General features: G+C 62.3%; 47 protein-coding genes and 4 pseudogenes (1 of these 51 running past the window's edge). 25 read left to right on the forward strand and 26 right to left on the reverse strand.

Annotation, left to right across the window (positions count from 1 at the left end; translation table 11 throughout):
* Positions 1-155, forward strand: a 155-nt coding sequence (locus tag VX037_RS18520; RefSeq protein ID WP_328715449.1) for a transposase, incomplete at its 5' end; no start/stop codon positions are given.
* Positions 156-206: 51 nt separating this feature from the next.
* On the opposite strand, the gene VX037_RS18525 is transcribed toward VX037_RS18520, so the two are convergent.
* Positions 207-1,847, reverse strand: coding sequence for a DUF6777 domain-containing protein (locus tag VX037_RS18525; protein WP_328715270.1), 1,641 nt, complete (start codon positions 1,845-1,847; stop codon positions 207-209).
* Between the two features lie 380 nt (positions 1,848-2,227).
* Between VX037_RS18525 and VX037_RS18530 the strand changes: the two genes are divergently transcribed.
* Together VX037_RS18530 and VX037_RS18535 are read left to right on the forward strand one after the other, a co-directional pair.
* Positions 2,228-3,436: a hypothetical protein gene (locus VX037_RS18530; RefSeq protein ID WP_328715272.1), complete on the forward strand. Its 1,209-nt coding sequence runs from the start codon at positions 2,228-2,230 to the stop codon at positions 3,434-3,436.
* A gap of 43 nt (positions 3,437-3,479) precedes the next feature.
* Positions 3,480-3,980, forward strand: coding sequence for a hypothetical protein (locus tag VX037_RS18535; protein WP_328715274.1), 501 nt, complete (start codon positions 3,480-3,482; stop codon positions 3,978-3,980).
* A 39-nt stretch (positions 3,981-4,019) separates the two neighbouring features.
* Here the strand turns inward: VX037_RS18535 and VX037_RS18540 are convergent, their stop codons facing one another.
* Positions 4,020-5,537, reverse strand: a complete 1,518-nt coding sequence (locus VX037_RS18540) for an FAD-dependent oxidoreductase (RefSeq protein WP_328715276.1) — start codon at positions 5,535-5,537, stop codon at positions 4,020-4,022.
* 81 nt (positions 5,538-5,618) lie between these two features.
* Between VX037_RS18540 and VX037_RS18545 the strand changes: the two genes are divergently transcribed.
* Both VX037_RS18545 and VX037_RS18550 read left to right on the forward strand, forming a co-directional pair.
* Complete coding sequence (locus tag VX037_RS18545) at positions 5,619-6,305, forward strand: hypothetical protein (RefSeq protein WP_328715278.1); 687 nt, start codon at positions 5,619-5,621, stop codon at positions 6,303-6,305.
* Positions 6,306-6,371: 66 nt separating this feature from the next.
* A complete protein-coding gene (locus VX037_RS18550; protein ID WP_328715280.1) occupies positions 6,372-7,439 on the forward strand; it encodes a helix-turn-helix transcriptional regulator in 1,068 nt (355 codons plus the stop codon).
* 7 nt (positions 7,440-7,446) lie between these two features.
* On the opposite strand, the gene VX037_RS18555 is transcribed toward VX037_RS18550, so the two are convergent.
* From VX037_RS18555 to VX037_RS18570, 4 genes are all read right to left on the reverse strand, one after another.
* Positions 7,447-8,586: a flavin-containing monooxygenase gene (locus tag VX037_RS18555; protein WP_266060173.1), complete on the reverse strand. Its 1,140-nt coding sequence runs from the start codon at positions 8,584-8,586 to the stop codon at positions 7,447-7,449.
* 152 nt (positions 8,587-8,738) lie between these two features.
* On the reverse strand, positions 8,739-10,091 hold the full coding sequence (locus VX037_RS18560) for an HNH endonuclease (protein WP_328715282.1): 1,353 nt from the start codon (positions 10,089-10,091) through the stop codon (positions 8,739-8,741).
* Between the two features lie 1,203 nt (positions 10,092-11,294).
* Positions 11,295-11,651 carry a hypothetical protein gene (locus VX037_RS18565; RefSeq protein WP_328715450.1) on the reverse strand — a complete coding sequence of 119 codons (357 nt, stop codon included), beginning with the start codon at positions 11,649-11,651 and terminating at the stop codon, positions 11,295-11,297.
* 8 nt (positions 11,652-11,659) lie between these two features.
* Positions 11,660-12,307, reverse strand: a complete 648-nt coding sequence (locus VX037_RS18570; protein ID WP_328715284.1) for a hypothetical protein — start codon at positions 12,305-12,307, stop codon at positions 11,660-11,662.
* A 20-nt stretch (positions 12,308-12,327) separates the two neighbouring features.
* On the opposite strand from VX037_RS18570, the gene VX037_RS18575 reads away from it, so the two are divergent.
* The 3 genes and pseudogenes from VX037_RS18575 (at position 12,328) to VX037_RS18585 (ending at position 16,551) form a co-directional block, all read left to right on the forward strand.
* Positions 12,328-12,555 (forward strand): hypothetical protein, encoded by a 228-nt coding sequence (locus tag VX037_RS18575; RefSeq protein ID WP_328715286.1) that lies wholly within the window; start codon positions 12,328-12,330, stop codon positions 12,553-12,555.
* 62 nt (positions 12,556-12,617) lie between these two features.
* Entirely contained in the window at positions 12,618-13,991 is a 1,374-nt protein-coding gene (locus VX037_RS18580) for a 3' terminal RNA ribose 2'-O-methyltransferase Hen1 (RefSeq protein ID WP_328715452.1), read from the forward strand.
* Positions 13,988-16,551 (forward strand): annotated as a pseudogene (locus tag VX037_RS18585) (polynucleotide kinase-phosphatase). The gene VX037_RS18580 and the pseudogene VX037_RS18585 overlap by 4 nt, the downstream one beginning before the upstream one ends.
* Positions 16,552-16,554: 3 nt before the next feature.
* Here the strand turns inward: VX037_RS18585 and VX037_RS18590 are convergent.
* The 4 genes from VX037_RS18590 to VX037_RS18605 all read right to left on the reverse strand — a co-directional run bounded on the left by VX037_RS18590 (position 16,555) and on the right by VX037_RS18605 (position 18,905).
* Positions 16,555-17,205 carry a hypothetical protein gene (locus VX037_RS18590; protein WP_328715288.1) on the reverse strand — a complete coding sequence of 217 codons (651 nt, stop codon included), beginning with the start codon at positions 17,203-17,205 and terminating at the stop codon, positions 16,555-16,557.
* 33 nt (positions 17,206-17,238) lie between these two features.
* Positions 17,239-17,670 carry a hypothetical protein gene (locus VX037_RS18595; RefSeq protein WP_328715290.1) on the reverse strand — a complete coding sequence of 144 codons (432 nt, stop codon included), beginning with the start codon at positions 17,668-17,670 and terminating at the stop codon, positions 17,239-17,241.
* Positions 17,671-17,737: 67 nt separating this feature from the next.
* A complete protein-coding gene (locus tag VX037_RS18600; RefSeq protein ID WP_328715292.1) occupies positions 17,738-18,256 on the reverse strand; it encodes a hypothetical protein in 519 nt (172 codons plus the stop codon).
* 25 nt (positions 18,257-18,281) lie between these two features.
* The gene (locus VX037_RS18605; protein ID WP_328715294.1) at positions 18,282-18,905 is read right to left on the reverse strand and encodes a hypothetical protein; all 624 of its coding nucleotides are present in this window, start codon (positions 18,903-18,905) and stop codon (positions 18,282-18,284) included.
* A 252-nt stretch (positions 18,906-19,157) separates the two neighbouring features.
* Between VX037_RS18605 and VX037_RS18610 the strand changes: the two genes are divergently transcribed.
* Complete coding sequence (locus VX037_RS18610) at positions 19,158-19,346, forward strand: hypothetical protein (protein WP_328715296.1); 189 nt, start codon at positions 19,158-19,160, stop codon at positions 19,344-19,346.
* Positions 19,347-19,409: 63 nt separating this feature from the next.
* Here the strand turns inward: VX037_RS18610 and VX037_RS18615 are convergent, their stop codons facing one another.
* The 6 genes from VX037_RS18615 to VX037_RS18640 all read right to left on the reverse strand — a co-directional run bounded on the left by VX037_RS18615 (position 19,410) and on the right by VX037_RS18640 (position 24,479).
* The gene (locus tag VX037_RS18615; protein ID WP_328715298.1) at positions 19,410-20,006 is read right to left on the reverse strand and encodes a hypothetical protein; all 597 of its coding nucleotides are present in this window, start codon (positions 20,004-20,006) and stop codon (positions 19,410-19,412) included.
* Positions 20,007-21,024: 1,018 nt separating this feature from the next.
* On the reverse strand, positions 21,025-21,309 hold the full coding sequence (locus tag VX037_RS18620; protein ID WP_328715300.1) for a hypothetical protein: 285 nt from the start codon (positions 21,307-21,309) through the stop codon (positions 21,025-21,027).
* A 36-nt stretch (positions 21,310-21,345) separates the two neighbouring features.
* Complete coding sequence (locus tag VX037_RS18625) at positions 21,346-21,915, reverse strand: DUF2716 domain-containing protein (RefSeq protein ID WP_328715302.1); 570 nt, start codon at positions 21,913-21,915, stop codon at positions 21,346-21,348.
* Positions 21,916-21,941: 26 nt separating this feature from the next.
* Positions 21,942-23,291, reverse strand: coding sequence for a hypothetical protein (locus VX037_RS18630; protein WP_328715304.1), 1,350 nt, complete (start codon positions 23,289-23,291; stop codon positions 21,942-21,944).
* A 69-nt stretch (positions 23,292-23,360) separates the two neighbouring features.
* On the reverse strand, positions 23,361-23,978 hold the full coding sequence (locus VX037_RS18635; protein ID WP_328715306.1) for a hypothetical protein: 618 nt from the start codon (positions 23,976-23,978) through the stop codon (positions 23,361-23,363).
* A 21-nt stretch (positions 23,979-23,999) separates the two neighbouring features.
* Positions 24,000-24,479 carry a hypothetical protein gene (locus VX037_RS18640; RefSeq protein ID WP_328715307.1) on the reverse strand — a complete coding sequence of 160 codons (480 nt, stop codon included), beginning with the start codon at positions 24,477-24,479 and terminating at the stop codon, positions 24,000-24,002.
* 95 nt (positions 24,480-24,574) lie between these two features.
* Between VX037_RS18640 and VX037_RS18645 the strand changes: the two genes are divergently transcribed.
* The gene (locus VX037_RS18645) at positions 24,575-25,408 is read left to right on the forward strand and encodes a hypothetical protein (RefSeq protein WP_328715309.1); all 834 of its coding nucleotides are present in this window, start codon (positions 24,575-24,577) and stop codon (positions 25,406-25,408) included.
* Between the two features lie 232 nt (positions 25,409-25,640).
* Here VX037_RS18645 and VX037_RS18650 read toward each other — a convergent pair whose 3' ends face one another.
* Positions 25,641-26,081 (reverse strand): sulfite exporter TauE/SafE family protein, encoded by a 441-nt coding sequence (locus VX037_RS18650; protein ID WP_328715312.1) that lies wholly within the window; start codon positions 26,079-26,081, stop codon positions 25,641-25,643.
* A gap of 860 nt (positions 26,082-26,941) precedes the next feature.
* On the opposite strand from VX037_RS18650, the gene VX037_RS18655 reads away from it, so the two are divergent.
* The 7 genes and pseudogenes from VX037_RS18655 to VX037_RS23740 all read left to right on the forward strand — a co-directional run.
* Positions 26,942-29,254, forward strand: coding sequence for an outer membrane protein assembly factor BamB family protein (locus VX037_RS18655; RefSeq protein WP_328715314.1), 2,313 nt, complete (start codon positions 26,942-26,944; stop codon positions 29,252-29,254).
* 222 nt (positions 29,255-29,476) lie between these two features.
* Positions 29,477-29,575 carry a phage upper tail fiber protein gene (locus VX037_RS23735; protein ID WP_442903708.1) on the forward strand — a complete coding sequence of 33 codons (99 nt, stop codon included), beginning with the start codon at positions 29,477-29,479 and terminating at the stop codon, positions 29,573-29,575.
* Positions 29,576-29,960: 385 nt separating this feature from the next.
* The gene (locus VX037_RS18660; RefSeq protein ID WP_328715317.1) at positions 29,961-30,548 is read left to right on the forward strand and encodes a hypothetical protein; all 588 of its coding nucleotides are present in this window, start codon (positions 29,961-29,963) and stop codon (positions 30,546-30,548) included.
* A gap of 65 nt (positions 30,549-30,613) precedes the next feature.
* Complete coding sequence (locus VX037_RS18665) at positions 30,614-31,207, forward strand: hypothetical protein (protein ID WP_328715319.1); 594 nt, start codon at positions 30,614-30,616, stop codon at positions 31,205-31,207.
* A gap of 3 nt (positions 31,208-31,210) precedes the next feature.
* Entirely contained in the window at positions 31,211-32,356 is a 1,146-nt protein-coding gene (locus tag VX037_RS18670; RefSeq protein WP_328715321.1) for a hypothetical protein, read from the forward strand.
* 74 nt (positions 32,357-32,430) lie between these two features.
* On the forward strand, positions 32,431-32,634 hold the full coding sequence (locus VX037_RS18675) for a hypothetical protein (RefSeq protein WP_328715323.1): 204 nt from the start codon (positions 32,431-32,433) through the stop codon (positions 32,632-32,634).
* 171 nt (positions 32,635-32,805) lie between these two features.
* A pseudogene (locus VX037_RS23740) lies at positions 32,806-33,001 on the forward strand (hypothetical protein); the annotation flags it as partial.
* Positions 33,002-34,043: 1,042 nt separating this feature from the next.
* On the opposite strand, the gene VX037_RS18680 reads toward VX037_RS23740, so the two are convergent.
* Positions 34,044-34,619, reverse strand: coding sequence for a hypothetical protein (locus tag VX037_RS18680; RefSeq protein WP_328715325.1), 576 nt, complete (start codon positions 34,617-34,619; stop codon positions 34,044-34,046).
* 433 nt (positions 34,620-35,052) lie between these two features.
* On the opposite strand from VX037_RS18680, the gene VX037_RS18685 reads away from it, so the two are divergent.
* Both VX037_RS18685 and VX037_RS18690 read left to right on the forward strand, forming a co-directional pair.
* Positions 35,053-38,802, forward strand: a complete 3,750-nt coding sequence (locus tag VX037_RS18685) for a CHAT domain-containing protein (protein ID WP_328715327.1) — start codon at positions 35,053-35,055, stop codon at positions 38,800-38,802.
* 151 nt (positions 38,803-38,953) lie between these two features.
* Positions 38,954-39,154: a lantibiotic dehydratase gene (locus tag VX037_RS18690; protein WP_328715329.1), complete on the forward strand. Its 201-nt coding sequence runs from the start codon at positions 38,954-38,956 to the stop codon at positions 39,152-39,154.
* 91 nt (positions 39,155-39,245) lie between these two features.
* Here VX037_RS18690 and VX037_RS18695 read toward each other — a convergent pair whose 3' ends face one another.
* Positions 39,246-39,464, reverse strand: a complete 219-nt coding sequence (locus tag VX037_RS18695) for a hypothetical protein (protein ID WP_328715331.1) — start codon at positions 39,462-39,464, stop codon at positions 39,246-39,248.
* A 29-nt stretch (positions 39,465-39,493) separates the two neighbouring features.
* Between VX037_RS18695 and VX037_RS18700 the strand changes: the two genes are divergently transcribed.
* Entirely contained in the window at positions 39,494-40,243 is a 750-nt protein-coding gene (locus VX037_RS18700; protein WP_328715453.1) for a thiopeptide-type bacteriocin biosynthesis protein, read from the forward strand.
* Positions 40,244-40,330: 87 nt separating this feature from the next.
* Here the strand turns inward: VX037_RS18700 and VX037_RS18705 are convergent, their stop codons facing one another.
* The 3 genes from VX037_RS18705 to VX037_RS18715 form a co-directional block, all read right to left on the reverse strand.
* Positions 40,331-40,999 (reverse strand): hypothetical protein, encoded by a 669-nt coding sequence (locus tag VX037_RS18705; protein ID WP_328715333.1) that lies wholly within the window; start codon positions 40,997-40,999, stop codon positions 40,331-40,333.
* Positions 41,000-41,113: 114 nt separating this feature from the next.
* Positions 41,114-41,473 (reverse strand): hypothetical protein, encoded by a 360-nt coding sequence (locus VX037_RS18710; RefSeq protein ID WP_328715335.1) that lies wholly within the window; start codon positions 41,471-41,473, stop codon positions 41,114-41,116.
* Between the two features lie 43 nt (positions 41,474-41,516).
* On the reverse strand, positions 41,517-42,452 hold the full coding sequence (locus VX037_RS18715; protein WP_328715337.1) for a sulfite exporter TauE/SafE family protein: 936 nt from the start codon (positions 42,450-42,452) through the stop codon (positions 41,517-41,519).
* Positions 42,453-42,719: 267 nt separating this feature from the next.
* Here VX037_RS18715 and VX037_RS18720 point away from each other — a divergent pair, with 267 nt between their 5' ends.
* The 5 genes and pseudogenes from VX037_RS18720 (at position 42,720) to VX037_RS18735 (ending at position 45,564) form a co-directional block, all read left to right on the forward strand.
* Entirely contained in the window at positions 42,720-43,181 is a 462-nt protein-coding gene (locus VX037_RS18720) for a hypothetical protein (RefSeq protein ID WP_328715339.1), read from the forward strand.
* 114 nt (positions 43,182-43,295) lie between these two features.
* Positions 43,296-43,523, forward strand: a pseudogene (locus VX037_RS23745) (ISL3 family transposase); the annotation flags it as partial.
* Positions 43,524-43,640: 117 nt separating this feature from the next.
* Entirely contained in the window at positions 43,641-43,922 is a 282-nt protein-coding gene (locus VX037_RS18725) for a transposase (RefSeq protein ID WP_328715341.1), read from the forward strand.
* A gap of 240 nt (positions 43,923-44,162) precedes the next feature.
* On the forward strand, positions 44,163-44,354 hold the full coding sequence (locus tag VX037_RS18730) for a hypothetical protein (protein WP_328715343.1): 192 nt from the start codon (positions 44,163-44,165) through the stop codon (positions 44,352-44,354).
* Between the two features lie 62 nt (positions 44,355-44,416).
* Positions 44,417-45,564, forward strand: a pseudogene (locus tag VX037_RS18735) (IS3 family transposase).
* On the opposite strand, the gene VX037_RS23750 reads toward VX037_RS18735, so the two are convergent.
* From VX037_RS23750 to VX037_RS18750, 4 genes are all read right to left on the reverse strand, one after another.
* Complete coding sequence (locus tag VX037_RS23750) at positions 45,449-45,889, reverse strand: transposase family protein (protein WP_442903702.1); 441 nt, start codon at positions 45,887-45,889, stop codon at positions 45,449-45,451. The pseudogene VX037_RS18735 and the gene VX037_RS23750 overlap by 116 nt on opposite strands.
* 171 nt (positions 45,890-46,060) lie before the next feature.
* A complete protein-coding gene (locus tag VX037_RS18740; protein ID WP_328715345.1) occupies positions 46,061-55,192 on the reverse strand; it encodes a hypothetical protein in 9,132 nt (3,043 codons plus the stop codon).
* Entirely contained in the window at positions 55,192-57,423 is a 2,232-nt protein-coding gene (locus VX037_RS18745; protein ID WP_328715347.1) for a hypothetical protein, read from the reverse strand. Before VX037_RS18745 ends, VX037_RS18740 begins: the two co-directional genes overlap by 1 nt.
* On the reverse strand, positions 57,420-57,671 hold the final stretch of the coding sequence (locus VX037_RS18750) for a hypothetical protein (RefSeq protein ID WP_328715349.1). The gene runs 918 nt beyond the window's last position; the window shows 252 of its 1,170 coding nt (coding positions 919-1,170); its start codon lies beyond the right edge, outside the window — the gene reads right to left on this strand; it ends in the stop codon at positions 57,420-57,422. The genes VX037_RS18745 and VX037_RS18750 overlap by 4 nt, the downstream gene beginning before the upstream one ends.

Raw genomic sequence — 57,671 nt, forward strand, 5'->3', positions numbered from 1 at the left:
TCGACACCGGCGCCTCCAATGGACCGGTTGAAGCGATCAACGGCCGACTCGAGCATCTACGCGGCATCGCCCTCGGATTCCGCAACCTCGGCCACTACATCTTGCGGTCCCTGATCCATTCCGGACAGCTCGCCGAACGCCTGGATGCACTCTGAATCAGGAAGAGCCGCCAAAACGACGAAAAGGTGCGTGCAGAAATAGAACCGTCAGGCGACCGGCGTGGTGGTCGTGGTCGTCGTTATCTCGGGTGTGGTCGTTTCCACCGTCGGTTCCTCGGTCGGCGTCACTATCTCCGGTGTCGTGGTCTCCACCGTTGGTTCCTGAGTGATCTCGGGAGCCGGCGCAGGCGCCTGCGTGGTGGGATCGGTGGTCGTCGGCGTGGTGACCTCCGGGAGTGCCCGCCAGACCGCGGTGGCCACGTCGACGTTGACGACCGACGCGTTCGGCGGGGTCAGCGAGACCGACCACACTCCCTCGGCGTCGGTGGCCGAGTCGACCGAGGTACTCAGCAGCGACGACGCGTAGACCTCGCGGGCTACGGAGTCGCTGCAGTCCAACGTGAGTCGGGTGGCGGTGGTCGGTTCGGCCGGCACCGTGCAACTGACCGAGGTGCCATCGTCGTCGAAGGACAACGAGCCGATCTGCTCGCCGGTACCGGTGAACGTGGTGGGGCGCGGACGCTCGGACGAGTCGGCCGACGATGCTGCTGCCGACGCCGACTGAGCTGCGGCAGATTCCCCGCCCGCGGGCGCGGACTCGCCGCCGGCGATGGCCGGTGCGGATTGGCCTGCGCTGACCTCCATCTCGGGGGAGTTGCCGTCTTCGGCGGCACGCTCCACCACGGCCTCCGCGGGCTGCGGGCTGCCGGCTTCGGCCAGACCGTTCTGCTCGGCTTCTTCGTCGCTGGTGGCGGTGAACGGCACGTTAAGGTCGGCGGGCGTGGGCAGCGGACCGGTCTGCGGCGGGACGCCGGTGAGGTTGAGGACGTTGCCGACGGTACGCGTGAACAGTTGCGCGTTGTCGACGTTGATCAGCGATAGCGCGGCGGCCGCCAACGTCGCGGTGGGATCGGCGGCAGGTGCGACGACCGTCGTATTGTTCACGACCGTCACGTTCTCGGTGTGATACGCCACCCGCACCACATTGTGCGTGTGGTAGGTGCGCCATGGGGCGCCGACGACGCGATAGCCGCCGACCGGCGCCGCTGCGGGCGGAGCGAGGGGGTTGCCGCAGGAGCAGATCGCGCGGGGCACACCGGAACCGTCGACGAGCACCGGCGTGCCGGCCTGCAGGACCGACTGGAACGCATAAGCGCTACCGCTGCGGTAGGAGTGGTTGGTGACCCAGGTGTCGGCGGTCAGCACCACCGGCGTCAGGGTGTTGAGGTAGTAGGGGATGTCGCTGGGGTTGATGCCGAAGACACTCGCCCACGCACGTGCCGCCGACGGATCGTTGGCCAACGAATTGCCCAGCGCGGCGACGTCGCAACTGGCGGTGCCACCGGCCCCGTACAACCCCTGTTCGGTGCCGTTGACCACGCGGACGCCGCGGTCCTGCGCACCCCGGGTGGATGCGAGTTGCACGTCGGTGGGCAGCTCCCGGTTGGTGAGTGCGACCGACGGGGTGAACGGATCCGGTTGCGTCTCACCGACGCCGAACAACCGTAGTGCCGGCGTCAACGGATTACCGTCCTCCGACTTCACCGACAGCACGACGATGCTGGTGACGATCAATGCCAGCACGGCGACAATGGACCCCAGAATCAGGGTCTTCTTGCGCTGGTTGTCCGGCGCACCAGATGATGGCGGGAATGTGGGATAGGGGCTCGGGTTGTCGGGGAATGTCATCGCTCGACTTTCTGCAGCGCACAGTGGGACATGACAGAACAGCGGTACAGCGGGATGCCGTGGCGGACAGAGATACCCCCGAGAACCTTCTGATCTCACGCCCATGATTGATTGCCGCGGCGATGTCTGGGCTGATCGAAGCACCGAAAGTGAGGTTGCGCAATACGGCTCAACGGTTGTTGGGTTGATTCAGTCCTTTGGTTGAATGTGCCGTTAATCCGTTTGTGCTAACCGCGGAATTTGGTGGCAGAACGCGTAACGCGGCGATCTACCCCCTCATCTTTGACACAAATGGTCGATAGACCGCGCACTCACGTGCCGCTACCGTCGATTCATGGTGGACGGTCCACGGGTATGCGTCGTGCGCTTGTGGTGCCTGCATGTCTGACGCCGAGGGCACACCGCCGACAAACCAGACTCTGCAACTCGACTGGATGCAGTGGCATCCCGGCGACGCGCACCGCGCCGAGGTCGAACCACCCGTGGAGGTCGATGACCCGCAGGCGGCGACAACCACGTCGTTCGCCCAGCCTCCCGTCTACCGCATCTTCACACCCAAACCCGTGGAGATAGCCGAATCCGACTCGGCCACCGACGTTCTGCGGAACGCTCCCACGGCTACAGGCTGGGCGCCGCCACCGCGACAAGCTCCCGACCGGTTCTCGAGGATCGTCTGGTCGGTTGTCGCCGTCATCGTGCTGGTGCTCGCAGCGGCCACGTGGGCGCTCACCGTCGGGCCGGCAAAAGACTGGTGGGTCGTCGACGAGGCTGCCAGTGGCGGATCGCAGTCGGCAACGGTCACCGCATGCGCGACCCCGCCCACCATGACTCCGCGCAGCGCCTCCCTGACTCCGGATGGCTTGGCCGTCACGGTGACCGCCGCCAGTTCCTGTGCCGACGGTGATGTGCTGTCCAATTCGGCGATGCAGGTGGCAGTGTCGTCGTCGGCGGGTCTGGTGGCGTCGGGATCGTTCGACTTCTCCTCGACTCCGATCGCCCTGCCCGGATCGGAGTCGGCGGGACGCGAAATCACCATGACCTTCCCGACCGGCAGCTATTACGGTCTGCCCGGTTCGGCCACCGCAGGTCTCACGGTCAGTCTGAATCCGGTCGGCTCGACGACCACGCAGCAACTGGCTTCCTCGGCCGTACCGGTGTCGGTGTCACCGGCCCAGACCTACGTCCCGCCCGGGGTTGATACCGAACAGGCCATCGCGCAGGCGTTGAGTGCGCAGGCCGATGCCGACCGCACCGAGATCCTTGCCTCGGGTTCCGACCGGTGGGTCGCTCAGCTCAGTTCCAAACAGCCTGGTCTGGTCGCCGACGGCAAGGTGTGGACCCACCAGGACATCCTCGACGAGTTCGCGTCGTTCTATCAACGCTTCTCCGGAGCGCGTCTGTTGTGGAGTGATGAGTGGCCGGTGTTCACCTCCTCGGGTTGGTGGGTGAGCATCACCGCACAGACCTTCCCGTCCGGGCAGGCGGCTGTGTCGTGGTGTGCGCAGCAGGGTTTCGACCGCGACCACTGCCTGGGCAAGCTCATCTCCACGACGTCCGGCCCGGCAGGTACGACGGTGTATCTGCCTTGACCACTTCAGCCACGCCTCACGAAATCGTCACGAAAGGTGCCCGATGACCATAGCTATGCCGCCCGCGTTGCTCGCCGGTGAAGTGGTCCGATATCACGGACAGTTCACGCCGCGCACGTTCGTGACCCACGCCAAGACGACGGTGACCGTCACCGACCGCCGGGTCATCGTGCATGATCCGCACCTGTTGTTCGGGATCTTCCGCCACGGCTTCATCCAGCACGAGGCGCCGCTGCGTCACGTGAGTCGGCTGTCGTTGGGGACCAAGGCGTCGGGCAGACGAATGTTCTACGGTGCGGTCTCGATCGTGTTGGCTCTCATGTTCTTTGCGATGGCCGCCTCGCTCGGTGTGAGTAGTGGGCTGGGACTTTTGCTCGGCTTGGTGTTCCTGGGCATCGCTGTGTTCATGTTCATCACCGCGAACACCACGGGCATCTTCTTCGACACCACCGGGGGAGGCGTGCTTGTGGCTGCGGGCAACAAGTCCGAGCTTCCGGAGATGCAGCGTGCGGGATTCGAGATCGGGCAGTTGTTGTTCAGTTGACGGACTGTAGGACTGACGGGCTCTGGCTGGTCCGCGACCTCAGTCCGACGCCGCCGGCGACCCCGGCAGCGGCCGCGTCGCCGGTCCCTCCAGCACATTCCCGCGATGATCGAACCGTGAGCCGTGCAGCGGGCAGTCCCAACTGTTTTCGGCATCATTCCACCGCAGCACGCCGTACAGGTGGGTGCACAGGGGCGCCACCGAGGTCGTAGTGCCGTCCACGGTGCAGACGCCGCGGGGAACCACACCGTCGTGTCCCACCTTGCCGGCACCTTCTGCGGGCGCGGGATCGGCCGAGCGGGCGAGCGTGAGGTAGCCGCTCAGCATGTACTTGGCCACCTGCAGGTTCGTCGACACCGCAGTCGGTGCCGACGTCAGTTCCGAAGTGCGCCAGGGCTGCAGGCTCGTCGACCATCCTTGGGTGGAACCGAGGAGCCGCCCGGTGATGGCCAACGCGGCGGCCACACCGTTGGTGAGCCCCCACTTCGCGAAGCCTGTCGCAATCTGGACGCCGTCGATCCCGGGCAAAAGCGCTCCCACGTAGGGCAATTCGTCGATCGAGGTGTAGTCCTGCGCCGACCACCGAGCCACCAGCCGGGCAGTGGGGAAGGTGCGTTCGGCCCAGCGCAGCATGTCGTTGACGTGGGCCTGCTCGGATTCCACCCTGCCGACCTCGTGGCCGAATCCGCCCACCAGCAGCAACTGTTCGCCGTCGTGTCCGGGTCGGGGAGCGGTGCGCAGCGACACCGACGGGTCGTCGGCACCGAGATACATGTCCTGGGGGATGGGCCCGTCCACGGTGAACGCAGCCGCATACGACCGTTGCGCGTGGACGCGGGCGAAGAATCCGCCACGGTCGAGAAACGGGGTTCCGGTGGCGATCACGACGGAGTCCGCGTGCACCTTCCCGGCGTCGGTGTCGACCACTTGTCGTGAGAGACGATGACCCACCCCGCGCACGCGAACACCCTCGTAGATCTGACCACCGTGCTCACGCACGTCGTCGGCCAACGCGCGGGCCACCACCATCGGGTCGATCTGGACTTGTCCGTCGAGCCGGACACCGGCCTGCACCGGGAACGGCAGTTCGGCGCAGTCGGCGGCCTCGACCGGTAGTCCCGCGGCACGGCAGGCCGCGTCCTCCTCGAGGACCTTGGCTGCGCCGGACTCGGTGGTCGCGAACGTCACCGCGGCGCGTTCCTCGAATGCGATTCCGCGCTTGCTGCAGTACTGGGTGAGCCACGCTTGGCCCTCCCGGTTGGCCTCCACGTAGTTGTCGACGGCCGCCTGTCCGTGCTTGCGGGAGATCGACGACAGTCGGGTGCCCTGCAGCAGCGACAGTTTCCCGGTGGTGTTTCCGGTGGCCGCGGCCCCGAGGTGTCGGGCTTCGAGCACCGCGACCTTCCGGCCGGCGCGGGCCAGCAAGAGCGCTGTGGTGAGGCCGGTGATGCCGCCGCCCACAACGACGTGGTCGTAACTGCTGTCGGCGAGGTCGGTCGGTGGGGCAGCGCGATCAGGCGATGCCGCATCGGGGGTCTGGAACCACAGGGAGCTCATGCAGCGAACATTGCCCGACGACCCCGGTGTCAAACCTGGGACTGAGGTTTGGCGAGCAACCCCGATGGTCACCCCGCAGGTGTGATCACCAGCCTCCTGGCCAAGCCGTTCGAGTGGCTGTCGCATGCGCGCTCCGCCCGCGTCTTCCATCCCGACGGTCTCGTCTGCCAAGGTCAGGCTGAGTTGGTCGGCGACACCCCGCTGCCCCTGTGCGCAGGGCCGGTCACCGCGCGGGTGTCGAAGGGGGTCGGCACGCCCGGTGCATTGCCCGACATCGTGGGTATCGCCGTGCGGCTGCCCGTCACCGCCGACGCCGCGGACCGGGACCGCCGTGTATGGGATCTGCTGCTCGCCGGTCCGGCACCGCTCGGTGGCCGTGTCCCGCTGCCGCTGCTCACCACACGGTGGCCGGGTGCGACCGTGTCGAGTCTGACGCCGTTCCGGCACGACGGCGCGTTGTACTGGGTGCGGGCACACATCGTCGAACCCGGCGATCTGTCGGGATTGTCGATCGACGAGCTACGCAAAACGGTGTATGCGGGCCGGCCGATCATCGTCACCGTAGAGGTCGCTCGCGGCGGTGATCGCTTCGTGCCGGTGCTGCGGCTGGATCTCGATCTCCCGGCCGACCCGGCCTTCGATCTCGATCCCGTGGGCAACGTTCCGCGGAACGTCGAACTGGCACCGTCGTGGCTGGCGAGCCTTCGCAAACAGGCATACGCTCGCAGCCGGATCGGGCGTGGGCAGGCATCGCGACTGTCGACGTAGCGGAGGTCATCTGCCGGTAAGGATTCTCGTGCGATAGACGCCGCGGGGGTTCATCATGGATACACCATGGTCAGCCACACCCGAGCAGACGACCGGCTGGTGGAGCAGGTCGCGGGGATTTGTGCGCGCACCGATGAACCGCTCCGACTGCTCGAGCACGTGGCGCGTGCCGTTCGGCGGCACGTCCCGTATGCGGTGGCCGGATGGTTGCTCGTCGACCCGGACACATTGCTCATCACCGGGGTGTACGAACAGGACGTTCTCCGCGAGGCGCATCTGGCGCTGATCGAACTGGAGTTGACTGTCGACGATGTCAACAAGTTCGTCGACCTGGCCCGAGGGTCGCAGTCCGCGTCGTCGCTGAGCGCCGCGACCGACGGCCATCTCGATCGCAGTGCACGGTGGGCTCAGGTCTACCGGCCGAGAGGATACGGCGACGAGTTGCGTGCGGTATTCCGTGCGGGTCAGATCACGTGGGGTCACGTATGTATGACGCGGTTGGCCGACGACCCGTGGTTCACCGGCCGTGAGGTCGACATCGTCGCGCGCCTGTCTCCGCACGTCGCGCACGGTCTCCGGGCCGGGCTCCTGCTGCACCATCTCGAGTTCTCGGCCGATCAGGAGCTCGCGATGGTCGTTCTGGACGACGCGGGACGCGTCATGACCGCGACGGACCGAGCGCAGCGCTGGCTCGGTTCGATCGGCTGCACGCGGTTGGACGCCTCGGTTGTCGTGCACGAGGTCGCGGCCCAGGCCCGGGCGCTGGCCGACGGTGAGCGCGCTGGACCGCCGGCATTCGCTCGAACGCAGGGAGCGTCCGGCGAGTGGCTGCTGGTCCGCGGGATGCGGCTGGACGCTACGAGTACGGCCGTCGTGCTCGAACCGGCCCGCAGGGCCGACATCGCTCCCTTGCTGCTCCACCTGCACGAGTTGACGGCGCGGGAGCAGGAGGTCACGCAATTGCTACTCACGGGCATGGACACCGCCGACGTCGCACAGGAACTCTGGATTACACCAGAAACATTGCGTGGTCACATCAAATCGATCTTCACCAAGCTCGGAGTGAGGAGTCGTCCCGAGCTCCTGGCTCGGCTGCAGCATCAGCCGCGGGTGCATGTCGCCCCGTCGGGCTGACGCTGCCTCAGCTCGCCACCGCAGCCGTGTCATCGCGGGAGGCGGCGATGCCCCGAGCGGCCACTCGAGCGAGCTTCCCGGTGTAGCCGGTCAGCCCCGGACGCAGAACATAGCCGACGAATCGCAGGCCGGTCATCACCTCACCGCCATCAACAACTCGGGGCAGACCACGTGCGTCGAGAACGTCGAGGTGCCCGGCCATCTCGCGCAGACCGGTGGTGTATCCCGTTGCAGCGATGACGACATCGGCTCCCACATGCGACCCGTCGACCAACTGGGCGCCTTGTTCGTCGAGTCCGTCCACCGCAGCGACGATGCGGATGCCTCCGTCCCGGATGGCGTCAATGACCTCCTTGTCCACGACGGCAGTTCCGGCGCCACGTTCACGCAGCTGCGCGATCACCCCGGCAGGTGGAGAGCTGAGCCCGTACGGCGAGAGATCGCCGATGGTTGCGTGTTGGACTGTGGCCAGGAAGGAGTCGGCCAGATCGGTTGGCAGACGCAGGATCAGCGGTACGGCGAGATCCCCGGGGAGCCCGCCGCTACTGCGCAGCAGGATGTTTGGGGCGGTCCGGACCGACAGCGACACCTGGGCCGCGACGTCAGCGAGTTCGCGCGCGATCTCCATGCCGGTCGAGCCCGCGCCGACCACGAGGACGCGAAGGCCTCGGTACGGCGCCGCATTGTGGTAGTCACTCGCGTGCAGAACTTTCGGTGGTGTGCGATCACCGCGCGCCCAGTCCGGCAGCCAGGGGACATTGAACACGCCGGTGGCCACCACAACGTGGCGTGTGTGGAAGGTCTTGCCAGTGGCGGTGACTTTCCATCCACCTTCGGGCGCGGAATCGATTCGCTCGACCGCGACGCTGTGGCGAACCGGCACGTGTCGTGCGGCGGCGTAGTCGTCGAGATAGCGGACGTACTGGTCGCGGGTAGGAAACCACCCGTATGCGCGCGGAAAGGGTGCGCCGGGCAACGCCGACCACCATCGGCTCGTGTTGAACCGCAATCCGTCGTATCTGCCAGCCCAGGCTGAGGCCGTCCGCTCGCCGCGCTCGAGCACGGTCACGTCGATGCCTCGCTTCACCAACTCGGCACCCGTTGCCAGCCCCGAGGGGCCGCTGCCGATCACCAGTGCGTCAGTCATGGTCGTCACCTCCGCCAGATCCTGCTCTGAACCCGGATTCGTCGTCTGCATCAAGTGCATCGCAGGAACGGGTGCGTGACCATCCCCCAGCTAGGGGGTGTTCGGCGGGCTGCCCAATGTCCGTGACTCGGCCGGGAGCGTTCCGCGGAACGTCATGCGGCCGCGAGATCGGCCACGGCCTGTCGCGCTTTCCATGCCCACGCGGCGTACAGGACTTCGGTCGCGTAACCGGCGTTGAGGTGCCGTCCGGGACTGATCGGTAGCACTGCGTCGTCGTCGATAGCCGTATCCGGTTGCCAACCGTCGGGTTTGTGGACTGCGGGTGCACGCTCGATGGTGGATCCGTCGGGTCTGTGGAAGCTGAACTGTTGTCTGCCGCGAGCTGTGATCGCGAACTCGCCGCGGTGCAGGGCGCGATGATGGGCCGAACACAGCAGGATCAGATTGTCGGGGTTGGTGGGGCCGTCCTGCGACCAGAACTGCACGTGATGCGCGTGCAGGTGGCGAGTGCGGCCGCAGCCGGGATGTTGGCAGCAGCGGTCGCGTTCGAATAGCACGCGCATCACCTTTCGCGTCGGCATGCGACGTTTGCGGCCGTAGTTGAGCACAATTCCGCGTGCGCCTTTGCGTTTCTTGCCGTGCTTGACCTTCCGAACAGCTCCGCCACAGGCGGCTTCGTCGACTTCGGTGTCCTCGAGCGCCGGTCCGTCGTCGAGGTGGGGGTCGGCATCGTCGTGGGTGTGGACCACGAGTTCGGCACCGGGCACGAACTCCGGCACGGAGATCGTGCTCTGCATGGTGTCGCCCATCGCGACGACCGCCGGTGCGATGTCGGAGGGCACGTTGCGCCACAGGTCTGCCGATCCCGGATGGCCAGGCGACTTCTTGGTGACGTCGGGAGCGTCCTCGTCGGGGGCGGGCTCGGTGGGTAGGTCGGGGTCGCCGGCGGTGCGGGTGCGTTCATACTCGGCGCGCACGACGCCGGCCAGGAATCGGGCGCCGTCGAGCGGTGAGAGTCGTAGCTTCACCGACAACGACCCGTCGAAGTTCCAGCTCCACGAGCTGCTGGAATCGATGGTGCCGCGCTCGGATTCGTCTTTGTGGCGATCGACGTTGCGGATGGACTGGACAAGTCGCTCGACCTGCGAGGCAGTGGCCGACAATGCAACGTTCAGGAGCTCTTCTTCCCGTTCCGGTGTCGCAACGCGTGTCAGAGCCCGCACCTTCGAGTACGAGAGTCGTCCTTCGGTGAAGGCCTGGCGCAGGAGCGGAAGTTCCGGCAGCGCATGGGCGATGCGCAGATGTTCCTGCGCGGTACGGATGGACAGGCCGGTGCGCCAGGTCAGCCAGTGTGCGCACGACATGATGCCCTCACCGCTCCAGCCGCCGCGGCGGTCGAACTCCGCGAGTAACTCGAGGAACCGCGCCGTCAGCGCCGCCATCTGGCTGGCGTATCCGACAAGCCGAGTCCCGATCTCCTCGGTGGTCAGGTCGTCGGTGGCCACGTGGTCGAAGATGCTGGGCGGCTTACTCGTTGGCGACGGCTCGTTCGTGGACGACGGCACTGCGGTAACCGACATCATGACCCCCTGACAGACGTGAACCGGTTACCGCTCAATGTATCGACGGACTCTGACAAGTTGAGCGTTCCGCGGAACGTTGGCGGAGTGGTTGTGGAGGCTTGGCGGAGGTGGCTGTCAGGGAAAGAGGTTTCCGCTTCCCATTCCGTACTCGTCACCAGGTACGTCTTCACGCCGAAGATGGTCTTCGAGGTCGCGCGGAAGTTCGCTGCGACGTGTCACCAGGGCCAGCCGTGCCGCGCAACGTCGTAGAGCAGCCTGAGCGCTTGGAGCACGGTCGGGGCCCAACGCCAAGCATTTGGTCGTTTGTCGTGTATCGGAATCATGTGGCTCCGCCCTCTCTGTGTGGTCGAGTTATGCGGGCTCTACCTTAAACAGATTTGGGCACAGTGACTTTCGTCTTCGTAGGGCGCAATGCGGTCGTTGACGCGGCTTATGGGCGGTTTTCGGCGACCCGCCTGGTGCCGGTGTTGGAAACCGCCGCCCATAAGAACGGTTATGGGCGGCACGTGTCGTGAATATGGTGTAAATCACAGCTCATCCGCGCCTGAGGTTAGAAATCTCATGGGCTGTCCACTACCGCCTCGCGATTCGCGCAGTGTCTACAAGTGAGAAACTGCGGCACAATGGCCGCATGCCTACAGATTGGATTGACGACGACTCGTTGAGCAAGGACGAGACACTAGCTCGCTTCCAAGCACTCAATCCACAGCCAGCCGGGGCGCCCCCTGATCAGAACACGCGCCAGACCGGCATTTGCTTATCGCAGGACAGCACTGGGGCAGTCAACGGCAGTGGAAATCGGGCGGTTCCTCCGAGCGACGCCCCTTAGCTGGAGAAAATCGGGAGCCACGCCGCACCTCGGATAGCCATCTGCTCCGACCGCATCAGCCCGTCTACGCGCTTCCGCCCCCGCCACCGCTGGAGTTGAACGGAAAGATCGGGCCGCGAGTGCCGTCGGGTTTGCGCGGGGAGATCGACGAATATCCGCTCGGCTCCGAGCCGAACATTCGGTGTCGCCAGTCCCGCAGACGTTGCCGCCAACCACGTGGGGGCGGCACCGGTTCTGGTTCAGGAATCGGTTCCTGGCGGACATAGTGATCCATGCGAAAACCGTAGCCGCTTTCCCTATTGACCATATGTGTATCGCAGGTTGGCGTTGATCAAGGTGCCGATGCGTTGGCACAGATGGCGGAACTGGCGGTCATCGGGGTCGGGCGGCTCGACGAGTAGCGTCCACCGCAGATCGGTACCCCCGCGGCCAGGGCTCAGGTCGAACATGATCTGGGCGTCCGGCCGCTTGATCCACAGCGATGACCAGACCACCCGCGCGGGACGGGCGGATTCGACAACGACTGGTGCGATTTCATCGTCGAGCAGATGAAGCCACGGTCGGCCCGGTTGCCGATTCGGCGTCACGAGATCCTCGAAGACGACAGCCGGCGGCGCCGGCTGGTTGCGCTGGCGGGTGGCGATGGCGTCCATAGACGTACTCACCAACCCGTCGTGCAGTCAGTGCACAGTGCACCCACGCGTGCGATCGGTGTGGCATCACGCGTTCGACACCACATCGCGGTCCCATCGACGACCCTTGGGTCGAGAACGTCCCACCCGGCCGACGGCCAGTCGATCCTGCGGTGGCCCGTCAGATTGCCTTGTACTTCGTCGGCGAGGAATACGATGCAGCTTGCGGCCGGTCGGTCTGTCTCCAGCGGGTTCTCCGTCATCAGGTATCCGCCCCAGCCGGTCGAATCGCGTTGCCGTAGCTGAAACAACACGTTGTCGGAGTCGATGACCAAGACGTCCCACTCATGGTCGGTGAAGTCCGGCAATGGCTTCTTACGGGTCCAACAGCTCAAATCATTCTCGACGGCAGCAACCGCGCTCGCCCATCGTGAAGGGATTTCGGTAGCTCCGTCCCAGTGTCGTGTTCGCCAGGTACGGGTCCATCGGTCGGTGACGTCGAACGGATAGTCAGTCATGACAGCCACCGCCGATGGAGGTCTGGACTCGTCATGGATGTAATCGTCCCAGTTGTGGCAGTCTTCGTGCCAGCCCTTTTCGACGCGCCGTCGTGTGGACACGGCTGCGGTCTGCGTGGCCGAGCGCATTTGTTGCCGCGGCCAGTAGCGTTGCGTCATGGCCGACAACGACCAGGCGGATGTCGCGCGCCTCCACCGCTGGTGAGCTGTCCGGCCCGCCCATCATGTACTGGTTGATCTGGGCGCTTCCTCCCACACTGATCTACGGGATCGGCGCCATCATGTTCTGGCGGTGGAAGGCGAGTCGGTGGATCGTGGGGTTCCTATGGGCCGGTTTCACCGTGATTTTCCCGATCATCGCGCTGCTGTGGATCGGGATGGATGTCGGTGGCTTCTCGCCCAGCTGAGCGATGTATCTCATTGCCGCCGACAATCCAGTTGCGCTGTGCCATACCGTGAAGTGGTGTTGATGTCCATCGAGGTTGCCGGAACTGTGCAACTCCCGGCAACCGATCTCGGGTTCCTGCTGTACAAACACCCCGATCGCGTGCAGCGGTTCGCGACGTCGCAAGGCGGCGCAACCGTGTTCTTTCCGGTCGCGTCACCCGAGTTGTGCAGCGTGGTGCTGCACGTCGATGGAGCTGGCGCCAAGGTAGATCGGGCCGAGGGGATGGGGCGGTACGTGAATGTGGTGCCATTCGCTGCGTCGTCGCGTCTGGTGGTGGTGCTGGGCAAGGTGTTCGGTGACGCGCTCGCGGGTCGCTGCGCCACCCGGCCCGAACTGGTGGATAATCGCTGGCCGATGACGCTGACCGTGCCGTCGGTCCCCACCGGCGGCCGGTGTAGCCCAGCGGAACTGTTCGAGCCACTTGGTTGGACTGTGCAAACCTCGGCCCAACCCTTGGAGCCGCCGCAGTGGGGTGACTCCGAGTTCGTGACGATCTCGCTCTCTGGTGTGCACACTGTCCGAGATGCGTTGCGGCACCTATCGGTATGCCTGCCGGTTCTGGCGGGAGCCAAGCACTACTTCGTCGATGACGCCGAGGTCGACAAGCTGCAGCGCCTCGGCGATGGCTGGCTGGACACCCACCCACGGCGCGATGACATCGCAGCCGGCTACGTCAAGCATGTCCGTTCGTTGACCGACGAGGCGGTGATGCGTCTGGCCGGGGATGTGACAACGGCGCAGCCCGCCGACGATGCCAACGCGGTGCCCGAGCGCCGGGCGTCACTGGCGAGGCACCGTCGGGAATGGGTGGTCGAGAGCCTCGCACGTGCCGGCGCCAGATCGGTTCTCGACGCCGGTTGCGGGGAAGGCCGACTGCTGGCCGAGCTCGTCACGGCACTGCCCGGTGCGCAGATCGCGGGTGTGGATGTCGCACCGGCCATGGTGGACCGCGCCCGTGAGCGACTCCAGCGATGGCGTGGGACGTCGGTTTGGCAGTCGTCGCTGATGTACACCGACCCGCGCTGCCGCGGATTCGACGCCGTGGTGCTGATGGAAGTGATCGAACACATCGAGTTCGATCGGCTGCCGACCGCGATGTCGTCGGTCTTCGACGAGATGGCCCCCCGAACGGTCGTGATCACCACCCCCAACCACGACCACAACGAAGCGTATGGGTTGGCCGGGCAGTGGCGTCACCCCGACCACCGGTTCGAGTTTACGCGCGCCGACTTCGCGCAGTGGTGCGCTTCGGTGGCCGAGGAGTACCGCTACCGCGTAACGATCGACGGAGTCGGCGAGCCGGTCGAAGGGCTCGGCGCGCCCACCCAGTGTGCGGTGTTCACTCGCGACGACTCCTCGCCTCAACTCAATTCGAGTGAAGGAGGCCGCCGATGACCGCGATCGAGGTCCCGGATCTGTGCCTGGTGGTATTGATCGGCGTATCCGGCTCGGGAAAAACAACATTCGCGCGAACCCATTTCCGCGACACCGAGGTGCTCTCGTCGGACACCTTCCGCGGCATGGTCGCCGACGACCCGGCCGACCAGTCGGCCACCGGGGACGCCTTTGGTGCCCTGTTCGACGTGGCCGGTCGGCGTTTGCGGCGAGGATTGCTGACGGTGGTCGATGCGACATCGGTCCGCGCCGAGGACCGTCGTGCACTCGTCGATCTGGCTAAGGAGCATGACGTATTTGCCGTCGCGATCGTGCTGGATGTGCCGGTCACCGAACTGGTGCGGCGTGTCGCCGGGCGCTCCGACGTCGACGAAGGGGTCGTGCGCCGGCAGCACACACTGCTCAAGCAGGCGCGCAACCTGCGTAAGGAGGGCTTCCGCTTCGTCCATACGCTGACGGGAGTCGACGACATCGGTGCTGCGACGCTTACCCGGACCCGGGTGTTCAACGACCGCACCGACGACCACGGCCCGTTCGACATCATCGGTGACGTCCACGGTTGCTCCGTCGAACTGTGCGATCTGCTCGTCGATCTCGGCTGGTCGCCGCTGCGCGACGAGGACGGCGCCGTCTGCGGCATGAGCGAACACCCCGAGGGTCGGCGGGTGGCGTTTGTCGGTGACCTGGTGGATCGCGGCCCTGACACCGCCGGAGTACTGCGCCTGGTGATGGCGATGGTCGTAGCAGGCCAAGCGATCTGCGTGCGCGGGAATCACGAGGAGAAGCTGCTGCGGGCACTGCGACAGCGTCGCGGATCGGGCCGGTCCCGGGACTCCGCCACCTTGTCCAACGGTCTGGCTGAATCGCTCGAGCAACTGGACCAGCAGCCGGCAGAGTTCATCGACGAGGTGATGGTCTTCCTGGATTCGCTGGTCTCGCACTATGTGTTCGACGACGGGCAACTCGTGGTGGCACATGCCGGGTTGGCCGAGCGCTATCACGGCCGAACATCGGGGCGGGTCCGATCGTTGGCGATGTACGGCGAGACCACCGGGGATACCGACCGCTGGGGCTTCCCGGTACGGGTCGACTGGGCCCGCGACTATCGGGGTCGCGCCCGCGTGGTTTACGGACACACGCCGGTGCCGGCGGCCGGTTGGGTCAACAACACGCTGTGCCTCGATACCGGCTGCGTATTCGGCGGACAGCTCACCGCGCTGCGCTATCCGGAGATGAAGCTGGTCGATGTGGCTGCCCGTCAAACGTATTGGGCTCCCGAGCGGCCGATGGGCTACGGCGATTCCGACGCCGATGCGCGGGTGCGCGCAGCGGTTCGGCTCGACGACGTTACGGGCAAGCGTCGCATCCTCACCCGCTATGGGCCGTCGGTGCTCGTCACCGAGGACCACGCGGCCACGGCGCTGGAAGTGATGTCGCGGTTCGCCATCGACCCGCGCTGGCTGCGGTATCTGCCGCCTACCATGAGCCCGGTGGGCAGCACCGATCCGGCGTTGCTGGAGGACCCGCAGGCTGCGTTCGACTTCTACACCGACCGCGGCGTGACCGAGGTTGTGTGCGAAGAAAAGCACATGGGCTCACGGGCGGTGCTCGTGGTGACGCGCGACGACGACGCGGCGCGACGCGCGTTCGGTGTCATCGGCGGGACCGGTGCGCTGTACACGCGCACCGGCCGATCGTTCTTCGATGCGGCGGTGACGGCCGCCACGCTGAAACGAGCCCGGGCGGCGTCTCGGACGCTGTTCGACGAACTCGACTGTGACTGGCTGATCCTCGATGCCGAGTTGCTGCCATGGAACATCAAGGGTGAGGGCTTGATCCGTGACGAGTTCGCGTCTGTCGCGGCAGCAGCCGTGCCGGAGTTGGCGCGCTGTCGGCGGAGTTGGACCGCGCGGCCGAACGCGACCTGGACGTCGATGCGCTGCGTGCTGGTGCTGCGCAGCAACGCAACGACATCGACGCTTTCACCGACGCCTACCGCCGGCATGTCCAGGTGGGCGCCACGATCGACGATGTGCGGATCGCGCCGTTCGAGATCCTGGCCTGCGGTAACACCGATCAGTCGATGACGCTCGAAACCCGTTCACACCAGTGGCATCTGGAGCAGTTGAATCGGCTCGCCAAGGCTGACGAGTCGTTATTTGTTCCCACCGCGCACCTCGTCGTGAGCACCACCGATGAGGTCTCGCGTTCCGAGGGGGCGGACTGGTGGCGCGACATCGTGGCACGCGGGGGAGAGGGAATGGTGGTGAAGCCGTCCGACAACCTCGTCCGCGACAACAAGGGTCGGATCGTGGCGCCCGGACTCAAGGTGCGCGGACCCGAGTACCTGCGCATCATCTACGGTCCGGGCTACCAGCACGATCTCAGGCGCTTGCGCTCACGCGACCTGACCCACAAACGGTCGCTGGCGCTCCGCGAGTATCAGCTGAGCCGTGAAGCCCTGGCGCGTCACACCGACCGAGACCCGCTGTGGCGCACTCACGAATGTGTGTTCGGTGTGTTGGCGCTGGAATCCGAGCCGACCGACACTCGGCTGTGACGCTCAGCTGGCGTTGGCCCGGCGCAGACCGATCGCGCGGCCTGCCGCGAACGTTGCGGACAGGACGATGAGGACGATGGCGATCACGACGATCCATGTCGAGGTGACCGTCGCAAAGCCCAGCGCCCACGCACCGGCCACGCCGCAGATCGTCGCCAGCAGTGCCCCGACGGGTAGCACCACAGCCACAGCCTGAACAGTCTGGCTCGTCGCGGGATCATCGACGGCCCGCAGGGCCAGGAATACCGCGGCAATCGCGAGCCCATACGCCACAGCGCCACTGATCGCGTACGGCACCAGCGGCGACAGCCAGTCAGACAGGTCGACCATCAACGCGACCGCGAGCAATACGGGTGCTACGCCCACCGCGGACCCGAGCAGGCCGGCCACCACGGTCAGTCCGATCCGCCGCTGCGGTTCCACACGCGCACCGGCCGCATACAGCACTCCAGCGGTCACGACCCCTGCTGCCGCACCGGCTGCGGCGACGGCGAGGTAGCGCATCGGTTCCGACAGGGCGACCCTGCCGCCGCCGAACGACGAAATCGCCATGTACGAACCGTCGCCCGGAGTCATTATTCCCTGAAACAAGGCTGCCGCCAGCAGCGCGATCACACTTCCCGCGAACATCAACGTCACGCAGAGTCGACCCATGGGTGCATACTGCCGCACGTCCGGCCGCGTGAGTCAGCGTGGTGGGCGGGCGTGTTGCGTCGGCGTAGCCACCGCCGTATGGCACATCGCAATGACGAGCGCGACGACGGTCATGGGTACGCAGGCCAGCAGCAGCCCCCAGAAGCCACTCCAGTGGCCGAGGCCGAATCCGGACAGGACCGCCAGTACGGCGACCGCCAACCACGACACGCTGCACCGCATGATCGCAGCTGCCAGCGCTGGTGGGGCTGCCAGTAGCGCGCCCACTTGCACCAAGGGCCAGATTCCCAGCACCGAGTACATGGGGTCATCACAGGTGGCGCCGGTGGGCATGTTCGGCAGGTACAGCTCGCCCGATTTCGAACATGACATCGATATTGATTCGACCGGCCCGAAGGCCGCCCACACTGCGAGGCCGACACCGAGCAGCGCCAAGACGGTCCACGCCGCGCGTATCTTCGCCATGGGCGCACCCTATGCGACCTGCCAACGCATACCGGTCATCGAGTCGCATGCAGCCGCCGCGATGTCGTCACATCTGGTACGCACTGATGTACACCGTGCGTGGCGCATGCTTGGGGTCCCACACCGCAACGAGAAGGTCGGCGCCGGGAACCGTGACTTTGGAGCGGACCAGTGTCGGCGTCCAGACGGGGCCGTGGTCGGCTGGGCTTCGCACCTGATCGGGCGACCGGACCGGCCAAGGCGGCGGAAAGTGTGATGCGCGAAGTATTTCGGTTACCCGATCCGGCGACGACGTAGTGACGACGATGTAGGCGCTCGGATCCATGAACGAGCTCTGCACTTCGCCATAGTCGATGTGGTCCTGGGACGTCAGCTCAACGCCGAAACCTTTGACGAAGTCGCGAGCATCGTCGGCCGACTCGTGCGTGCGGACCTGCGTCATACCGTTGTCGATCCATGCCAACGCCATCTTGCCGAGGACCAAGACACCTGCAACCGCGACCACCACGACCAACACACTCACCGCGACGATCCGCCAGCGATAGGCGTGACTCGCGGAGTCGCGTTCAGGTGGTTGTGGATTCATGTATCGATCTCGAATGTTGCCTGCGCTACCACTGATAGTCGCCGATTACGAAGGACCGGTCCTCACCCTCTACTGACATGTCCATGCCCATCTTTCGCTTCCAGGTGTCCGGAACATGGATGGCTATGATCTCTACCTCTCGTTTCGCTCCGCGCTTGGGTCCGACGACGTTGACCTGGGTCCAGCGAGTGGGCAACGAGAAGTGGGCATCAATGAACAACTCTGCCGTCGCTGAGGATTCGCTGCGATCAAAGTGCACAAGAAGGCCGTACTCGGTGGACTCGGCGCCTGTCATCCGCCAGTCGTCTCCGGGCCGCCCCCAGATCGCGAACCTGGTTGGTCTCATCAGCTTGATGAGGAGCGGCCAGTGGTTAAACCCGGAAGGCGGTTTCGGGGGGATCAATTGCCCGTTGTCGTCGACCAGCTCTTGTCCCGTTTCCCTGGAATAGCGCCTACGGTCGCGAGACTTGACGTCACGCTCCGACCAAGTACCGAGCTCGTGGTCTACGACGAAATCCACAAGATTCGTACGTTTCGGCGGACCCGCGAGGTCCTCCTTCCCCCACGACCTGTACTCGGCGGTTCCGGACACTCGTGAACACGACTCGGCGTTGAGGAGAAGGCTCACGGCCGCCAACGTGTCTTCCACGGTGATAGCGATAGTGCTGGCCCCTCTCACTTCCGCTGGTGACCGAAGCGGTGATGACCTTCGTGCCAGCATCGTTATCAGGAATGTGAAAGTATAACAGGTTCTGGTTTCGCTTCGGTATGTGCAGCAACCGTTTGCGCCGGGATAGGCTTCCGATATGAGTTGCACCAGGACTGACCGAGACCGTGGGTTCGTCGAAGAACTCGAAACCCAGGACCTGTGCTTCCCCGGCCGACTTCCGATGCACCGCGCATGAGCAAATCTGAGCGGCAGGCTTTGTCGGCGTGGTTTGTCCTGACCGCAATCCTGCCGGTCGCAGGCGCCGCCGCAAGCGAGTCTTTCTGGTCGGTGTTCCTCAAATCGTTGGCGGCATGCGTTGTCTGTGGCGCGGCAGCGTTCGCCCTGGTACGTCTGCTGAACCGCGACAGGTACGAGAAGTAGGAGACTGCCTACTTGCGAAGGACCACACGCAATACGGCGATGCGGTGGCGATGCTATGCGCGTCTATGAAAGATCGCCGTCTTGTGCGATTCTCCATCCGCGCCGTAGCTCGTTGTCGAGTCGTTCGCCAGTGTCGTTCTCGATTTGAAACGTCAAGGTGTTGCCCTGCGCATCGTTCCGAGGGACTGGGGCAGTGTGGTCAAAATGATCGGCGAACCAGCCTCCTCTGGGAATTTCGAGGACCGCTCTCTGCCGGTTTGATTCGCGTTCGTCACGGGTTCGCGGAGTGGGTTCCGGAGTGGTCGTGTCCCAGAGTATCTGGACTTCGTCGGCAGCATCAATGATATCGCTTGCGTCGAACTCTACTTGGCGTTCGGCGAGGTCGAAGTACGGCCATGCAGTTACGACGTGAAAGAGGCCAGGCGGCGGTAGATGGTCAAGGAAGAGTGCGAACCGCGCGTGCTGTGGACCACCACCGCCACTGAGATAGTGGAGTCCGCCGGCATTGTCCAGCGGCAAGTTGGAGGAGTAGGCGCCATCTGCCCATTCGAAGCCAATCAGGGGTGGCGCACTCGTAGAGCCGCTGGTCTCGGGGCGTCCAAACCCGTGCGTCGATATTGCGACGTCGCCCTGCCGGCAGAATGCTTCGAGTTCGAACATGACACTCGATGAGTAAGCGCGAGTTGAGCTCAATATCAGCACGAAATCCGAGGACCGATTCAGCAACCCAGTTATCGAGACGTCGGCGGCTATTTCGTTGGCGGGAGGACGGCGCATTGGGCGATTGTCGCACTCGTGCACGTGACCGGGACAGACCTCGCGATCAGACCAGGTCCCTGTACGCTGTGAATGGACGTCGCAGCCATGAACTCATTGTCGTAGTGGGGGTCCACCGCATCCGGTTAGACAAGATGGCCAAAACTCGCCGATTTCGGAACCTGAACGGTTCCGACCGCGAAGCGAGTACGGGGCGAACGGGGTGGCGTAGCCGTCCGCCCGGTTTGGTTGCTGCAATACTCGCGTTGACCGCGTCGCTCGTTCTGCTCTGTGTGCGGTACAACTGGTGGCCCTTCGGCACCAACATGACTAACGAGCACAAGGTTGTACTTCTGTTTGTTTCGGGAATCTTGCTTATTCTTGCCGGGACGATATGGCTAACGCGAACAGCGTTGTGTCTATGGACGACGCGCGCATGGTCATGGTGGATCGCCTTTGCTCCCGTTGTGGTGATCGCTGCTGCGATATTGGCTTTCGTCCCAGGCCCGTCGCGATTCTTCGATAATCGCGCCACTTTTGATCGGCTAGCGCACCAGGTAGAGGACAATCCGGGTTCATCACTTGGCCCGGTTCGGATCGGAAACTTGGATATTCGCTCGGCCCTTCAAAGATCAGATGAAGCCATCTATTTCTATAAAGCCGACTCTACAACCCGTGTGGCTGGTTGGGTCTACTCTCCACAGAACGTGCCAAACTACTACAGTTTCTTCGTACTGTCTGACCTGGGCGGGGGCTGGTACCGATTCGTCGGCGACGCTACTCGTTAGGCGGGGTAGTCGCAGTGCCGAGTATGAGGCTCCGTCCGACCGCGGTTAGGACTCCTCGCAGACGATACCGCCCTTGACTCCGCCCCGACTACCGCGGGCGACAGCGCCGCGCAGTCGAGCCTCGAGAATCTCGCTCAAGTCATTTCGCGATGGTCCTGCAGCGCGGCGCGACGACTTGAATGCCACACGACCACACCCACGATCGGAATGATCCACACGACGCCAAGCCCGATCACGCTGCGTCGAAAGCCGATGTGTCGGCTGATGACGTCGACTGACGCAAACATCGACAGCGTGAACCACACGGGAAGCAGGATGAGCAACGCAATGCCGATGGGGAACGGTCCGCTGAAATCTGCGCTACACGCCGCGTCTCTGGCGCATTCGGATAGTCCAGCTTCGGCGAGTAGCACGTTCATGACTTACCGGCAGTGGATCGCGTGACGACCGGAGCGTCACAGTGCCCCATCATGCGCCTCCTCCGAAACCTCGTTGCCGTTCACGCGCTTCCGCGGCAGCCATGGCGCCAGTGTCCGTCCCAGCGTGTGGACCAACTCGTTGCCGAACACGCACAGCGTCTTCTCCCACGGGTGCCCGAACGTTCCGGTGCTGAAATCCGGACGGGTGAAGATGTAGTAGTCACCGTTGGGGTACACCGTGACTGGCCACTCGGTGTCGAAGGTGTCGGCATGCACCCTGGCATCGAGCCGATACCCACGGTGCTGCCAGTCGAGCACGATCCATTCGGGATCGTCGAACGCGCTCACGAAACAACGCTGCGCTTCGGCGTTGATCGCGTCGAACTGCGCGCTCCACACACCGGGCGAGTTCTCCGGGACAGACAGATCGAAGGTCACCGACGGAGTCGGATCAACCACGGCCGGCCACTCTTTCGGGTCGACACTCGGACGGAATGACGTGAATCGATCGATGAACAACTCCCACGCCCGATCCTCTTCCGTCCGCGGCAGGCAACTCCACCCCGGTGGCAACGGAGTCCCGTGGTCGAGGGTGTAACGCATCATCAGACGATTGTTACAAGGTATGGCATTCATACGTACAACACGCCGTCGACGGCCAGTGACGCGGATGGATAGGCATGGGTGCCTGCCTGTTCGAGTAGCTCGGTGAGCCTCCAGCCGAACGGCTCTTGTCGTTTGCGCCCGAGCGCGTCGTAGATGCCGACCCGGGAGTGGATGAGGAGTCCCGGATAAGCGATGTGCCGGTAGGTGAGTTTGACGACTCCGTCGGGCCAGTCTCCGACCAACTCCGCGCGTACATCAGACACCTGGTCGGCGAACCGTGTTCCGTCGAAGAAGGTCACGCACCACTGCGCATACGAGTCGTGGTCGACGGGCTTCGGTCGGAGCGGCCAACGGTGTGCAGAGACGTCAAGGTTGTCGATCGCTGACATCGTTGAGACCGACTGCGAATCTGCGTCCCACACCTCGAGCCGGGTTCGCCCACCTGAACAAGTGGACCCTTGGGTCAACAACCAAGCGCGGTGGTGCTCTGCGGCACCGCGCATGACCCAGCGATCGTCAATCTCATTCGTCCACAACAGCTCGGGGTCAGTTTCCGTGTCTGCGTATGCGCGCACGATCGTGCGCTCCTTGCCTGGTGTGTGGCGGCCCCAGCGCCACCGCACGCCATGCCCGACTGCGCGTTTGCGGAGGTGCGCCTCGTTGTAGGTCTCGTCGGCATAGTCCTGGGTGTAGCTCGTGTCTTTGGACCAGGTTGTCGCGATGTCATCGGGACGCACAAGGGCTTCGGGGTGTGGCGCGTCCAGCCTCACCGACAACCCCGAATTCGCCCACACCACCCGATAGCGGTCGCCACCGGGGGTCGGTGGTGTATCTCCGTAGTCAACGAGTTCGCGAGTCCATGGCTCATGGTGTACGGACACGAACAACATGCCTTCCTCGGCGTGCGCGTGAAAGACGATGCCGTCGACGGGGATCGTGGACATCGAGCCGCTCCGGTCAACATGCAGCAGTGCCGATTTCGGTTCTCGCCGCGGGGGACGGTCAGGCGTAGGGGAGATGTCGCGCCGTTTGGGTTCTGGGGGTTGCAGCCACGCGCCGTCGATGCCACAGCAGATGAGTTCCGCGCCGCGGGTGTAGGTCGCGAATATCAGCCCGTCTGGACCGATGCGTCCCAATGGTTCGTCGGGTGCGTACTGAATCCAGAATCCCTGGTCGTCTACTTCGATCCGACGACGAGAGTGTGGCCGCAGATCCGACGCCATCTCCGCCCACGACACCAGCCGGACGAACTCTTGGGTAGCGGGATCGAACAGCGCGGCAACCGGATGGGCGGCATCAAGCACCCAGACATAGCCGGCACTGAAGAACACTTCGGAGGGGCGAAACGTCGTCCGCCCAAAACACGCGGCGCTCATGCGCCTTTCGGTCGAGTCACCACATCACGGTAGCAGTGCTGTCAACGCGTGATGCGTGCGCTGCCACGCTCACGCATACCACGGCGGCTCACGGTCATACTCGTCCTCGACCACATCGATGCGCGAATCATCAAGCAGATCAGTGATTCCCGCCGACGATGCCCCGATGCTGGCGAAGTGCGGATCGACGTCGCGGACCATGCACCACGCCCGGTCGGCCGGCCACACGAACGCCGGCACGGGAAGCCGTGATCCGAGTCCTTCGCCGTCGTCGTCGTCCCATCCGATCAGGTCGGTGTCGCCGCGGTACAGGTAGTAGGAACGAATAACAGAGCCGCGGTCGTCCGCGAGGTCGATCGCGGCGGCGCCCAGTCCGGTGCTTAGCGCGGCCACCTCAGGCCAGCCCACCCAGATCAGGTAGAAGCAGTCGTCAGGAGTAGCTGTGTGACGCGCGAGATGCGTTACCGCGACACCCATCTGCCAGATTTCCGACGGATCAGGTCCGCCGCGATCGGGAATGTTGGCGTCACTTTCGCGCTGGCCGAGGAACTCGGGGTCGGGGATGAAGCGCAGACGCGCATACCGCTCGTAGTTGACCGGAGCGAGAACGGCCAGATCGGCCCAGTCCTCATCCTGACCGAACAGCCAGTCGGCTGGGGATCGTTCACGATATGCGTATACGGTCATCGTCGCTCCTTCGCTACTGACTCATCCTCGTTCGGCGCGGTACGTACGTTGATCGCCCGAAAGTGCTATCCGTCCACCCCGCCAGGTGTGCACGGTGCCGGTGGTTGTCGGCAGGGCAGGCGGCTCGGTTCGCGGCACGTCGAAGTCATCGATGACGGACTCCCGCATCGTCGTCAAGCCGTCCGGTCCGGGATCGCCGACGCTGCGCCACAGCCACGTCGTGAACGGCGCCTGCGGCCGCTCTTGCCGAGTCGTCCCGGCCGGCCACACCGCCCCCGCGACATAGTCGCAGCCGTTCTCCGGCGGGGCGACGGCCGACCACTCGAACTCTACGATGGTGCCCGGGCGCAAGCCCATCTCTCCGGGTTCGGTCGGATCGGCGACGGCCCCCACTCTCAACGAGCACGAGGCCGCCGACGTCCCGCCCGACGTATCCGCCGAAACGATGACACCCCAACCCAATTCCTGATGCCAGGTCTCGACGGTTCCTGTTGACGACATCCGTTCACCGTAGGGCTGGAATTGCGATCGGGGAATCGAATATTCATCGAGGCCGGTTCACGTGAGAACTCACACCACCGATCTACCCTGACCCCATGGGGACACCGTCGTGGATCGAGTTGGCCGGCCGCAACGCTGCCGCAGAAGCGATATGCCTCAGCGGAACACTCACCGTCATCGGGAAGAACGAGGTCTCACGTGTCGACTTCCAGCACGCCCCCGGCGGCAAATGGCGCGTGGAACACGAGGGCCAACCCGTGTACATCGCGTCCGGCGCCACTGCGGTGGAGCGGGTCGACGGCCGCATGCGCCGACTCGACGGCGACATCCGCCTGCCGATGCTCGGTGCCCGGTTCAGCCCGCTCGATCTCCTCGGCCGCGAATCGTTGCTCCACAAAATGAGCACGTCGATGGCCGTGGACGGCGATGCCGAACAGCGCACCATCGACGGACGTGCCGCCTGGTCGATCCGGCTGCGGGCCCCGAAGCGCGATCCGATCGAGATGACCTTCGACGACGCCACGGGCGTGCTGATCCGGTTGGCGACACCCGACGGAACAGTGGCCCTCACCGTCGACGGACTGAGCGCGCCCGAGACGCTGGCCGACTCGCTGTTCGGATGGGACGGGCCGGTTCACGATGAGCGTCCGGCCCGAAGGAACCATCGCAGCGACGAAGACGACGAGACCGAGCGCATCGAGGCCCTGCGGGCGCTGGTCGCCGCACAGTCTCAGCCGGACCGGGTCATGGCCGCCATCGCCGGCGCGGACAGCGAACGCGACGCGCGAGCGTCGCTGGCCGAACTCCTCGGGCTGACCGAATCCGGTGCGGACCACATCCTCGCGGCCCCGATCGGCATGTTCCGCGGTGACCACGCCGTCGCCAACCGGCGAACACTCGAAATCATGGAAGACAGACGCCGGCAGTGACGCGGCGGCACCCGATCCGGGCTGAAAAGCGCGGGAAATAAGAGAGCCCCACCGGACCAGTCGGGGGTCGGTCCGGCGGGGCGCCCAGGAGGCTTTCGTCCGGTCCCGATCGGGAGAGAAGGGGCCGGTCGCGAAAGCCTGAACCTCAACGATAGTTGATTTTCGATTCGCCCATACGACAGACGCCGAGACTCGTGACCGACAATGCTGTGACCAGCGAGAAAGCACCAGCTCAGTCAGGCGGACCCTGGCTGCGGACGGTAACCCGCCGATCCTGCCAATTCGTTGCCTTGAGCCCGTAGCGGGTGCGTACCAGCATCCACCCGACGGTCCCACCAACGAGCGCGACCCCCAACCCGACGAGCGTGAACAGGTTGCTGACACCCAGCATCTTCAGTCCCGCGGTCAGCAGCACCAGCGCGAGCGCGCGGCGCACAAGTCCGGCCGATGCCCGTGACGACAGTCGGGCACCGAAATAGGCGCCGGGAATGCTGCCGACCAGCAGCGGTAGCACCACACTCCAGTCGACGTCGCCGAACAGCAGGTGGCCGGCGGCGGCCGCGATGACCAAGGGGACGGCTTGGGCGAGGTCGGTGCCGACCAGTCGGTTAGCCGTGAGCCGACCTTTGCCGGAAAATTCACCTGCATACTCCGGTCGAGGTTGGGGTTGCACGGATCTGCAGCACCGTCGGGTGACCGGCACCCCGACCTCGACCGTGGGGCTGCTGTGGCCCCATCCGACCAAGGCATTCGCCGTCGAGTTCGTCGGCAGGCGAAGTGGCCGGAAAGGTCCCCGGCAAGAGTCGCCGATGAGGACGTCCCAAGCGTTGTTGAGCGCACGACGTTCCGCGGAACGTCATGCCACTGCCAGGTTGGTGTCGGATTGGCGGTCTTTCCATGCCAACGCGCCGCAAGCTGAGATTTGAGGACGTCCGCGATGCGATGCAGCGGACTGACCCGGCCTCAGGTCGTGTCGATCCGTGACCTGGTGAGTCGCTACGAAACTCGCAGTTACCCGGCGTCGGTTCGCGAAAGGCGGTGCGTAGATGGCCAGCGCTTCGACCGAGAAGAACCTACCTGATGCTCGTTTGAGTCCGGCTGGCCGTGGCGGACCCGAGTTTCCGCGACCCTTACTCATACTCCGGTGCCGAAGGGGCGCGAAATCTCGTTGTCCGCTACTTTGTTTGTCTCATCAACTATCACATTGGGCGGCAAGCGAACACGGGTGTTCACAACTCGATCGATCGCAGTGCGAAGAGCAGTCCGAAATATTCGACCAGATGCACGACGCGCGAAGTGACCGCCGAGGTCTTTACTGGAGTAGTGGCGGAGTCGTTTCCTGGGCCTCCGCCGGCATCGGATGGCCCACGCGGGCGCCCGGACGACGAACAGCCGCCCGAGGCGGCCACGAGTGCTTCTCCGACAGCGCCGCAACCCCCGGCGGCGCCCGGCTTCGGCTACCCGCCGCCCCAGCAGATGATGCCGGGATCACACATCCCGACGGGCGGGCTACCACCGCCTGGCCTACCGCCGATGACGTGGTCGCTCGGCCCGCCGCCGCCACCGCCCCGACAACGTTCGTCGCGCCTACCGTGGCTGGTCGGGGGTCTGGTGTTCCTGCTGGTGATCGCCCTTGGCGCGCTCAGCCTGGTGTGGTTCACTCACCGTTCGTCGCCCGCAGACGATTCGTTGCTGGCCGGACAGCTGACCCGTTCGTTCCCGACGGCGCCGAACCCGTCGTGGACGGTCACCGCGGAGCAAGCGGGCGGCGACCAGTTCGTGTCGGGCCTGGCGTCCGAGGGCCAGTACGGTGCCCTCGGAGCGGTCACCGACGGCCAGACGATCGTGACCATTGTGGGCGGTCCCTTCACCACACTCGGCCCCTCGCACCGGGTCGTCGGTGTCGACGCCTCGACCGGCACGACGTGGCGACTCGATCGCACCGTGCGCGGCTGTTCGGACACGATCGTTGATCACAGCATTGCGTGCCGTGGTGATTCGGACGTCTACTTCATCGACACCCGCACGGGAAATCTGACAGCGACTGTCTCGCTGCCGATCTCGCAGTCCTCCCATGACATCGCCTACAACGGTTCGGCGGCCTTCCTGCACTCCTACTCGTCCACAGACCGCACCACCACGTTCTACAAGGTGACTCCCGAGGGATTGGAGTGGCAGCGATCGGTGGTGTTGCCTGAGCGATTTCCGGGCAGCGGCGACGCCTCCACGTTCACCGCGACCGCCGACCTCGTCGCGAGCGCGTCGGTGTACGGAGTCGTCATCTCCGCCGACGACGGGCGAGTACTACTCAACAGGGCGGCGTCCTGGACCATCGCTCGACTGCCCGATGGCGCACTCGGTCTGGTGACCGGTCAGGTGTCGAACGAGGTGGTGACCAACCGCACGGTGACGGTGGTATGCCCGGACGGAACGGTCTATGACACGCCCGGTGGCTCCGTGGTGGTCCCACAGGTGGCCGTGCCCGAGCAGCAGAACCGTGTTCTGGTCGACACAGACTATGTCGATCTGACCGACGGGCGGTCACTGTGGACAACCGACAGTGCCTCCGGCGAGCGGTTCGGCGCGGCGGTGCTCGGCGATAACAGGGAACTGATCGTCGTCGATCTGCAGGCCGGCGACCTCGTCGCCCTGTCTGCCGACACCGGTGCAGAACTCTGGCGATCACCGATTTCGGACAGCTACCGGTCGTCGGGCTTTGCGGTCACCGATGGCGAACGCATCATCGCAACAACACCAGATGGCGGGCTGGCCGCCGTGGACCTGGCCACCGGCGCGCCGGTGTGGGTGCGCTCGCCGGCCGCGATCGGCAACGCATCGAGAGTCGGTGACGGCGAGCATGGGCCGGTGCTCACCTTTGCCGCCGGCGATCACCTGGTGACGGTAACCGCTACCACCATCACCGGATTCGCGGCAACAGGAGGAACGGCGGTCGTGCCGGGCACGCCGCGGTCGGAATCGGCAGGCCCGGGCGGGGCAGTCGGAGGCGATCAGTATGTGACCCCGTGCGGAACACCGCCGATCTTCACGCCACAATCGTTTCGGACCTCGCCGAACGGACTGGACGTCGAGATGACTGTCACCGCGCAATGCTCGGGCGGCGATGTCCTCTACGGGCCGCGCACCCGGATCAGCATCACCGATGGTGGGCACCTCGTTGCCTCCGGAACGTTCGACCTCGCGCCGGTTCCGGTGGTGGTGCCGCCACCCGAGGGCGCCGGGTCGGCGACGACGATTGTGCTGACCTATCCGCCAGGTACGTTCTTTCGCCTCCCGGACACGCTGTCGCCGAACGGTGATGCCAGTACAACTCGCTTCCTCGTCGAATGCGACCCAGGTGTGACATCCGGTGTTGCGCCTCGCTTGTCGGTGCGGGATGTGGGAAGGGACGCGTCACCGGTGGCTGCCACCGGTCCGTTGTTACCGGACGGTGCAGACCCGTCGGCGACGAGTATCGACGCGTTGCGTCTGCAGGCCGATTCCGATCGTGCCTTCATCCTCGCGAATCTGAACAACCGCTGGGTCGCCCAACTCAGCTCCAAGCGACCCGGACTGGTCGCCGACGGACGCACGTGGGACAGTCAGGCCATTCTCGAGGAGTTCCTGGCGCTACGTCTGAGGTTCAAGGATGCGCGGCTTTTGTACAGCGACGAGTGGAATGTGTTCAGCTACCGCGGGTGGTGGGTGACCGTCGCTGCGGTCACCTTCCCGGGCCCGGACGCCGCCAACAATTGGTGCCGAACAGAGGGTTTCGATCCTGATCACTGTTTCGCCAAGCTGGTGAGCACCACTGCTGGCCCCGATGCGTCGACCAAGTATTGGGGGTAGCTATCGACTGACAGCCATGCCGACTGGCCAAGCGGGGGACCACGTCGTGGTGAGCCCGCCCACGGATTGTCATGGCGTAGATAAACCGTGAGGTGCCATCAGTATCCGAATTCCGCGTCTCTGATCCCGACTCAGCAATCGGTGAAAGCGTATGTCGATGCCAACAGGCGGCGCTGGTGTGGGCCGTGTGATTACACCGAATACGACGGCACCCCGGTGAGCATGCAGTGGTACGGGACCCAAGCGCCGTACGACGCCATCGTCACGAAGAACTCGAACACCGAGTCAACATCCATCTGTAAAGGAGCTTTGTGGAGTTGAAGGGGGGATAACCGCATTGCCAAATGATGAAAGGGAAGTGTGGCATGAATAGGAAAGCTACCAAGGGTGTGTTGGTGAGCGGTGTGACGGCTTGCCTTCTGGTGGCAGGTACAGGTGTCGCTGATGCCGCTCAAGGTGGCAGGGATGGCGACCACTTCTGGATGAAGATCAGCAAGACTGAGTTTCGCCAGAACGGTAGCCAGGCTGACAAGCCGTGTGTTCGTGCCCTTCCGGCCACAATGGCTCCTGGTCCATCGCGCGATGCCTGCAGAGCACTAGCCTTCTGGGTGGAGCGAGCAGCCGCATGGAATCCGTGTGCCAATGGCTATTGGTCTGAGTGGTATCCCAAATCTGGGAAGACGCGGGCAGGGGCATGGCGATAGACATGAGTGAAACACCAAACTTCGAGCCGGTCCCGCCGCCACTTCCGCCGCAAAAGCCACCGGCCGATTCCAACAAGATCGTTCTCTGGATCATCGCAGGTGTCGGTACCCTCATCGCCCTAGTCCTGATCATCGGGTTCGTGGTCTGGTTGATCAGTTGGATCGAGGTGAAGAGGCAGACAGACGGCTTGTTCGACAGTCTTGACGACGACTATTCCTACAGCGATAGCGATCGGGCAGCGACGGCAGAAGCGGGCGGCTCTGTATTCAAGTACGTATCAGAGGGGACGTATCGATGGCGAGGTTCGGATAGAAGCGGTAACGAGGTCAAACTAGTCGTAAGAGACAATAGCGTGAGTGACTTTGACGCTACACTCTCGTGGGGGTCGTGTACGGGGGACGTTATTAGCACGCTGCATTCGAAAGCTTCTTCGTATCTCATCTATACAAAGGTAGAGTATGGGAGAAAGTGTGTAGATGCTGGAAATGACACATGGAGTTTGGCGTTCAAAGGGAACCCGACCTTTTCTGTCCATGTGTATAGGACCGAGGGCGAAGGGGCCAACACAAACTTCCTCTACAAGGACTGAATATGACATCGCCCATCGGTAGATCAAGGGGCAGGGGAAGTGGATAGCATGCTGGGAGAAGTGAAATGATCGCCCGCGTGATGATGGTTGTCATCGCGTGCGTGCTGATCAGTGGATGCACATCGTCGCTCTCGTTGTCGTCCCCGTCTTCATCGAAGCCGGACATCCCATACCTCACAGAGGAGATGATCCTTCCGCAGTCGGAGTTCCCGCCGTTGCCCGGCGGAACCTTTCGGATCACCGCACCCCGTGATCTTGCCCCGGAAGACCACGGTTCCGGCAGCAGCGAGGTGCCTGGATGGTGCGACGAGGACGAGAAGGCCTTAGACCAGGAGGCCGGATCACGGCTCTATGGGGACGACCTCAACGGGAACCGCATCATGATGAAGATCGAGATGTTCCATGTCACAAGAAGCATTGATATGCAGCGATTCGTGACCAACTGCTCTGACGGCATTCTTGCTGCCCAGATTTCGGGGTTGCCGTCTGGCGCGTTCGGGTTCACGGATGACCTAACCGTCTCAAGCGCTAGCGCGCCGGACTTTTATGCGACAGGGTATGTCCGAGGGATTCTGTTGGTGATCGGCGCCCCAACGCAGGGAGGCATTGTAGACCTCTACAACAGACAGTCCAATCTCTTAGAATCCTGGGACGGATGAGTCGTGAAGAAAATAGTTGGCATGTTCGCCATCATAGGAATACTGTTGGCGGGTTGTGGAGGCCAGGAGTCGACGCCCAGAGTCGAGAGCGAGGCTGCGTCGACAATGTACACCTTCCATACGCCGTCTACTACGACTACTCCGTCTTCCACTACGTTCAGCGGGCCCATCGTTTGGTACTGCGATAAGACCACCAACACCAACGTAGTTGATACGGGCATCGTAAAATTAAACCCCTCTACGGGGGAAGTCGTCGACATCCAACAATACAGTGAGTCGGAATGTGTCGATCCCTCGCAAGGACTGCGGAGTCAGTTCGACGAACAGTGGAGCAGATTGAAGTTCAACTCCGACTACACGAAGATTTGGGCGCACAGTGAAGCCGTAAGAAGGGAGGGGGGCCGTCTCCCGGTCGATCTTCCTTCGGGTTGCATTGTCGGGTACTACGACTTGAAGTTGGAGAAGTATGTGAACATCACATACTTGCTGACCCCGACAGACATCGGAGAATTTGAGGCAACCCCATGTTACGAGGACTACGGAGATGCACCTTGGACCGAAGACGGCCTGAGGACCTTCGCCGATGTTCGGGCCGGTGAATATGTCTTCTACGACGTGTATACGAACACAGTCGTGAGAAGAAGTGCTGATCCGTACTTTCCGGAGTCTATTGCTCCGATGGTGGATGAGTACACCGGGAACGGGAATCCCAGAACTGGGGCCGGAGCAGGTACCGAGCCGTTGTACAAGGCATGTGGAGGACTGTGGGTTGTCAACGACACAACATATCTGTACCGCGAAGCGAGTCCGTCGCAGGCAGACGCAGTGGCAAGGACACACGTTAGTATCAACTCTCCGGCCAGGTGTTCAGGGAGCACAGGCGGCGAATCTCGCACACTAGCAGAATCGGGATGGAATACCGGAGTGCCCATTTCGCCTTCAAACAGCAGAGATTGGCTTGCCGCTGCCAGTCCTGACGGGGCAACAATCGTCTTGACAACGACAGTTTACGCTCAGAACGAGAACGCCCTTCGCAAGTTTTACCTCGCGAATCGCGAGAAGCCCGACCAACCAATCGAAATAGACGTGCAACGACCGTTCTCGCTCACCGATGTGAAGTTTCTCGACTGGGAGGAAGGAACTTCATAGCTGAGACGGCGACATGGTCATAGGCACACAGCAGGTCGTCAGGGAGTTTTGTGGCACGCAGGAGATCGGCAAGGGTGTACCGGGGCACCAATCTGATCCTGGACAACCCGTGGACCGGCGCGCTGTACACCGATGACTTCAAACGGTCCAACGAGAACCCGATCACCACGCTGTGGACGCCGTATTGCGGTGATACCCGCAAGGCGCAACTGATCTCCAACTGCACACATATGCAGACGTTGCCCCACAACACATCGCGGTCGCGCAGCATCATCTAGCACAGCGGTTGGTTCCTAACCGAGAACCAGCGTCAAGGCACAACTGATCGCGCCGACGACATCACTGGCCGCGAACAACTACACCTACATCTGGCTTGACGGCAACCGGCACCAACTCGTCCGTCCCAACAACGCGATCGCCGACTGTCCGGCAACCCGGACCTCGAAGTCGTGGGGCTTCTGTACAGCGACGAGTGCAACGTGTTCAGCTACCGCGGGTGGTGTGTGACCGTCGCGGTCACCTTCCCGGGACCCGATGCCGCCAACAACTGGTTGCAGAACAGGCGGTTTCGATCATGATCACTGTTTCGCTAAACTGGTGAGCACCCCTGCTGGGCTCGATTCGTCAACCAAGTATTGGGGGTAGCTATCGACTGACAGCCATGCCGTCTGGCCACGCAGGGGGACCCACGTCGTGTGCTCCCCCAAGCGACCACGATGCGGATAAGGCCGTTGGGGTGTGGCCCACTATCGGGGCACGTACGACTCGGAGGCTTTGTAACGGAACGAGACTGAGCACAGTGTATGGCGACAAACAGCCTGGCAAGATATCAGTGGTGTTGCCGCGCAAAGGATTCGTGTGTCTAAAGCCGATGCCGTCGCAGGTTTCACCCGGCGTGACCATGCGGCCCCGCGCGACGCCGTCATCGGTTAGGACGAACTTCAGGCGGAACCATGGATTCGAGATGATGCATTTGAAATACTTTGGGCTGCAACATAAATCGCTCAAGGTGGTATGCAATGCGAACATTGACTCGCTTCGGAATCGGAATGTGCTCAGTTGGCGCGGCTGTGGCTGTGGCGGTATCTCCGGCAGCTGCCGCTCCGTACTCGTCTGGGACCATCAGTTCTCCGACCAACAACACAATCGTCTCTCGCATCACGAATCTGACGGACAGTGTGCGAAGTTGCGAGGCCTTCCTGAGCGGTCGCGTCAAATACACGACGCCTCGCAAGAGGATTCCGCCGAAGACTACCGAGATCTTCACGGTGGCCGGGGTCCCGGCCGGCAACTACTCGACGTGGTGGGCATGTAGCAGTTTCGCCAACGGTAAGCAGGTTGTCACCGTGCTCGGCGCGTCCTCGGGTACACCTCACCTCACCGAGAATGCCCCCGCGGCGGGTACCTTCGGTCTATCCGGTCTCGGATCATTGTTCGGGGGTTTTGGATCGTCGTGAACTGGTGGCTGGACGCACTCGACCATCCGCATCAAGTGCTCGGTCGCAATTTGCGAACTGCGCGCACCAACACGACCGATGGCGGAACGCCCGGTGATCGGGCTCGACCGGCAAGGTCAGAAGCTTATCCCTGTTTGGACTATCAATCGGCATTCAGACGGAACAGGCAAATCACTGCGTCTGCCCGATGCGCCTGTGTCGCAACAGGTGAGGGGCTGTGCAATCACGAATCAATCGCCGGACGTTGGTGGTGCTGGCGTCGTGGTGCTGCTTTCCGTCGGACTCGTCTGCGACGTCGCAGGCACGGAGGCGGGGGTGGTATCACTGGCCTTACCGGGGAGCCACAGCGTGACGATAAGACCGGCGATCCCAAGCAACGCCCCCACGGCTGCAACGAGTTTGGACCAATCGAGACGGGAGTGTGCGGCATCCGCCTGGTCGACCTGGTAGGCCCGTAGCGAGTTGTGGTCACGAACAATCGCGTGAAGGTTCAACGAGGTGGTCCGAAGGCCGCCTTCGATCGTGACCGCCATGGCTAGGGCGGTTCCGATCGCGACGAGCCCTCCGCCGAACAGAACCGACAAAGCAATCCGCCAACCGGTGGGGGTGTCCGCGTGTAGCTGACTGCCGATTAGTCCGAGTAGGGCGCCGAGTCCGCCGGCGAGCATGCCGTAGGCGTTGCGCCACGTCTTCGCATCCGCGACGGCTCGGCTGTGAGCTGTGGCCGCCAACTCTTCGAACGCCTTCTGGTCGGCACGTGTCGGCTTGGGATCCTCGCGGGATGGGTCAGTATCGAAGATCGTCATCTCGTATGGACCTCGATCGTGAAGTTGGCGCCGCACCCATCCTCGCCTGCTGGAGCTCCCGGGTGAGATCTCCCGCATTCACACCGAAAATCGGCTCGAATCGCATCTGTCGTGGCCGACGCTGCGCCGCGGACCGACGATGCGGGTATCTCCAGAATTGAAGTCTGCGACATGCCGCCATGACACCGCGGGCACGGGCCGTCGACGCGAATCGACATCGTGCGTTTACGGGCGACAACACGTGCTCGCATCAGTTTCCGATCGACGAATTCGTTCGCGATCCGATCGAGTTCTTCGGACGCGATGTCGTCGAAGGGACACTCGGTGTGAGTGAGGTCGGGGGATGACACCCCGCGCTCGTCCTGCTCGTCAGACACAATTTCCCCTCGTGTGGATCCGCTCGCGCCGGCGGCACTATTCGTATCATTCTCTTGTGCCCGACACCGGTAGTGACAGCCGCGATTTTGTCAAAGAGGCAGAGGAGTTGCCTCTCGACGCTGTGTGTGACGCGGTCGATCGATTGGACGAGTCCGACGAGGATTGGCCAGAACTGCAATGGCTTGTCGCGTCCCGTATTCACGATCGCTACCAGGAAGACGGTGAGCCCGCAGATCTTGTGGAGGCGCTGCACCGCGGTTTCCGCTCGCTGGAGGTGATGCAGCGCAACGGTGAGCCGCCCGCGTGGGTCGTCGCCGATCTGGCTCTGATCGTGTTCGATCAGTGGCGTTGTTCAAGTGCTGCTGACGACTATGAACAGTATGTGGAGCTTCTGGAATGGGCCATTGAGCTCGACGGTGGTGATCTCGATATCACGTCTGTCGGAGCCATTTGCCGTGCACGGCTGGCACGTGCCCTGATGTCGAGAGACGAAGTGAGCGACGAGGAACGCCTGCGCGCCATCTCCCTGTGGGAATCTGCAGCACGAAATCGCGGTGTGGATGCAGAGGTGCGCGCGGGGGCCCTGACTGACCTCGCTGCCGCTCACACCGGCCAGGGCGCGACTGCTGAGGACTTGCGTCGGGCCGTCGAGCTGGGCCGACAGGCCAGCGCAGAGCAGGTCGACGACGCAGAGGTGGCGGTGGATGCACGCCTCGGCCTTGCGTACGCGCTGGACAAATTGCACGAGAAGGATAGCGAGGACGAACATCTCGCGGAAGCCATCACGGTGATTTATGACGCTTTGGCATTGCTCGGCGCAGGACACGTCGAGTATCCCGGCTACGCAGCAGATCTCGTCGACATGCTGCGTCGCCGGGGCCGCGAGATCTCGAATCCGGAGTTGATGGCCGAGGGGCTCCGTCTCCTCCGGGCGGAAGCACTACCTCGGACCGAGAACGGTCACCACGATCGCCATATCGTCCTGCAGGCATACGCGGCTACCGCCAGCGAGTTGGGTTGGACGCAAGACAACCAAGACCTGGTGCGTGAAGCGATCGATATGCATCGACAAGCAGCGGACCTGCCCGATCTCGAGACCGAGCAGAAGGTTCAAGGCTTGATCAATCTGGCCTCGACCTTGCGTGACGCCGCCGATCACTTCGGCGACAGGAGTCTTCTCGGCGAAGGAGTCCGCGAAGTACAGAGGGCGCTTGAACTCTGCCCGGAGCCCGGCCCGGTTCGGGCGGAGGCCCTCAGGTCCGCCGGCAATCTGTTCCGTGACCTCTTCATGGCGGAGGGAAATCGAACTGACCTGGATCTAGCCATCACCATGGCGAAGGAGTCGCTCGACCTAACTCCAGAGGACAACGCCAATCATGCCGTGCGACAGACCAATCTCGCTGTCGTACTCAGCGACAGGTACACCGAACGCGCGACGATAGCGGATCTCGACGAAGCGATTCGCCTGTACCGCAAGGCTCTGGAGGCACCCGAACCTGTGCCGCGGCGTATCGCCGAGCGCCAGAACGACCTCGCGCTTGCTCTTCGCGACCGTTACATGACCTCTTACGACGACAACGATCTCACCGAGGCTCTGGAATTGGCTGAGATGAGCGTCACCAACACCGCGGAAGAGTCGTCGGCCTGGCCCGGCTATGCCACCAACTTCGCCAACGCGCTGATCGAGCGGTACGAGGTCACGGAGAACATAGGGGACCTCGAACGAGCGATCCAGCTGTTCGCCCGCGCACTTCAGAGGGTGGTCGGTCGTCCCGCCGACGAATCCGGCTTCGCGACCAACCTGGGTTTGGCGCTGGCGGTACAGGGCGATAAATCGAAATCCGTCGAGCGATACAACGAGTCAATCAGTCGGCTCGAGCAGGCGGTCGACGTGCTGCCCGCGCATCACCCCAGCCTGGCGCATCGCCTGGCGAATCTAGCCGAGATACACATGCAGCGGTCCGAACTGAAGTTGCACAACGGGGACTTGGGCGGTGCGAAGTCTGACCTGTTGGAAGCCATCGTGGCGTCTCGTGCGGCGGTCGACGAAGCGCAAGAGCGTGATGGACGAGCTCTGCCGGCGCTGGCGAACCTCGCTGGCGCAATGCGGCACCTGCGAGATCTCGATCCGGAGGCGGCGGAGCTACACGAAATCGCCGACGTGCAGAGGCGTGCGGCCCAGCTGGACCTGATGACCCCGATCGACAGATTTCCGCAGACAATTCTGTGGGCGCGGTCCGCGCAGGCGCTCGGCGAGGGCAACGTCGACGAAGTGATGTCTGCATACCGTCAGGCAGTCGAATTGGCTTCGGAGGTGGCGTGGATCGGACTCACCGTGGAGAGCCGTCAAACGCTGTTGGACCAGATGGCGGAAGCGTTGACCGATGCGGTCGCATACGCTGTCAGGACCGGACACCCCTGGGATGCATTGGCATGGGCCGACTGCGTCCGATCGGTATTGTGGCGCCAAACCGTCCACGCGCGGTCGATCGTTGATAGAGGGCACGCATTCGAGAGTTCGCCGTTACGAGAACTTGTTTCCGTCATGAGCAGCCACGAGAACCGGGAACGGCGACGTGGAGCGGCTCACCGTGCGGCCGACGGGTTCAAGCTTCCGGCCATCGACCCCGCTGTGTACAGAGAGCTTCGTTTCCCCGGCACACTGGTCTTGCTGATTCCCGGACCGGAGAGCTCGTCCGCCCTTCTGCTTGACGGAGAAGGTGGATCGACAACGATCGCGCTGCCCTTGGCCACCGAACACGAACTCGAGAAGCAGGTGGCGATGCTGCGAGATGCATTACTGCTGTTGGACGAGAACGCGCCGAACGCGGCCGGCAATACCGACACCGCAGTCTCGCACCGCATCTTCGATTGTCTTCGATGGATCTGGGATGCGGTGGCGAAGCCCGTACTCGACGCGACACCCGCCGACGATTCCGCACAGCGTCGACGCATCTGGTGGTCCTCGCTCGGCAACTTCGCCCTATTGCCGATACATGCCGCCGGTATCTACCCGAGGAAGCGCCGGCAGCTGGAACTCCCCAACCGCGGACAGTTCGAATGCCTCGCTGATCACGTTCTTTCGGCGTATCTGCCAACCATCGCCGAGTCATCCGCCCGTGAGGTTTCCACCCCGACCAGGCGGCTGCTCTACATTTCAACAGACGCAGACACGGATACGTTGGCGCATTCTGACGACGAGTACACGAAAGTCAAGGAGCTCCTGTCCGACACCCCGATGACCGAATTGCTGCATGGCGATGCGACCGTGCAGGCGGTGCAGGACGCCCTGCCGCACCACCCGATCCTGCACGTGACCGCTCACGGCGTCACTCGGGACGGTGAGGCGTTCGCATCCGGTTTCCGACTCGCCGATGGGATTCTGACCCTGGGGCATCTCGCCAACTCTCAGGTGCCGCACGGACGCTTGGCGACCCTCCTCACCTGCGACTCTGCGCGAGGCGACGTCTCATTACCCAACGAAGCGCTGCACGTTGCGGGTGCGGTGATGCAAGCCGGCTACCCGAATATCGTCGCCGCCGCGATGCCGTTGCGGGATTCGTCCGCGGTACCGGTCGCAGAGGCCGTCTATAGCGTTATCGAGCGTAGCGACGGTCATCTCGGACAGCTGATCATCGAGGCGCTCCATGACGCCGTTGCAAAGCTCCGGCGAGACCCGACGTCGGCACTTGACCCGCTGGCGTGGGCTCCCCTCGCGTACTTCGGTTGGGGGTGCGAGGCCGTTGTCGCGGGCTTCGGCGGCGCGTCTGCCACGGTGGCGACTCTTGGCCGGGTGCCGGACTGACCCTCGGCGATCGGTCGAGGCCGCACTAAGGTACGTCCTAAAGCGGAGGACGTCTAACTCGACAGCCGCGACCCGGACACCTACATTGCGCCGTGTTCGCCGAGATCGTCGACCTACCCGAGCCGCGCGTGGGCAATGTTGGGCCCGACCCGTGTTGCGTGACTACGAGATTCCGTTGGTGGGGCGATCCGGTGCGCTCGACGACGTGCCTTTCCTGCCGCGGGTGTCGGTGGGAGACTGCATCCTGTCGCGGGCCCGCTGGAACCTCACCGACCGCGACCTGCGTGCCGTCCGCGACACCTGCGGCGTCGCGCGGGGTGGCAGCGATGCAAGAGCTGCGCTGCGCCTGTGATCTGCCGTGCTGGGTGGCAGTTGGGGACGGCGCTGACCGGATGATCACTGCGGACCTGGCCAATCCTGTCTTCGCCGACGTGGCCGCCGACTTAGCCCGCAAACACCGACAGCTGACGATAGTTGAGACCTTCCTCGACGAGTCCGAGACACCGGTCCTCGGTCCCGAAGGACGCTACCTCCACGAGCTCGTCGTACCTCTGCATCGCACCGTCGACCCCCGCACCGATCGATACCGAGCCCATGCCCGCGATGGTGCCGAAGTCGTTTTCGCGCAGAATGTTTCCCGGCTCCGACTGGCTGTACGTCAAGCTGTACACCGGTCCCGCGACCCGCCGACATCGTGCTGCGCGACGTGTTACGACCTGTGGTGGCCGACCAACTGCGCCGCGGCGTGATCGACCAGTGGTTCTTTGTCCGGTACGGCGACTCGGAGTGGCACGTGCGGCTGCGCATGCACGGTGCCGGCAGCCGATTGCTCAGCGACGCACTGCCAGTATTGACCGCTGCCTGCAACGAGCACGCCGACGTGGTGTGGCGGGTGCAGGTCGACACCTACGAGCGGGAAGTGGAACGCTACGGCGGGGCTGCAGGGATGCTGCTCGCCGAGCATGCCTTCGCCGTCAGCACCGCCTCGATGACGATCCTGGCGACCGAGAGCAGCGACGACGTCCCGCGGTGGCATCTCGCCATCGTCGGCGCGAACCGGCTCCTCGCCGATCTGGGCCTGACGATGCAGAACCGGCACGAGATCATCGCCGCCGCACATGCCCGGCTCGCCACCCGATTGGGAGTCGGCGCGGCATTACGCAAGCAGCGCGGGGCCCGTTACCGCCGGGAGCGCGCGGTACTCGAGCATCTTCTCGACGATGCTGCCCAGCCGGCCGCGGCTTTCGAGCAACGTAGCCGCGCGCTGGTGGTGGTTCGCACGCACCTCGATGACGCCGTCGGACCGGCGAACGTGGCCGATTGGGCGGGCAGCCTGGTGCACATGCACCTCAACCGGTTGATGCGTATGCCCACGGCACGCCAGGAGTTCGTCATCTATGACATGTTGATCCGCTGGTATCGGTCGAGGTCGGCCCGGTGAGGGGCTGTGGGTGGCGAGTGTCGGGTAGTCAGGGTTATTGCGCGCTGGGCTCGGAATTGTGCCTGAGAACCCCGAGCGCCGACTCCTTCAGGCGATCTCTTCAGCTTCGCCAGCCTCGCTAGCTACCAGGTCGATGCTACCCCGCAGACGCGCGCGCGAGCGATCGATCGAGTTAGTCGGGTCAAGCTGGCCCTCATGACCATCGAAGATCGTGTTGAGCTCTATCGCGAACACTTCATACGCGTCGAGGATGGCCTCCCTCACCCGCGTCACAGCTTCACTTCGTGGTCTTGCATCGTCGCGCGGTGACGAGTTCCGAACTGCTCGGAAGATTCCGGAGGCGCGGTTATAAGACTCAACTGAACTGTGCAGACCTAGGATACGGAGACGGGCCTTGGCCAAATTCCCACGATGGATGGCCTCGTTGATCTCTGTCGTCCATTGCTTCACCTTCTCGGTATCCGACGCAGCGTGGCCGTCGAATACCCGCATGGTGGCCCTCCTTTGCGTGCTGAGTTGCTCGACAGCGTCGGAGAGTGCACCCAGAGCCTCGCTGTAGCGTCGTTCGCGACGACTTTCGGCGATTTGATGCAAGTATTGTCGCTCTTGCCGCAACAGCGCCGCCCGCTGGTGCCGCAACTGGGCCTTGGTTGTGGCTCTCGTGACGCGCTGTGAATACAGCACACCAGCGAATGCGATCGACGCTGCAACGAGCGCGATCAAAGCAGCGATGACAGTGGCCCACGGTTGACTCATTTGATCCCTCTCCTGAGGCAGTAGCACCCGATCGAAAAAAATACGCTGATTCCGCTACTGCGTGGGCGTTGTCGCACATCATCGACCGGCCACAGGTCTCGGGGTGGTGGCGGATCAACCATGACTGATAGCGCAGACAAGGCGAATGTCGATCAAAATTCCGCCGGATGTGCTGCCGTTGCGAATCAGCACACGAGCCTCGGCGCCGTGGGAGGGGTCCATCGAGTCGGTGACGAGGCGGTAGGTCGCGCTCATGATGTTGCCGCAGACGATCACGACGCCACCCCTCTCTGCGTAGGCGAGATTCGCGCAGGATCTTGTGCTGTTTTGTGTAGGTTCGGCTATCCCGTCCCGGTCGATAGCCGCGATGTTGACCACCGCACCCCGGCTCACCGCGAGGTCGGAGTTGATCGGAGCAAAAGCGGCGCCGTGTGTCGTGCTGCCGCTGCCACCCACGGCAACGACAGGCGGCACCCGACGGCGAATACCTTCGGTCGCCGAACGCGCAGCGAAAGATTCAGCGGCTGTCCGAACTGCCGACCCCAGCCTTCCGCCCCTGCCAGTTCGTCGCCTTCAGCCCATACCGCATCCGCACGAGCATCCACCCGACGGTCCCGCCGACCAGCGCGACGCCCAACCCGACGAGCGTGAACAGGTTGCTGACACCCAGCATCTTCAGTCCCGCGGTCAGCAGCACCAGCGCGAGCGCGCGACGCACCAGACCGGCCGATGCCCGTGACGACAGTCGGGCCCCGAAGTAGGCGCCGGGAATGCTGCCGACCAGCAGCGGTGCCACCACGCTCCAGTCGACGTCGCCGAACAGCAGGTGGCCGGCGGCGGCCGCGATGACCAGGGGGACGGCTTGGGCGAGGTCGGTGCCGACCAGTCGGTTAGCCGTGAGCAGCGGGTACATGGTCATCAGCGCGATGATCACCAGGGAGCCCGAACCGACCGAGGTCAGGCCCACCACGAGTCCGCCGATCACCCCGACCAGCACCGTGGGCACCACGCGCACGGCGATGTCGTTGCCGGACGGGCCTGCGGCTGCCGAGGGTTGGCCGGTCATGTTCTGTCGGAGGGTGAGGTAGGCGCGGCCGACGAGTCCGGCCGCGGCGATCAGCAGGACGACGCCGAGTGCGGTCTTCACGAATTCGCTGACCCCGGCCAGCGGGCCCACCCAGGCGATCACCAGCGCTCCGCAGAACGCGGCCGGCACCGACCCGACGACCAGCCAGAGCACGATCTTCCAGTGGATGGTGCCGTTGCGCATGTGCACCACGGTCCCGACGGGTTTGGTGGCAGCACTGACAACGAGGTCGCTCGAGACAGCGGTCAGCGGGGGAACGTTGAACAACAGCACCAACGTCGGGGTCATCAGTGCGCCGCCACCCATACCGGTCAGGCCGATGACGATGCCGATCCCGAAGGCGGCAATGGCCATCTCGTAGTTCATCGGTGTCGTTCCTCGTTCATCTCAACTCGTCGGACCGAGGATAGGCCAGCGGCTGGGACGTTCCCCTAGCGGCTCACGCCGCCGATACCTCGAACCGAGTCAACCGACCCACTTGATACGGTCGAATCCGACCTGCACGGGGGTGCGGGGTGACGATCGGGGGGGTCGGGACGGTTGCGGGAAGTACTGAAGGCTGATCCGGAATGGATCAGCGGGCTGGGGAATCATGTCCTGGGTTTGAACAGGAACGTTCTGCGAACAGTCAACATGGTCAGTGGCCATGCCGGGTCGACAGGTGAGTTCAAAGGGTTGATGGGCAACCTCAAATCGCCCATCGACGGCCTGCTGGACGCAACGGCCTCACGACAGAAATCGTTGGGTCCGGCGTTGCGAGGGACGGCTGTAAACCTCAAACAGGCGGCGTGGGACTACACGAGCACGGACCGAGCGGCTGCCCTCGGGATCGCCCACACTCGCGAACAGGAATACAACACCAATCCGTTCATCCCGCCGGCGGAAGTCGTTCTCGGGACGGCTCCCGATCCGGTGATTCGCGTGCCGGTCGTCGACGACGTTCCCGGAGCCGTCGCACTCACGGCGCCGCGCGAGATCGACGTCGAGCCACCGCCGAGCGAGAGCGTGGACTGGAACGCACTCATCGAAGAGTCCGCGGGTTGGCTGGCAGACGCGGATTCGGCCATCGCGACTTTGACGGCTCTTCGAGGTTGAGCGGGCAGTGCCTGGTCAGCGGGCCGGCGTGTCGATGAACGTACGGCGCCCCTGGTCTCCGGAAATCTGGATGTTGCGAAGCATTCAAGATTTCGGTGAGGGAGTACCAGGGGCATGGTCGATGCTACGTCGTCGTTGTTGTTGGGTTTGGAAGGACTCGAGGTTGCCGCGGTGTCGCGGTGGGACGGGACTCGGGTGGTCGATGTGGTGACCGCCGATCCTGCCGCCGCGCGGTGCCCGGGCTGTCGGACGATCTCGACGTCGGTGAAAGATCACGCGGTCACCCGGCCGCGCGATATCCGCTACGGTGACGATCCAATTCTATTGCGATGGAACAAGACACGCTACCGGTGCGTGAACCCGGGCTGCGAACGTGGTGGCGTGTTCCCCGTGATCCGGTCCGGTCTGTTTTGGAGTCCTGATTGCCCTGGTGAGGGCAGAGAAGGGACGATGAGGATCATGGCAGGACGCAAGCGTCACTCGGCTGAGGACATCGTGCGCAAGTTGCGCCGGGCTGACGAGTTGGCGGCGCAGGGCAAGACCGGTGAGGAGATCGCCGCTGACCTGGAGGTGTCGGCAGCCACCTTGTACAACTGGCGTCGCCAGTACGGCGGCATGGACGCTGATGCCGCGAAGGAGCTCAAGGAGCTGCGTGAGCAGAACGGCCGGCTCAAGCGGCTGCTGGCCGATGCCGAGTTGGAGAAGGACGCGCTGCGGGAGATCGCGAAGGGAAAATTCTGAGCCCAACCGCCAAACGCGCCGCGATCGACATGCTCAAAGACGTGATGAACATGTCAGAACGCAAGGCGTGCAAGGTGGTTGGGCTTGCCCGCTCAGCCTACCGCCAACTACCGCGAGCGCAGACTCCGGTCGACCCGGATGCCTGCCTGCGCGAGCAGCTACGCACCTACGCCCGCCAGAACCCGCGCCACGGGTTCCGGCGAGCTTGGGCATGGCTGCGGTTCGACGAAAGGTGACACCGTGAACAAGAAGAAGGTGCACCGGCTGTGGAAGGAAGAAGGACTGCAGGTGCGCCGAGCGCCGCGCCGCAAACGGGCCGGCCAATCGTCGGTGCCGATCGTGGCTGCGGACGCACCGAAGGTGGTGTGGGCATTGGACTTTCAGTTCGACTCGACCGTAGATGGCAAGAAGGTCATGGCGTGTTCCCCGTGATCCGGTCCGGTCTGTTTTAGAGTCCTGATTGCCCTGGTAGGGGCAGAGAAGGGACGATGAGGATCATGGCAGGACGCAAGCGTCACTCGGCTGAGGACATCGTGCGCAAGCTGCGCCGAGCCGACGAGTTGGCCGCGCAGGGCAAGACAGGCGAGGAGATCGCCGCCGACCTGGAGGTGTCGGCAGCCACCCTGTACAACTGGCGCCGCCAGTACGGCGGCATGGACACCGATGCCGCCAAGGAGCTCAAGGAGCTGCGTGAGCAGAACGGCCGACTCAAGCGGCTGCTGGCCGATGCCGAGTTGGAGAAGGACGCGCTGCGGGAGATCGCGAAGGGAAAATTCTGAGCCCGACCGCCAAACGCGCCGCGATCGAATGCTCGAAGACGTGATGAAAATGTCAGAACGCAAGGCGTGCAAGGTTGTTGGGCTTGCCCGCTCAGCCTACCGCCAACTACCGCAGGCACAGACCCCGGCCGACCCTGACGCCGGACTGCGCGAGCAGCTACGCACCTACGCCCGTCAGAACCCGCGCCACGGGCTCCGCCGGGCCTGGGCGTGGCTGCGGTTCGACGAAGGGCGACACCGTGAACAAGAAGAAGGTGCACCGGCTGTGGAAGGAAGAAGGACTGCAGGTGCGCCGCACACCGCGCCGCAAACGCGCAGGCCAATCGTCGGTGCCGATCGTGGCCGCGGACGCACCGAAGGTGGTGTGGGCATTGGACTTTCAGTTCGATTCCACCGTCGACGGGCACAAGATCAAGATTGCGTCGATGGTTGATGAGTACACCCGGATGTCGTTGCTGAACATTGTGGACCGCTCGATCACCTCCGACCGGTTGATCGAGGAGTTGGAGAAGACGTTCGCGATCTGGGGTGGCCCACCCATGGTGCTGCGCATGGATTACGGCCCTGAGTTCATCTCAGAGGCCCTCCAAGCGTTTTGTGCAGGGTCGGTGGGCATCTCCTACATTCCGCCCGGCACGCCGTGGAGCAACGGGTTCATCGAGTCGTTCAACAACCGGCTGCGCGACGAGTGTTTGAACCGCAACTGCTGGCCCACCCTGCTCGAGGCCCGCGTGGTCATCGGCGACTTCAAAGACGACCACAACCACCGACACCGCCACTCGGCACTGGGCTACCGCACCCCGGTCGAGTACGCTGCTGGCTGCACCCACCGGCATCACCCCGTGGGTTGCGAGATCGACTGATCAACTGCAAGTAGGAACTGGCTCTAGAACGGACTGGACCGGTTATCGGGGACCTGCCAGTGGCACGTTCGCAGCCCGGGTTCACGCACCGGTAGCGTGTCTTGTTCCATCGCAATAGAATTGGATCGTCACCGTAGCGGATATCGCGCGGCCGGGTGACCGCGTGATCTTTCACCGACGTCGAGATCGTCCGACAGCCCGGGCACCGCGCGGCGGCAGGATCGGCGGTCACCACATCGACCACCCGAGTCCCGTCCCACCGCGACACCGCGGCAACCTCGAGTCCTTCCAAACCCAACAACAACGACGACGTAGCATCGACCATGCCCCTGGTACTCCCTCACCGAAATCTTGAATGCTTCGCAACATCCAGATTTCCGGAGACCAGGGGCGCCGTACGTTCATCGACACGCCGGCCCGCTGACCAGGCACTGACCGCTCAACCTTGAAGAGCCTTCAAAACCACTGACACCGAATCAGCGACAGACCCCCGGAATTATGCGCAGCCGTGGAGGTCCTCTAAGACGGCACCTAGAGCATCTATTGCCCACTTCCGTGTGCGGTCTGGCAACATAGGCATGTTGCGCGCGCTTAGCGTAATCGGTATACCGGCTTGAAGCATTCTGTCCAGAAGCACCTTGAGCTCACGTATCTGGCCGGGATAGAGGTGCGGTTGACTTACCGCGATATCGTGCCCTGGAGTCATACCACGTCCTAGTGCCGCGAGTTGTGCGCATATGGTGGTGCCGAAGACCGGCCACACTAGGTCCAAGGACTCGGATTGCATCACGCAATATTGCAGAGCTAAAGTGGCTTCGATAAGCGCAGGGTCATCTATTCTGTGACGTCGAGCCAAAATTCCTTCACACAGAGTCGATACCTCCTCACGTTGACGCGAATTTAGGGTTCCGTTATGCCTCTCCTCATCTGCGTTTCGTCCTCCGGCGCGTCGACCCCATAGAATTAGATTATTGAGACGAAGCCACTGACCCTCACGAGTTTCGATATCTGGCGCGAGGAGCCAGGACTTGAGCAAAACCTCTGTGTGCATCGATCCGGCGGCGAGCAGACCGCAAACGTATGTATTGTGCACCGAGATCTGAGCCAGCATCGCAGACGAGATGACCCCGCTCTGCGCAAGTTCGCTAGTCAGCAACACTGCAGACAACATCGGAACTCCATCGATATCGTCTTTGGTGGCGGTAATGTCTCCGACAAGCAGTGGCCGACAACGCTCGTCTAGCCACCGACTGACAGCGCGGATTATGTGTTCACGATTCTCTTCTGTGGCCTCGCCTCTTCGGAATGAGGCGTACGCAGCCGTAATGTCTGCGTCAACGTCCGAGGAATTGGAGTTAATCTCGAGGCCATCTCTCGCGCCTCTGGTGTAGCCCGCGACTCTCTTTTCTGCTAAAACTCTAAAATTGCTATGCCGCAATCCCAATTTGACTCGCGATTGCCTCAATGCCGGAATTATCCAGGCTGGAAGGTCGATCTCGCTCCTTGCGGTCCCTGCGGGTACGGCGATCACGGAATTTGGGCGGTTAGAAATTACTTCAGCGCGGATCGGATCGTTATTGTCGAGTTTCTCCTCTGTTCGCAACTCGACAAGAAGATTGCTGGGGTGAACTGATGCGATGTAAGTGTAGTGAACCGAGTCGCTAAGGACCTGCACGAGCGGGCAAACCGATACAGTATCCGAACTCTCAATTTGCTGGCGGACGTGCGCCAAGCCCACCCCGTTTACGGCCGAAAATCGACCGTCAGGATCTGTACGCGACAACACCAGTGGACGTCCTAGCATCCGCAGTGCTGAGGCTATCGAACCACTCTTGGCTCCGAAAGTAAGACCGCACTGGTCCAAGTCGACCCACAACAGGGCTGACGACTTGCGTTCGCGAACGAGAATTCCGGGTTCAGAGCCAGCATTAGTAACCACATCCGCCTCGACACTGTCGCGGGCGGTCATGTCGGAAGATCGCCATTTTTCGCCGTCCCATTCAAGCCACAGCGCGGTCGCGGTCCGATTGAGTTCGGCTACAGCCGCTGCTCTTCCGGTGACGGGGAGGTTGGCGACGAGATCATCAATGTCGGAAAGGAACAGCATGCCCCCGGAACGGGCGAGTGCGCGATGTGAGTCAACCAACCCAAGCACCTGGGCCGACACCAGCGCACCTGTCGGCGGCTTCTGGATACTGAATCCGGTGGACACTACCCGCAGCTGACAACTCTTCGCTCCGTTGGAGACCTGCGATATCCGCACCGGGCAACTTCCTCCAAGAGCCATCAGCGTCGACGATCTAGTGTCTTGAGACTCGAGAAGAATCCGCAGCCACATGTCGGCGGCATTCCAGTTCTGATCAAGATAGACTTCTACGTCGGGTAATCCGTCGATGGCAAATCTTCCGGCTTCTTCGTCGTAGAGCAGAAATGCGACATCTCCCACTGTCACCGTGTGCATCCCCAGAGGTTCCAGACTATTGTCAGGTGTCAACCAGCCGTGCCCGGGCACTGAAAGGTCATCACGCTTGTAGACGGTCGGATACGTGAGCCGCCAAGGGGTCTCGCCGAGTTCAAGACCGCCACCTTTGCACTTCTTTCGCAGCGGAACTAGAACATAAGCGTCTTGGAAGTATGCGCGGGGTCCAGGATTCCAGCTCATTAGGGCAAAGAAGGGTATGCTCCCGTCAAAGTCACGTTGGCGACGGAGCTCGACTATGTCCCCTGCTGCAAAAACTTCGGTTAACATCGATCGTAAGTTTGGACGACCCGATTCAGATGAGTACAGCAGATTGGTCGGGATCTTTACCACCCGGCCCGGAGATAGCTCTATCCAGAGTGCGGTCCGTGTCGACCCCGCGACGGGATAGCATGCGCTGCGGTCTTGCGCCCCGGGTAGGCCATTCTCCATGATCTCTGTTGCGGGAAACCCGAACTGAGTGAGTTCTTCTGCCTTGTAGCGCAGACGCCAATCGGTGGTGAAGAACAGTGGCCCTTCGTCGGCGGTAACCTTCTCGCTTAGAGTTTCAACGACGAGATTCTTCCGGTCACGCCGCCAATATCCTGTCGTACGGTCATGGTATCTCCATTCTCCCCTTCGCAGATGCTGTATGACGTCATCCGTTGCTCCGTCCAAGAAAGTCATCTGGGACCATTCGAACCGAGTTCCTCTTGAGTATCTGGCTGAATTCGGTGCGGTCCATACGATCGGTGATCGGGATCTTTCCTGCACACGAAGTGCTCCCGCATTGACGCGAGGATTCGTCGAAAGGGTTAGGCGTCTTGATTTCCTTTCGAAGGCCAGAATCGCGAATCTCGGGTGTTTGCGATAGGAGAAGTATCTAGCAAGAGCTTCATCCGAGACAGTGATCGAAGGGAGCCCGGCAATCGTCATACCATCGTGGCCGTTGTTCCCGGCGTTTCGGAGTGTGTCGTCTTTGGGGAAGACTATAGCGGGCCTCCCGGAATCAGGGACAAACGCTTGATTCGATTCGACTACTTGCTCGAGTTCGTATTCGTTTCCCCTCATTCGCAGAGTGGAGATGGAGGAGTAGCGGGGAATCCTGGCGTCTTTGCGTAGCGTCAGCGAAAACAAGACACCAGGCATGATTTCGATCGATACCTGGTTCTTTTCCTTGTTGGAACTACCGACTGTTACATGGGCTTCTTCAATTGTCGAGAGCCAACGTCGCACGTATCGATCCTGCCTGAAGGGCGCGCTAGTCAGTTTTCCGGTCCAGACGCCCTCCACGTCGGTTTCCTGTATCAGCTGCACTAGCATTGGTGTTCCAACAAAGGCATCTGGATTTTCACGATGGGCGACCCGGAGGGTGCTCTCTCGGAAGGAGAACTGACGGCGAAAGACTCGAGCCAGCAGCCAGCCTGGTCCCCAGCCGCGAACTCTTTGTGCTGGCTGGAACGTAACGACATAGTCATTGCTGGTTCCGCTGCCGACTTTCTCCTCGACCGGACCAGCAATCATAAAGACGTACTCGTATGGTTGGAGCGTCGGGGTCTTCTTCGTGCCAGCGCTGGTGATCACATTGAGTTTAACCCCGCCGTTACTGTTGGGATGTAATTTCTTGTCCACTCTCGCATATACATCGAACTGGGCTGGTCTATCACTCGCTCTCTCGTCAGACGTTAACATCGCGTTGATGTGCGATTGTGACGTCGAATCGAATTGCGCATTGCGGAATCGCTCATGGCGTTGCTGACCCGTGCGGTCGACGTCACGTTTGCGGACTTTGGTGCCTGTTACAATCACTCTTCCTGAGCGTGGATATACGATAACTGTGACCTGCTGCAAGATGCCCTTCCGCGCTTCATCCCATACTGTCTTTTCCACGCTCCATCTAACATCAGCATTATTCACTATTATGCAGAGTCGATTTTCTCCACCCACTTCGCGAGTTTCGAACTTGAATTTGTTGATTTCGTCACCAAAGAAGGGTTTCCAGTTGCCCCGAGTTGTGGGCTTTTGGCCTACTAGGCGATCGCTAGGCACGAGTACCGTCCACCCGAAACCCCATTCGAACAGATACTCTTTCTGTCCGACTTTGCCGGCAAATCGTAAGGAAAAGGATAGCTTATCGCGCCGTGTGGCAAACCCTATTTCTCGGAGGTGCTGCTCGAAGAGCTCCACAGTAAGTGGTTGCGCTTCCCGGCATGAGGCAGTCCACCCTCGGGACTCGGACCAGTTGACTCTGGCTCGGATCATCTCCCGGTCGTAGTTCTCGTCGAGCCATGCGCGATCGCCGTTCCGCTCGAATTGGATACTCGTGATTGGTTCTGCGGAGCTGAGTTGGGACTGCGGGAAATCAGGGAGGATCAGATCGGTGAGTTCGAGCACGTTTGGCCTGCCGCGCTCTGTGTCGAAACGACCAGTGACAACCGATGTGCCGCATCTCAGCCATTCCTGGTATGCCGCCCACCGGGTGGGAGCGTCGGCTGTGGGGCTCATTCTCGGAGACTTGGCGGCTGCGGAGGTTGTTGGCCTTTTTGTCGTACTAACAGTTCGCCCAGCCTGGAAAACCCTGTGGAGGTCGACTGATACGCCGGTTGTCGACTCTGTGGGTATCTCGGTTGCGGTTAGATAAGAGCCCGACCAGCCTTGGTTTCGGCGTCCGAACGCCCCTTGTTTCGCCTCGCCGTACAGTTCGTCTCCATTGCAGTTCGCGCACACCCTCGAGTATCCAGGCGTCCCCGCGAATCCTTGTGCTAATTCGGTGACCATGCCGTCACCGATTCGGATTCCAAACAACAGACTTCGAACTGCCTTCGACGGCTCGGAACAGTGTACGATCGGGTGGATCGGATCTTCCACGGCTGAGGCCAGTCCCAGGCCTGGTATGTCAATATCGCCAAGAGCAAGACCGACGGGCTCGCTCTTGGAGCGTCGGGCATCCCAAAGAGCGCGTAGGTGGATTTTTCGCTGTGATGCGGAGATTAACCATCCATCCCCTTTGCGCCGTGCTGATACGAGATCGCCGGCGCGTGACGGGAGGTAGTCGAATGCGCTCAGTGGCACCGATAAGAGAATCGGCTCGGCGTTGACCTCCACCCAAATGTCGCATCTGTTGTCGCCGAGTCCGTATGAGTAGACGCAGCCGGTCAGCGGTTCATCAACGCCATCTGGTACTTCGAGGTTGGTGGGTGTTGCGGAATTGCTTCGCTCTCGGATGATTTCGACGCCAGTGACGATGGCCTTGCGGTTGGCGTACTTCGACCGCTGCGGTGTCCCACTCCCGAAGGTGAGGGATTCGGGTGCGACTCCCACTTCTAGCCCGCGAGTTGTAGCACCCATAACTTCGCCGCGGACCACGTCTCCGGCCAACTCAAAGAGTCGCAGGGTTTGGCCGACCGAGATGGACACGATCTCATGTAGAGCTTCAGGGTCTCGCGCATTGGCTTTTAACGATTGCGTCTTTACCAGCTGCATCGCAGCGCGTGAACGTCGTTGATGCCAGAGGTTCCAGCCTCCTGGCGTCAGTCGCGCGCGCCCGTGCGTTTTGCCCGAGCGAATCACCGTCTCTCCCAGGTCGACGGTTATTCGTTCGGGCATTCCGTGAATCTGAGGGCTTGCATACCATGTCTCGCCGTCGCGAATGATGTCCACAAGCTGACCTGAGCCGAAGATACTTCGCCAAAGGATGTTTCGTTGATCGATCGCACCGATTTCATCGCCGCGTGAAGGTCGGACAAGTTGAACAGATGGACTGATGCCTGCATCAGACAGACCAATCGTTATACGCAGGCCATTCGGACTGATGTTTTCATCGAGTAGCTTGTCGAGCGCGTCCTGAAGCAGGTCCCACGACCCTTGTGACCAAGACCGTCGTTGAATTTCGTACGTGGCACCGGGCCGCGTACTGATGAAAACTCGTGGTTGCTTGATGGTATAAGATATGTCGACTACAGTTGCCGAAACCGCTCGGACGACGTCATCGCCGAACTCATTTGCAATCAATTGTGCGAATGGTCTGGGTTGGGGTATCCAGGTTCCGGTTGCCGGGTGGCGTATGACTTCAGTCGTCAGGGAGGCGCCTTCACTGGGTGCGAGTATATCAGGGTGCCAGTAAAAGCTGATCTGCGGATCATCGAGCGTGAGTAGCTGTTCTATGCCATTGACAATGACCGTCAGGTTTCCATCGTCAATTCTGACCGAAGCCATTTCATGTTCATTAAGCGGGCCTACCACAGGACGCGAGGCTGTCACTCCATTGCCGGGACTAAGGGCCACCAGGTCGCCGACTTCAACTCCGTCGATCCGAGGACTATCCAACGCGTCGGCAAGGCCAGCGTTGACGAGGAATCGGTCGGGGCCCTCTCCAGTCTCAATCGACGCGACAACTCCTGCAAAAGGGCCACAATCGGTATCCGTGGTTTGCAGGAATCTGTCGGCCATATCGTGATCTGGGAGCCTCCCCCTCCATCCGACACGAAGTGTGTCACCGTTACGCTGATAGCTCAATGCATTCCGAGGGTCGCCGAATTGCCCGCACAACATTTCGTCGGATGCGTCGTGGCCTGTGACAATGGGTAGCGAGGTATGCAGACTGTCTTGCCAGACACCATTCAGATCTCGAACTAGAGGCGTGGCCTGCACAGTTTTCGACAACATGGTCCAGACCAGGCGCTCGATAAGTTCTTCTCGAACCGCCGCCGTCCCGACCCAACCAAGTCGGGCCCACGGTCCGGCGTCGGAGCCACCTCTGGTCCGCTGCAATTGGCGTACAGCGGTTTCGAACCACCGGACTTCGAGGTTCTCCTTTGAAGCCTGGCCCATCTGATATCGGCGATCCAACCGTTCAAGAATTTCTGCTTGGTAGTGAATTGTATTGTTGCTGAATTCCATCACCGCGTCGACAACGATCTCCTGCAGTCTGAGCACCTCATCGGCAGCTGGCTGCGGTGGGGCGTCGAGGATGTCGGTTAGTGCTGCACGTGTCGCACGCGCGAGCGTGCTTGGACTGTTCACTCGAGAGATCGAACGTTTCCATTCCTCTACCCATTCGTCGCCAACGCTGACTCCGCGATTCTCCAGCAACTCGCGCGTGCGAATAGTCAACACCGAGAGGTCGGCGCCCCCCTTTAACCTCTCGAGGTCTAGTTCACCCAATGCCTTCCACTCAGATAGACTGATGCGCCCCGCGAGCAGTGGCGCGCCGTACCCAATCCTTGTTGTATTTCTAGTTCGATGCGATGCAGATTGGGAAGCGGCGCCAAGAGCTTCATACGTCGCGCGCCACTGCCAAGTGCGGCCATACTCGTTCAGTATCGCCGGGAACGCTTCAGAAGCGAGCAAGGCGGCTTCCATCATCACGTCATCCACCGGGCTGCCCGCTCCCGATTCCAAGTAGTGGTCCAAATAGTCCCAGAGATCCCCTAGACAAAGTCGTACGAGAACGGCCGCCGCGGACTGTTCACCACCGTCGAACCACGATGATGAGGAATCTGGAGCGTTGCGCACATAGCCAGAGAAGCACTCTTTGGCCCAGCGTGCGGCTAGGAGTGGCGCGGCTTGCGCGAACAGTCGCTCTTCCTGCCTGTTCCAAGGCCTTCCGAGGGCGTTTCGGTTGGCGCGACCCCGCGGACCAGCATTCTCGATCAGAAAGTTAACAAGGGCTGGGGGAATCTGCTGAGCCGCCTCACCTTTCCCGAGTCGGTCGATCACTCTTGTCGCATACTCGGCGAGGCTGAGAACGACCTGGTCGTACGGCGACTTTGTCGCGTAGTTGCTGTCCCCGCGCTTGATCGCTTTCAGAGGGTAGTGGAGTCGCGGGTTGCCGAATGCTCCCGCAAGGTTGAGGAGCTGTTGCCACAGATAGTCGGGGACGTCACCTTCGTCTGCGGTGACTGCGTATCGTAGAAGGACGTCAAGAGGCTCAACCGACGCCAGCATCCGAAGTATTGCCACATGGTCGTCGACGTGGTGGTAGTTGGGACTATCTGAATCCGGATAGTTGTCAGCGGGGTCACGTTGATCCTCGCGCTCTGAGTTCCGATCCAGCCATGGACTGTGAAGTGACCGAAGCACGGAATCGTCCGCGTGTTCTGGATCACCAACTACGACCGAAACGTCTATCTTTGAACGTGGAAACCGCAGTCCGGCCAGACGAATTAGCGTCTCGGTAAACGAGGGAACCCCGGACACCGGGTGGCATCTCTCCGAGATCGGTAGCTCAGCATCGCGCGGCATCGCCTCGGGTGCTCCCCACACGCGATTGAGTTGGCGCAAGACTTCTCCAGGATCCTCATATGTACTCGCGGACCACTGAGACGCTTGCCATAAGATCACGGCCACAGTTAGAGCGTCCTGATCCCGACAACCAAGCCATGCTACGTCTGGGCGCGGACGTGTTCCCGGGTTTAGCCCGACGAGCGGCGCTAGACTCTCAAATGTAATAGCGTCACGAAGCCGGTCTCGGACGCCATCTGCATGCGGGATCAGGCGAACGACCAGTTCGACGAGGTCGGGTTGACCGAGCCACGCCGTCCAGTGGCCTGCACATTGGCTGGCGACTTCAGGTCGCCAAGAATCAAATGGCTCATCGCACAATGCAAGGGTCTCAATTGCGAGCGAAAAGGGAAGTCGTCCAAGCGAGCCACTGCGCGCGGCGTCGAAAACGGGAAGAGTCTTGTCGCCTCTAGTGATTCCCTCGACCGCTTCACTACCGCGACGTGCTGCCTCCCGAATCACCGCAAGCGTGAGTACCTCGGGTGCCAGATCGCCGAGTTCGAGGTATGGGGTGGCGGTGGACTTGTTGCGACCGATACCAACCTCACGCCTCAGCTGTGCGGCCATCTCTGTGGCACTCGCAGACACCAGTCCTGTCAATTTTCTGGCGAGGCTCGAATCGCCCACAGTCTTACCGATCATTCGTCGAATTGAAGATTCGAGATCGGTACCGATCTCTGCCTCCTCTGAAAAGAGAAGCATGATGAGTTCTGGAAGGGCATAGGCCCGTTGGAGCTGCTCGCACTCTGTAATGTGCTCCACGGCGACATGTTGAATGTCATCGGACGCCGATGGATTCCGAACCACAGCAAGCGATTCCAACAGTGCACTCGTTTCCCGGGGCTGCAGGCGAGCGTTTACTGCAAAGAACCAGTCGGTTAGCAACATTAGACATTCCTTCCGTGCTTCGGACGTACAGCGTGGCGCAAGCCGGCCAGCCTCTTCTCTCGTTCAGGGTCGGCGATGTGTGCCGCTTGCCTGTCGAACACAGCCGACGCGAAAGCGCCCGCCTCAAGTTCCATCAATTTCAACAACTCAACGCCAGCTGATGAGTTCGCCACCTTCACCCAGCGCACGATTTCGGTACATCCGTCTACAGGTGGACTGAACCCATGCCGTACCAGAAGCGCAATTTGGCTGCCCGTCAGTGAGTTCCAACCTGTTGAATCGGGATCTTCCATTGCTTCTCTTGCCGCGGCCGTCATTCGTGGCCGCCATACTTGCCATGCTCGGTCGAAAAGTGCTGTGATGCTCTGGTCCTCCGCACGGTCGCTGCGGAACCGGTAGACTTCCAGACCGACTTGATCGACAATCGACTGCGTCAGCCATCCACTCATGACATCGAAATCCTCGAGGATCTCGTCGTCGCGGTTCACAGCGCTCCGCAAAAAGCTTGCAAGGTCGGCCTGTACATCGGCTGCGACGGTCAGCGCCTCGGCCCATCCTGGGGCAAATCGCAGTGCTGCATACGCATGGTTAATGGCTGGCCACAGTTCGGGAAGATTCTCGCGGATCCTCCTGAGAAACGACGCCTCTTCGTGGAGGTTGGTCTTGCCGGTATTCAGGGATTCAACGAGCTCTACTGCAAGTCTCGGCGGAACCTGGGTCGGGAAGACGGCAGCCTCCGTTGGTCCGGCTTGCGCTCCGAGCAGAGCACGTCGTCTGATCGCAATCTCACTCTTCAGAGCAGCCAGAATGTCAGTGGTTTCTCGCCATTCGCTCAACAACCCGGCCGACGCAGAGGGCGCCGGCCGACAGTAGACCTCGACATCGATGTGTCGCTGTATGCCCGCATGTGCTGCGATGAGCGCGTGATGAACCGCCGACAGTGTAGTGTCAGCCGACAGAATTATCACGATAGCGTCTTCAGGGAACATGGTCTGAAGTTGCGCCCACACGCTGCCCCAGTCTGCGCCGAGATCCCCAATCTGTACCGAGAACAGCAGCCCATTCAATGCTGAAGGTTTGCTGGCTCGATCGGGAAGAGCCGGTCTACTGCTTCGTGCCTTTGATGTGAGCTCGGAATCATCGTCGCCGGCGTTCCGATGCGTCAATGCGTCTGCGTCCTCAACGCGCCACCATCGAACCTGCGCGCTGATATTCGAGGATTCTGCAAGGGCCCCTAAGTACGAAGCTGTACGCTGAAGCCCGTGGGGGAAGGACGGTCCATGGCTGCTATTCACGACTATTGCTCGGAAGGGCGATCTTCGCGCGAAGAACGTGACATCGAGGCGGACGATCGATCTTTCGCAAACCGGGATTGTTAACTGGTCTGAAGTCCTTGGTGCGGTGTCAATGTGGTATGCGGAGAACAATTCGGAAGGTAGGTCGTCCACTTCGAACGGTCTGATGGCATTTGGTGATAGATTCTCCTTCTCGCCGCGGACGTCAGCGTAGACCGCCGCTGGCTGCTGGCCGTAACCTCGGCGACCCAGCTCGTCGTATAAGTCACGCACGTCACTGAGGCGGAGTTCCCACCAGTCGAAGGTAGCTCGACTTTCGAGCCAGTCCATGATAAGTTCGCTGAACCCGCTGTTTTGGTGTGCCCTCATTCCTAACTGAGTCGCATAGATCGAAGATCGGTTCCATTTGGGGTCGAAGAACTGGTAGGCCTCGACCTGGGATTTCGAGACACTGGGACTTGGATTTGCACATGCATCTGCAATGAGCATCACGCGGTTAAATGGGGAGAGCTGCCCAGATTCATCCTTTCCTAGAACGAAAGACATGAGTTCCTCTTCGGAGATGCAACTCACCGGTGTTGTCGAACCTCCGAACAAGAGTAGGCGACTATCGTTCCTTCCCATAGTCCCGTGTCCGGCCCAGTAGAGAACGGCGAGATCGCAAGCGATAGCCTTGGCGCGCAGTGCTGGGACGGCATTCCGGGTGAATCCTTCGCCAGTCGCCGCGAAGACTCGGCCGAGTGAATCAGCCTCGGTAATTTCTTCCTCGGTTCCCTGAATCATCAGTATGATGGAGTCTTTCGGAACTGAATGATTACGGGCGATTTGTGCGAATCGAAGCGCCCTGCGTGCGAGACCCTTTGTCATACTGACGTCCTCGCTTGGAGGAAAGTCGATTCCGACTGCGAGTATCGCGATGCCACCTTCGGTGCTCACGAAGTCGTCGCCTTCTGAATGAATCCTCGTATGTGTGCCCACATTTCACGCTGGTCTTTCCTGAGGTAGGAACTGTGGCAAGATGGGAATGGTTGCCAGTCTGATATCTTAAAGTCCTCAACCATTCCGCTGAAAATGGGCGCTGCGAGATATGAAAGATAGTCTCGACTATGGTATATATTCAACCAGGGTACGTCTTCGAAGATGCGTTCATCTTGGATAGCAAGAACTCCAAATTCGCGGAGAAT

It is taken from the genome of Gordonia sp. Z-3 (assembly GCF_036233855.1).
Taxonomy (GTDB): domain Bacteria; phylum Actinomycetota; class Actinomycetes; order Mycobacteriales; family Mycobacteriaceae; genus Gordonia; species Gordonia tangerina.

Coding starts and splice junctions, on each gene's coding strand:
- VX037_RS18680 (WP_328715325.1), bottom strand. CDS start 34,619: ATGACGATCTTCGATACTGACCCATCCCGCGAGGATCCCAAGCCGACA.
- VX037_RS18570 (WP_328715284.1), bottom strand. CDS start 12,307: ATGACGCAACGCTACTGGCCGCGGCAACAAATGCGCTCGGCCACGCAG.
- VX037_RS18645 (WP_328715309.1), top strand. CDS start 24,575: ATGGGGACACCGTCGTGGATCGAGTTGGCCGGCCGCAACGCTGCCGCA.
- VX037_RS18625 (WP_328715302.1), bottom strand. CDS start 21,915: ATGATGCGTTACACCCTCGACCACGGGACTCCGTTGCCACCGGGGTGG.
- VX037_RS18580 (WP_328715452.1), top strand. CDS start 12,618: ATGTCCATCGAGGTTGCCGGAACTGTGCAACTCCCGGCAACCGATCTC.
- VX037_RS18620 (WP_328715300.1), bottom strand. CDS start 21,309: ATGAACGTGCTACTCGCCGAAGCTGGACTATCCGAATGCGCCAGAGAC.
- VX037_RS18540 (WP_328715276.1), bottom strand. CDS start 5,537: ATGAGCTCCCTGTGGTTCCAGACCCCCGATGCGGCATCGCCTGATCGC.
- VX037_RS18530 (WP_328715272.1), top strand. CDS start 2,228: ATGTCTGACGCCGAGGGCACACCGCCGACAAACCAGACTCTGCAACTC.
- VX037_RS18720 (WP_328715339.1), top strand. CDS start 42,720: ATGGTCAGTGGCCATGCCGGGTCGACAGGTGAGTTCAAAGGGTTGATG.
- VX037_RS18550 (WP_328715280.1), top strand. CDS start 6,372: ATGGTCAGCCACACCCGAGCAGACGACCGGCTGGTGGAGCAGGTCGCG.
- VX037_RS18640 (WP_328715307.1), bottom strand. CDS start 24,479: ATGTCGTCAACAGGAACCGTCGAGACCTGGCATCAGGAATTGGGTTGG.
- VX037_RS18630 (WP_328715304.1), bottom strand. CDS start 23,291: ATGAGCGCCGCGTGTTTTGGGCGGACGACGTTTCGCCCCTCCGAAGTG.
- VX037_RS18705 (WP_328715333.1), bottom strand. CDS start 40,999: ATGAGTCAACCGTGGGCCACTGTCATCGCTGCTTTGATCGCGCTCGTT.
- VX037_RS18655 (WP_328715314.1), top strand. CDS start 26,942: ATGACGTGGTCGCTCGGCCCGCCGCCGCCACCGCCCCGACAACGTTCG.
- VX037_RS18565 (WP_328715450.1), bottom strand. CDS start 11,651: ATGGACGCCATCGCCACCCGCCAGCGCAACCAGCCGGCGCCGCCGGCT.
- VX037_RS18635 (WP_328715306.1), bottom strand. CDS start 23,978: ATGACCGTATACGCATATCGTGAACGATCCCCAGCCGACTGGCTGTTC.
- VX037_RS23735 (WP_442903708.1), top strand. CDS start 29,477: ATGCAGTGGTACGGGACCCAAGCGCCGTACGACGCCATCGTCACGAAG.
- VX037_RS18600 (WP_328715292.1), bottom strand. CDS start 18,256: ATGAATCCACAACCACCTGAACGCGACTCCGCGAGTCACGCCTATCGC.
- VX037_RS23750 (WP_442903702.1), bottom strand. CDS start 45,889: ATGGTCGATGCTACGTCGTCGTTGTTGTTGGGTTTGGAAGGACTCGAG.
- VX037_RS18610 (WP_328715296.1), top strand. CDS start 19,158: ATGAGCAAATCTGAGCGGCAGGCTTTGTCGGCGTGGTTTGTCCTGACC.
- VX037_RS18595 (WP_328715290.1), bottom strand. CDS start 17,670: ATGGCGAAGATACGCGCGGCGTGGACCGTCTTGGCGCTGCTCGGTGTC.
- VX037_RS18615 (WP_328715298.1), bottom strand. CDS start 20,006: ATGTTCGAACTCGAAGCATTCTGCCGGCAGGGCGACGTCGCAATATCG.
- VX037_RS18740 (WP_328715345.1), bottom strand. CDS start 55,192: ATGTTGCTAACCGACTGGTTCTTTGCAGTAAACGCTCGCCTGCAGCCC.
- VX037_RS18725 (WP_328715341.1), top strand. CDS start 43,641: ATGGCAGGACGCAAGCGTCACTCGGCTGAGGACATCGTGCGCAAGTTG.
- VX037_RS18555 (WP_266060173.1), bottom strand. CDS start 8,586: ATGACTGACGCACTGGTGATCGGCAGCGGCCCCTCGGGGCTGGCAACG.
- VX037_RS18535 (WP_328715274.1), top strand. CDS start 3,480: ATGACCATAGCTATGCCGCCCGCGTTGCTCGCCGGTGAAGTGGTCCGA.
- VX037_RS18715 (WP_328715337.1), bottom strand. CDS start 42,452: ATGAACTACGAGATGGCCATTGCCGCCTTCGGGATCGGCATCGTCATC.
- VX037_RS18575 (WP_328715286.1), top strand. CDS start 12,328: ATGTCGCGCGCCTCCACCGCTGGTGAGCTGTCCGGCCCGCCCATCATG.
- VX037_RS18590 (WP_328715288.1), bottom strand. CDS start 17,205: ATGGGTCGACTCTGCGTGACGTTGATGTTCGCGGGAAGTGTGATCGCG.
- VX037_RS18525 (WP_328715270.1), bottom strand. CDS start 1,847: ATGACATTCCCCGACAACCCGAGCCCCTATCCCACATTCCCGCCATCA.
- VX037_RS18660 (WP_328715317.1), top strand. CDS start 29,961: ATGAGTGAAACACCAAACTTCGAGCCGGTCCCGCCGCCACTTCCGCCG.
- VX037_RS18665 (WP_328715319.1), top strand. CDS start 30,614: ATGATCGCCCGCGTGATGATGGTTGTCATCGCGTGCGTGCTGATCAGT.